At 73.1% G+C, this 43,900-nt stretch carries 38 protein-coding genes and 1 tRNA gene (1 of these 39 only partly in view); 22 read left to right on the forward strand and 17 right to left on the reverse strand.

Annotated elements, in window-relative coordinates:
- Window positions 1–728, reverse strand: partial view of an SDR family oxidoreductase gene (locus tag ABZY31_RS18820; RefSeq protein WP_356411660.1) — the 5' portion only. 55 nt of this gene lie to the left of the window's left edge; the window shows 728 of its 783 coding nt (coding positions 1–728); its start codon is at window positions 726–728; its stop codon lies off the left edge, out of view.
- 173 nt (window positions 729–901) lie between these two features.
- Between ABZY31_RS18820 and ABZY31_RS18825 the strand changes: the two genes are divergently transcribed.
- Complete coding sequence (locus ABZY31_RS18825) at window positions 902–1,765, forward strand: hypothetical protein (RefSeq protein WP_356411663.1); 864 nt, start codon at window positions 902–904, stop codon at window positions 1,763–1,765.
- A 207-nt stretch (window positions 1,766–1,972) separates the two neighbouring features.
- Here the strand turns inward: ABZY31_RS18825 and ABZY31_RS18830 are convergent, their stop codons facing one another.
- The 3 genes from ABZY31_RS18830 to ABZY31_RS18840 all read right to left on the reverse strand — a co-directional run bounded on the left by ABZY31_RS18830 (window position 1,973) and on the right by ABZY31_RS18840 (window position 4,347).
- Complete coding sequence (locus tag ABZY31_RS18830; protein ID WP_330331026.1) at window positions 1,973–2,185, reverse strand: DUF397 domain-containing protein; 213 nt, start codon at window positions 2,183–2,185, stop codon at window positions 1,973–1,975.
- A gap of 202 nt (window positions 2,186–2,387) precedes the next feature.
- On the reverse strand, window positions 2,388–3,272 hold the full coding sequence (locus tag ABZY31_RS18835) for a helix-turn-helix transcriptional regulator (protein ID WP_356411666.1): 885 nt from the start codon (window positions 3,270–3,272) through the stop codon (window positions 2,388–2,390).
- Between the two features lie 325 nt (window positions 3,273–3,597).
- The gene (locus tag ABZY31_RS18840; protein WP_356411669.1) at window positions 3,598–4,347 is read right to left on the reverse strand and encodes a GPP34 family phosphoprotein; all 750 of its coding nucleotides are present in this window, start codon (window positions 4,345–4,347) and stop codon (window positions 3,598–3,600) included.
- Between the two features lie 279 nt (window positions 4,348–4,626).
- Between ABZY31_RS18840 and ABZY31_RS18845 the strand changes: the two genes are divergently transcribed.
- The 4 genes from ABZY31_RS18845 to ABZY31_RS18860 all read left to right on the forward strand — a co-directional run bounded on the left by ABZY31_RS18845 (window position 4,627) and on the right by ABZY31_RS18860 (window position 11,567).
- Window positions 4,627–7,524, forward strand: a complete 2,898-nt coding sequence (locus ABZY31_RS18845; RefSeq protein ID WP_356411672.1) for a hypothetical protein — start codon at window positions 4,627–4,629, stop codon at window positions 7,522–7,524.
- Between the two features lie 311 nt (window positions 7,525–7,835).
- Complete coding sequence (locus tag ABZY31_RS18850) at window positions 7,836–9,614, forward strand: MFS transporter (RefSeq protein WP_356411758.1); 1,779 nt, start codon at window positions 7,836–7,838, stop codon at window positions 9,612–9,614.
- Between the two features lie 204 nt (window positions 9,615–9,818).
- Window positions 9,819–10,022 (forward strand): hypothetical protein, encoded by a 204-nt coding sequence (locus ABZY31_RS18855; protein WP_356411674.1) that lies wholly within the window; start codon window positions 9,819–9,821, stop codon window positions 10,020–10,022.
- A gap of 219 nt (window positions 10,023–10,241) precedes the next feature.
- Window positions 10,242–11,567: a HAMP domain-containing sensor histidine kinase gene (locus tag ABZY31_RS18860; RefSeq protein WP_356411676.1), complete on the forward strand. Its 1,326-nt coding sequence runs from the start codon at window positions 10,242–10,244 to the stop codon at window positions 11,565–11,567.
- Between the two features lie 68 nt (window positions 11,568–11,635).
- Here ABZY31_RS18860 and ABZY31_RS18865 read toward each other — a convergent pair.
- Window positions 11,636–11,708: transfer RNA gene (locus tag ABZY31_RS18865), tRNA-Arg, on the reverse strand.
- A gap of 203 nt (window positions 11,709–11,911) precedes the next feature.
- Here ABZY31_RS18865 and ABZY31_RS18870 point away from each other — a divergent pair.
- A complete protein-coding gene (locus ABZY31_RS18870) occupies window positions 11,912–12,325 on the forward strand; it encodes an RNA polymerase sigma factor (protein ID WP_356411679.1) in 414 nt (137 codons plus the stop codon).
- Window positions 12,322–13,365, forward strand: a complete 1,044-nt coding sequence (locus tag ABZY31_RS18875; RefSeq protein ID WP_356411681.1) for a CU044_5270 family protein — start codon at window positions 12,322–12,324, stop codon at window positions 13,363–13,365. The genes ABZY31_RS18870 and ABZY31_RS18875 overlap by 4 nt, the downstream gene beginning before the upstream one ends.
- A gap of 36 nt (window positions 13,366–13,401) precedes the next feature.
- On the opposite strand, the gene ABZY31_RS18880 is transcribed toward ABZY31_RS18875, so the two are convergent.
- Entirely contained in the window at window positions 13,402–14,169 is a 768-nt protein-coding gene (locus ABZY31_RS18880) for a tyrosine-protein phosphatase (RefSeq protein WP_356411684.1), read from the reverse strand.
- A 57-nt stretch (window positions 14,170–14,226) separates the two neighbouring features.
- Window positions 14,227–15,939, reverse strand: coding sequence for a hypothetical protein (locus tag ABZY31_RS18885; RefSeq protein ID WP_356411687.1), 1,713 nt, complete (start codon window positions 15,937–15,939; stop codon window positions 14,227–14,229).
- Window positions 15,940–16,154: 215 nt separating this feature from the next.
- Between ABZY31_RS18885 and ABZY31_RS18890 the strand changes: the two genes are divergently transcribed.
- Window positions 16,155–17,306 (forward strand): XdhC/CoxI family protein, encoded by a 1,152-nt coding sequence (locus ABZY31_RS18890; RefSeq protein WP_356411689.1) that lies wholly within the window; start codon window positions 16,155–16,157, stop codon window positions 17,304–17,306.
- Window positions 17,307–17,350: 44 nt separating this feature from the next.
- Here the strand turns inward: ABZY31_RS18890 and ABZY31_RS18895 are convergent, their stop codons facing one another.
- Both ABZY31_RS18895 and ABZY31_RS18900 read right to left on the reverse strand, forming a co-directional pair.
- A complete protein-coding gene (locus ABZY31_RS18895) occupies window positions 17,351–18,601 on the reverse strand; it encodes a serine hydrolase domain-containing protein (RefSeq protein WP_356411761.1) in 1,251 nt (416 codons plus the stop codon).
- Window positions 18,602–18,863: 262 nt separating this feature from the next.
- Window positions 18,864–20,141: a M6 family metalloprotease domain-containing protein gene (locus ABZY31_RS18900; RefSeq protein ID WP_356411764.1), complete on the reverse strand. Its 1,278-nt coding sequence runs from the start codon at window positions 20,139–20,141 to the stop codon at window positions 18,864–18,866.
- Window positions 20,142–20,471: 330 nt separating this feature from the next.
- Between ABZY31_RS18900 and ABZY31_RS18905 the strand changes: the two genes are divergently transcribed.
- From ABZY31_RS18905 to ABZY31_RS18915, 3 genes are all read left to right on the forward strand, one after another.
- Entirely contained in the window at window positions 20,472–21,164 is a 693-nt protein-coding gene (locus ABZY31_RS18905; RefSeq protein WP_356411767.1) for a TetR/AcrR family transcriptional regulator, read from the forward strand.
- A 110-nt stretch (window positions 21,165–21,274) separates the two neighbouring features.
- A complete protein-coding gene (locus ABZY31_RS18910) occupies window positions 21,275–22,807 on the forward strand; it encodes an MFS transporter (RefSeq protein ID WP_356411692.1) in 1,533 nt (510 codons plus the stop codon).
- Between the two features lie 523 nt (window positions 22,808–23,330).
- Complete coding sequence (locus ABZY31_RS18915; RefSeq protein WP_356411695.1) at window positions 23,331–24,326, forward strand: sigma-70 family RNA polymerase sigma factor; 996 nt, start codon at window positions 23,331–23,333, stop codon at window positions 24,324–24,326.
- Window positions 24,327–24,629: 303 nt separating this feature from the next.
- Here ABZY31_RS18915 and ABZY31_RS18920 read toward each other — a convergent pair whose 3' ends face one another.
- Complete coding sequence (locus tag ABZY31_RS18920; protein WP_356411698.1) at window positions 24,630–25,643, reverse strand: YafY family protein; 1,014 nt, start codon at window positions 25,641–25,643, stop codon at window positions 24,630–24,632.
- A gap of 63 nt (window positions 25,644–25,706) precedes the next feature.
- Between ABZY31_RS18920 and ABZY31_RS18925 the strand changes: the two genes are divergently transcribed.
- The 4 genes from ABZY31_RS18925 (at window position 25,707) to ABZY31_RS18940 (ending at window position 31,549) form a co-directional block, all read left to right on the forward strand.
- A complete protein-coding gene (locus ABZY31_RS18925; protein ID WP_356411701.1) occupies window positions 25,707–27,311 on the forward strand; it encodes an MFS transporter in 1,605 nt (534 codons plus the stop codon).
- A 133-nt stretch (window positions 27,312–27,444) separates the two neighbouring features.
- Window positions 27,445–28,206: a DeoR/GlpR family DNA-binding transcription regulator gene (locus ABZY31_RS18930; RefSeq protein WP_356411703.1), complete on the forward strand. Its 762-nt coding sequence runs from the start codon at window positions 27,445–27,447 to the stop codon at window positions 28,204–28,206.
- Window positions 28,203–29,180 carry a 1-phosphofructokinase gene (gene pfkB / locus ABZY31_RS18935; RefSeq protein WP_356411706.1) on the forward strand — a complete coding sequence of 326 codons (978 nt, stop codon included), beginning with the start codon at window positions 28,203–28,205 and terminating at the stop codon, window positions 29,178–29,180. Before ABZY31_RS18930 ends, pfkB begins: the two co-directional genes overlap by 4 nt.
- Complete coding sequence (locus ABZY31_RS18940) at window positions 29,177–31,549, forward strand: fructose-specific PTS transporter subunit EIIC (protein WP_356411709.1); 2,373 nt, start codon at window positions 29,177–29,179, stop codon at window positions 31,547–31,549. The genes pfkB and ABZY31_RS18940 overlap by 4 nt, the downstream gene beginning before the upstream one ends.
- Window positions 31,550–31,568: 19 nt before the next feature.
- On the opposite strand, the gene ABZY31_RS18945 is transcribed toward ABZY31_RS18940, so the two are convergent.
- Window positions 31,569–32,333: a DUF6227 family protein gene (locus ABZY31_RS18945; protein WP_356411712.1), complete on the reverse strand. Its 765-nt coding sequence runs from the start codon at window positions 32,331–32,333 to the stop codon at window positions 31,569–31,571.
- Between the two features lie 192 nt (window positions 32,334–32,525).
- Between ABZY31_RS18945 and ABZY31_RS18950 the strand changes: the two genes are divergently transcribed.
- Window positions 32,526–33,176, forward strand: coding sequence for a vitamin K epoxide reductase family protein (locus ABZY31_RS18950; protein ID WP_356411715.1), 651 nt, complete (start codon window positions 32,526–32,528; stop codon window positions 33,174–33,176).
- 121 nt (window positions 33,177–33,297) lie between these two features.
- On the opposite strand, the gene ABZY31_RS18955 is transcribed toward ABZY31_RS18950, so the two are convergent.
- Entirely contained in the window at window positions 33,298–33,708 is a 411-nt protein-coding gene (locus ABZY31_RS18955) for a rodlin (RefSeq protein ID WP_356411718.1), read from the reverse strand.
- 267 nt (window positions 33,709–33,975) lie between these two features.
- Between ABZY31_RS18955 and ABZY31_RS18960 the strand changes: the two genes are divergently transcribed.
- On the forward strand, window positions 33,976–34,392 hold the full coding sequence (locus tag ABZY31_RS18960; protein WP_356411721.1) for a hypothetical protein: 417 nt from the start codon (window positions 33,976–33,978) through the stop codon (window positions 34,390–34,392).
- Window positions 34,393–34,538: 146 nt separating this feature from the next.
- Complete coding sequence (locus ABZY31_RS18965; RefSeq protein ID WP_356411723.1) at window positions 34,539–34,778, forward strand: chaplin; 240 nt, start codon at window positions 34,539–34,541, stop codon at window positions 34,776–34,778.
- A 79-nt stretch (window positions 34,779–34,857) separates the two neighbouring features.
- Here ABZY31_RS18965 and ABZY31_RS18970 read toward each other — a convergent pair whose 3' ends face one another.
- The 5 genes from ABZY31_RS18970 to ABZY31_RS18990 all read right to left on the reverse strand — a co-directional run bounded on the left by ABZY31_RS18970 (window position 34,858) and on the right by ABZY31_RS18990 (window position 37,975).
- On the reverse strand, window positions 34,858–35,202 hold the full coding sequence (locus ABZY31_RS18970) for a hypothetical protein (protein WP_356411726.1): 345 nt from the start codon (window positions 35,200–35,202) through the stop codon (window positions 34,858–34,860).
- A gap of 232 nt (window positions 35,203–35,434) precedes the next feature.
- Window positions 35,435–36,574, reverse strand: coding sequence for a chaplin (locus tag ABZY31_RS18975; protein ID WP_356411729.1), 1,140 nt, complete (start codon window positions 36,572–36,574; stop codon window positions 35,435–35,437).
- A 121-nt stretch (window positions 36,575–36,695) separates the two neighbouring features.
- Entirely contained in the window at window positions 36,696–36,929 is a 234-nt protein-coding gene (locus tag ABZY31_RS18980; RefSeq protein WP_356411732.1) for a chaplin, read from the reverse strand.
- A gap of 262 nt (window positions 36,930–37,191) precedes the next feature.
- Window positions 37,192–37,602: a rodlin gene (locus tag ABZY31_RS18985; protein WP_356411735.1), complete on the reverse strand. Its 411-nt coding sequence runs from the start codon at window positions 37,600–37,602 to the stop codon at window positions 37,192–37,194.
- 118 nt (window positions 37,603–37,720) lie between these two features.
- Window positions 37,721–37,975, reverse strand: coding sequence for a chaplin (locus ABZY31_RS18990; RefSeq protein ID WP_356411738.1), 255 nt, complete (start codon window positions 37,973–37,975; stop codon window positions 37,721–37,723).
- Window positions 37,976–38,151: 176 nt separating this feature from the next.
- On the opposite strand from ABZY31_RS18990, the gene ABZY31_RS18995 reads away from it, so the two are divergent.
- Genes ABZY31_RS18995 through ABZY31_RS19010 form a run of 4 tightly spaced genes read left to right on the forward strand, consistent with a single transcriptional unit; the run spans window position 38,152 to window position 43,364 of the window.
- Entirely contained in the window at window positions 38,152–39,264 is a 1,113-nt protein-coding gene (locus ABZY31_RS18995; RefSeq protein ID WP_356411741.1) for a DUF3344 domain-containing protein, read from the forward strand.
- A gap of 58 nt (window positions 39,265–39,322) precedes the next feature.
- Window positions 39,323–40,498 (forward strand): glycosyltransferase, encoded by a 1,176-nt coding sequence (locus ABZY31_RS19000; RefSeq protein ID WP_356411744.1) that lies wholly within the window; start codon window positions 39,323–39,325, stop codon window positions 40,496–40,498.
- A 2-nt stretch (window positions 40,499–40,500) separates the two neighbouring features.
- On the forward strand, window positions 40,501–42,003 hold the full coding sequence (locus tag ABZY31_RS19005) for an exopolysaccharide biosynthesis polyprenyl glycosylphosphotransferase (RefSeq protein WP_356411770.1): 1,503 nt from the start codon (window positions 40,501–40,503) through the stop codon (window positions 42,001–42,003).
- A 2-nt stretch (window positions 42,004–42,005) separates the two neighbouring features.
- Complete coding sequence (locus tag ABZY31_RS19010) at window positions 42,006–43,364, forward strand: O-antigen ligase family protein (protein WP_356411747.1); 1,359 nt, start codon at window positions 42,006–42,008, stop codon at window positions 43,362–43,364.
- Window positions 43,365–43,900: the final 536 nt, after the last annotated feature.

Here is a 43,900-nt window from a genome sequence, read left to right on the forward strand (position 1 = left end):
GCCCGGTCGGAGGCGAGGAACGCCGCGGCGTCCGCGACGTCCCCGTCGGTGGCCAGTTCGGGCAGCGCCATCCGCTGGGTGAGCCGGGCCAGTACCTCCGCCTCCGGAACGTTCTCGGAGTGCGCGCTGAAGGTGACGAAGGCCTGCACGGGCGGCCCCCACATCCACCCGGGCAGCACGGTGTTGACCCGGATCCGGTGCGGGCCCAGTTCGCGCGCCATGGAGTACATGGCCGAGGTCAGCGCGCCCTTGGACGCGGCGTAGGCGGCCTGCTGGACCTCGGAGGGGGCGGCGACGGCGGACTGCGTGCCGATGATGACGACGGACCCGCCGCGTTCCTTGAGGGCGGGCAGGCAGGCCCGGGTCATCCGCAGGGTGCCCAGGAGGTTGACGTCGAGGACCTGCTGCCAGGTGCCGAAGTCGGCGTCCTGGAGCCCGCCGAAGTAGGAGTCCCAGGCGGCGACGTGCACGACCGCGTCGATCCCGCCGAAGCGGTCCTGGGCGAGGGCGGCGAGGGCGGCGCACGCGGCCTCGTCGGTGATGTCGGTGGGGAGGTGGGCGGTGTGGGCGCCGTCGGGGTCGATCTCGGCGGCGGTCTTGGCGAGGTTGGCCTCGGTGCGGGCGCCGAGGACGGCGTTGCCGCCGTCGCGGACGACGGTGGCGGCGACCTGGTGGCCGAGCCCGGCGCCGACGCCGGAGACGATGACGGTCTTGCCTTGCAGCAGCATGCGGGGCTCCTGGCGGGGCGGGTGCGCGGGATGCGTGACCTGACGGTGCGTCAGGGTACGGCGCCGGCCCCGGGGTGAGAACCCCCGTGCCGGTGCCTTCCCGGGCGCAGGCGGGCCCGGATCGGCCGGTCCCGGCCCTCCCCATCTGACGTCGCATCAGCTAGACCGTTCCCATGACACGAGAAGACCAGCACGCGCCGTCCGCGGACACCCGCCCCGACGACTACGCCGCACTCGCGTCCGTCGGCCCGTACGGCGTCCACCCGGGACACGCCCTGATCACCATGGTCGAGCCGCACCCGGGCCACGAGTTCGCCTACAACCGCTGGTACGAGGACGACCACTACTACGCGGGGGCCATGGCCATGCCGTGGATGTTCGCCGGGCGGCGCTGGGTCGCCACCCGCGAACTCCAGGAGCTGCGCTACCCCGAGAAGTCCGCCGTCGCCCAGCCGGTCACCACCGGGTGCTACCTCTCGACGTACTGGGTGACCGAGGGCCGCTACGACGAGCACATGAAGTGGACCGTCGGCATCAACAAGCGGCTCAACCGCGACGGCCGCGTCTACCAGGACCGCACGCACGTCTTCACCGCCTTCCAGGACCACGAGGCGACCGTCTACCGCGACGGCGCCGCCGGGCCCCGGGACTACCACGCGATGGACCACCCGTACGGGGGACTCGTCCTCCAGGTGATCGACGCGGAGGACTCCGGGCAGCGGGCCCGGCTGCTGGAGTGGCTGCGCACGCGGCACCTGCCGCAGCGCCTCCAGGGCTCGCAGGCCGCGATGGTGACGGTCTTCCGGCCGACCCCGCTGCCGGGCGACCGGATGACGTACGTCAAGCAGGTCGAGGGGGTCGGCACCCGGCTGACGCTGCTGTGGTTCCTGGAGGCCGACCCGCGCAGCTGCTGGGACGGCTTCCGGGGGCTGGACGCGGAGGTCGCGGCGGCCGGCCTCGGCGGGCGGGTGGAGCTGGTGGCGCCGTTCATCCCGACGGTGCCGGGCACGGACCGGTACGTCGACCAGTTGCGCTAGCGCGACCGGTGCGTGGGCCAGTGGCGCCGGCGCCCGCCCGGACATGGCCGAGCCCCCTCGGCCGGGACGGCGGGCCAGTCGAGAGGGCTCCAGTCAGTACTGCGGGTGGTGCCGTGTGCATCTGCTGAGCTTGTCCTGCTTGTTCTGCCTGTGGTGCGCGTTCTGCCTGTGCTGCGGGCAGACCGGTCGGGGAGTTCGCCGTGATGCTCAGACGAGCTGTCCCAGCCGGCCTTCGTTGACCTCGGTGACGAACGAGGTCCAGGACCCGGGCGCGAAGGCGATGGACGGGCCGTCCTGCACCTTCGAGTCGCGGACCGCGATGGCCTCGGTGACGGGGGACTTGACTTCGACGCACGCACCGTTGCCGCCGGAGTACGAGGACTTCGTCCAGTTTTCCGTGGCGCCCAGTCGAATGGCCATGTTTTTCTCCGGTTCAGCGAGTCGTTCCGAATTGGCGCCAACCCATTTCCTGGTTGACGTGATCGACGCTACCGGCACCGCCCGAGAGGTGAAGGGGTCGTTCACCCGTCCGGATGGCATATTCAGGTCAGGCCTTCCATGGCCGGGCGGTGACGGTGTACGGTACCGGCGCTCATCGTCACCTGCCCGGTTTGGTGCGCTTTTACCGGCGCTTGCCCGCATGGTCGCTGATGATGTCGGAGATGAACTCCCGCGTCTGCTCGACATTGAGTGCCTGGGCGCGCAGGTGCTCGTACATCACGCTGTACTTCTGAACGTCATTGCCCTTCTCCAGGTACAGATCGCTCGTGACGCCCTCGATGTACACGACCGTCGAGTCGGAGGCGTCCGGGAATTCCAGAATGGCGTACTGGCCGTTCACGCCGGGGTGTGCGCCCATCGCGAAAGGCATCACCTGGACGGTGACGTACGGCTGTTCCGACTGCTCTATCAAGTACTCCAGCTGCCGGACCATCAATTGACCGTCGCCGACCCGGCGGCGCAGGGCGGCTTCGTCGATGACCGCCCACAGGCGCAGCGGACCGACGTCGGCGTTGCTGTTGTCGGTCTCCGAGAGCCGCTTCTGGCGGTGCATCCGCACCTGGACGCGCTTCTCGATGTCGACGGGCGCGGTCTCCGGCAGCGCGCCGCGGATCAGTGCCTGGGCGTACTCGGGCGTCTGGAGCAGCCCCGGGACGACCTGGGGCTCGTACGTCCGCAGGCTGGCCGCGTCCGTCTCCAGGCCGATGTAGACGCTGTACGGGATGTCGCCGAAGGCGTGCCACCAGCCCTGCTGGCGCGAATCCTTGGCCATCTGCATCAGGGAGTCGACGAGCCGGCGGTCCTCGACCTCGTAGACGTCGCACAGGTCGCGGACGTCGCGCTGGCTGATGGAGCGACGGCCGTTCTCCAGCCGGCTGATCTTGGACTGGGATACGAGCAGGCGTTCGGCGACCTGCTCGGCCGTCATGCCCTTGTCCTCACGGAGCTTGCGCAACTCCATGCCCAATCGGCGCCGTCGGACGGTGGGGTTGACATTGGACGCCACGGTTACGGCACCTCCGCTTGCTTGCTGTTTGCTTACTGTCTCTCTGCGTGTCTGATGTTGAGCAGACTGCCATCGAAGGGCGCGACCCCGCTGGGGAACGGGCCGGAACGGTTCCGCGGAGGCCGGGGAAACCCGTTCGGGAAACGCAGACGCGCGGGGTGGCGGGGCCGGCGGACCGGCCTCGCCACCCCGCGCGCTGGCGGTGCCCGCACCGGGTCCTTGGGGGATTCCCGGCTGCGGCCATGGCGTTCGTCGTGCGGTGGGGTGTATCGGTGGAGCGGTCGATCTGCGGAGCGGTGGTGCGGTGGATCAGTGGTGCGGTGGATCAGTGTGCGACGGCGCGTGCCATCGCACCCGTGCGGCGCGGCTGCAGCGGAACGCCGGTGGCCGTCGCACGGGCGGGCGGCGGCGCGGGTGCCGGTGCCGGAGCACGGTCACGGCGCGGCTGTGCGGCCACACCGTTCTGGACGTCCATCACGGCGTGTGCCACGAGGCCGCCCATGGGGTCGTGCCGAATCAGGTCCCGCAAGCGGGATCTGGACGAACGCCCCTCGTTGCCGGGGTACAGGTGCTTGCCGAGTCCGACCGCGTGGGCCAGGGCGGCGAGCGCCGCGGTCCGCGGGTCCGGCGGTACGCCGGTGCGGATCGCACTGTCCAGCCGGGCACGGATCTCCCGGCTGATTGCCGTGTCGGTCGCCTGGTAGCGAGTCGTCGGCAGCATTCCGCACATCTGTCCCGCGACGGCATGGACCATGCCGCAGCGCTCCAGGTGAGCGAGGTACACCTGGCGGAGCCCCAGTCGGGGTCCGCCGATCCAGTGGACCGCCCGAACCGGGCTGCCGCGACGGCGCAGCAGTTCCAGTGCGGAGTCCAGGGTCGGATCTCCTGTCGGCCGTGGCATCACCACGGCGATACGATCCCCGTCTGGGGCTATCCGTCCTGCCAGAGCCAGCTCCACTAGCTGTGCCCCGGCCAGGCCGAGGTCGAGCGACTGCGGCTGCGCCGTGGTTCCCGTGGTCGGGTCCAAAGCGAGCAGCAGAAGCTCCTCCGGAATTGTTCTGCGGCTCCTGCCCATCCATGCCTCCCCGCGTGGATGAGTGACAGGGTGACCCCTCTCACATTCATCTGTCGAGAGCGCCTGGCCGGTTTGTGTGGGAACCGGCAAGTATGTCGTTCTCGTCTCGCACGGGGGCGATGCCCCCTAGACGGGACACTGTTAGACGGTTCGGACAGCGGTCCGGGCAGCGGCCGGACGTCGATCGAGGAGGAACTGGTGGCGGGCGAGTCCCCCGACAAGTCGGTACAGCAAGGCGCGGGTGCGCCGGGGGCGGCGGAATCCGACCCTCGCCTGTCGGTGTTCCGTCCCCGGGACCCGGAGCCCGCCCCCGAGCCCCGGGACGACCCGGAGGCCGGGAACGACTCCGAGCCCGGGGACGACCCCCTGCGGGCCGCGGTCGCGGCCTGGGTGGCGTCGGTGGACGAGGCGGATCCGGATGCGGGCCCGGGTGCGGAACCGGAACCGGATGCGGAGTCGGATCCGGAACCGGGGGCGGATGTGGCGTCCGGGTCGGCTCCCGAGCGTGCCGAGGGGTCGGCGGCCGAGGCTGCCCCCGAGCGGGCCGCCGGACCGGGCGGCGACGCCGCGGCCGGGGCGCCGGCTGCCGGGCGTGCCGACCGGTCGGCGCCTGAGGCCGCCTCCGGGGCGGCCGCCGAAACGGCTCCGGAAGCGGCAGCCGAGGCTGACCCCGAGCCGGTCGCCAAGCCTGCCTCCGGGTCGGCCGGTGGGCCGGCGCGCGAGCGTGACGGCGGGGCGGAGGGCGCCCGTACGGACGTCCGCGCGCCCCGGACCTCGACCGCTGACCGGGATTCCGCTTCGGCGGCACCGGTGGCGCCGGCGGGTGCGGAAGTGGCCCGTGAGGCCTCGGCCAAGCCGTCCCCGACCCCGCGCGCGGATGCCGACGTAAACGGTCCCGAATCGTCAGATTCCGAGCGCACCTCGGTGTTCCGCACCGTCCCCAAGGACTCCGCCGAGGTCGCGGACTCCGCTCCGGCGGAGGAGAAGGCCACGGCCTTCGAGGCTTTCCGCCGCAACTCCGGCTCGCCGAAGAAGGATTCCGCTTCGGGCCAGGACCCCCGCTCGGCAGCCCCGGCGGACAACGAGCGCACGGCGGTCTTCCGCGCCGTCCGCCCGGACGCGGCCCCGGCGGACACCAAGCGCCCCGCCCCGGCAGGGGCCAAGGACGCCGCTCCCGAACCCGAAGCCAAGGCCCCGGCGGACAGCGAGCGCACGGCGGTCTTCCGCGCTGTCCGCCCGGACGCGGCCCCCGCGGGGGCCAAGGACGCCGCTGCCGAATCCGAAGCCAAGGCCCCGGCCAAGGCCCCGGTCGACAACGAGCGCACGGCGGTCTTCCGCGCCGTCCGCCCGGACGCGGCCCCGGCGGACACCAAGCGCCCCGCCCCGGCAGGGGCCAAGGACGCCGCTCCCGAACCCGAAGCCAAGGCCAAGGCCCCGGCCGACAGCGAGCGCACGGCGGTCTTCCGCGCGGTGCGTCCGGACGCGGCCCCGGCCGACACCAAGCGCCCCGCCCCCGCCGACCCCACCGGCTCCGCCCCCGAGGAAGCCACCGGCCGCGGCACCGGCCAGGGCACGGGCACGGCCGCCCGCCAGGACCCCGGCACCCGCCAGACCCCCGGCAAGCCGGCCGTCCCCGCCCCCGGCCAGGGCGCGGGCACAGGCCCGGCCGCCCGCCAGGGCACGGGCACCGGTACGCGCGCCGACAAGTCCACCACCCGGCCGCGCGAAGGGGCGGCCGAGCGGGCCAGTACCTTCGTGCCGCTGCGCGGCGAGGGCGCACCCGCCCCGGCGGAGCCCAAGCCCACCCCGTCCCCGGCGTCGAAGACGCCCCCGCCCCCGCCCCCCGTCACCCACACCGGCTCCGAGCGGACCACGCAGCAGCCCCTGCCGCCCCGGCCCCCGCTCGACATGCTCGCCGAGCTGACCAACAACCCGCCCCCGCCACCGAGCCCGATCCGCACCACCGTGCGCCGGGTGAAGATCTACGCCCCGCTGCTCGCGCTGCTGGCGGTCGTCCTCGGCATCGTCCAGCTGGTCCGCCCGCTGCCCGCGCCGACGCTGGCCATGACGGCGAAGCACTCGTACGCCTTCGCGGGCGACAAGCCCGACCTGCCCTGGCCCGACGGCGGCCAGGCGTACATGGCCGCGGCGGGCCTCGGCACGCTCGGTTCGTCCGGCGAGATGAAGCCCGTACCGATCGCGAGCGTCACCAAGTCGATGACGGCGTACATCATCCTGCGCGACCACCCCTTCAAGAAGGGGGAAAAGGGCCAGATGATCGACATCGACAAGACCGCCGAGACCGAGGGCAAGAAGAACAACTCCACGGACAACGAGTCCACCCTCGACACGGTCATGGAGGGCCAGAAGATCTCGGAGTACGACGCGATCGCGGCTCTCATGATCCCCTCGGCCAACAACATCGCCCGGCTCCTCGCCCGCTGGGACTCCGGCAGCCAGGAGGCGTTCGTCGCGAAGATGAACGCCACCGCCAAGGAGCTCGGCATGGCCAACACGACGTACACGGACCCCTCGGGTCTGGACGCCACGACGGTCAGCACCGCCGAGGACCAGGTCAAGCTGGGTCTGCGGCTGGTGGAGATGGACGCGCTCCTCGACATCACGCGCAAGCCCAGCTGGGTCGACCCGTCCGGCAAGACGTGGCCGAACTGGAACCGGCTGGTCCCCTTCAACGACTCGCTCGGCATCAAGACCGGTACGACGACGAAGGCGGGCGGAAACCTGCTCTTCGCCGCGCAGAAGAAGGTCGGCGACACCAACCAGCTGATCGTCGGCGCCGTCCTCGGCCAGCACAAGCCGCCGATCATCGACACGGTGATCGCGGCGAGCAAGCAGCTGCTGGTCGCGACGCAGAAGTCGCTCCAGGGCGCGACGGTCGTGAAGAAGGGCGATGTGGTCGGGTACGTCGACGACGGACTCGGCGGCCACACCCCGGTCGTCGCCACCGCCGACGTCCAGGCCGTCGGGTGGTCGGGTCTCACGGTCACCGTCAAGCTGAGTGACGGCGGTACGAAGATCCCGGGGACGGCGAAGGCCGGTACCCAGGTCGGAGTGCTGACCGTCGGCGAGGGCGCGAGCCAGGTGAAGGTGCCGGTGGCGCTGCAGCGCGAGCTGGCCACGCCGGGCATCGGCAGCAAGCTGACGCGCGTCGGCTGACAGCAGGCGCGGGACGGGCACACGGCGCTCCGGGCAACCCCGGGGCGCCGGGTCGCGTCTTGGCACAGGACGGACGTGTGGGGAGTGCGGCAGTGACCACCGCTGAGCGGGGCCGGAAAGAAACGCAGGGCCGGGAGCACGGCCGGGACGCCGGCGACGCCGCGGGTGGTGCCGCGAGCGGCGCCGGGGGTGCCGCCGGGGAAACCGGCATACCGACCGGCGGCGCGGACCCTGACGCCGCTCGGGGCCGGGGCACGGCCCTGGCCCCTGAGCCGAGCCCCGCGTCCGGCCGCCCGGGATGGCGGCGCACCCTGCGGCTCCGCTGCCGGGACGCGCTCGCCTTCGGCCACCGTCACCCGATCGGCGTGACGACCGCCCTCGCGGCCCTCCTCCACGTCGCCTGGTTCTTCAGCTTCGCGAACAGCGGCGGCGACCTGGCCGCCCAGGACGCCTGGGCCGAGTTCGTCGGCCGCCACCCGGACTCGGCGTACAACCTCGCCTGGTACGGCGGCATGCACCCGGTGTCCTACAGCGTCGTCTCGCCGTACCTCATGCACGTCCTCGGCGTCCGCACGACGATGATGATCGCCGGAACCGTCTCCGCCGCCCTGCTCGCGCTGGTCCTGACCCGCTGCCGGGGCTCCGTGGCGCACCCGTTGTGGCCCGCCCTCGCGGGCGTGTACGGGCTCTTCTGCAACGCGGTGTCCGGCCGGGTGACCTTCGGCCTCGGGGTGATGTTCGCGCTGGGCGCGGTCGCCGCGGCCTTCTGCTGGCCCCGCAAGTGGGCCGAGCGGCGCTGGGCCAAGGCAGCGGTCGCCGCCGTGCTGGCCGCGCTCGCGACCGCCTCCAGCCCGGTGGCCGGGCTCTTCCTCGGGGTGATCGCGGCCGCCCTGTTCCTGAGCGGCCGGCGCCCGGGCGCGTACGCCATCGGGCTGCCCCCGGTGGCCGTGGTCGGGCTGTCGGCGTGGCTGTTCCCCTTCTCCGGGACCCAGCCGATCGGGGTGGGGTCGGCCTGGCTGCCGTTCGTGTTCGGCGTGCTGATCGCGGTCCTCGTACCGAAGCGGTGGAAGACGGTCCGGATCGCCGCGGCCGTCTACGCCTGCGGCGTCTTCCTGACCTGGGCGATCGATTCGCAGATCGGCTCGAACGTCACCCGCCTCGCGATGCTCTTCGCCGGCGCCGTCCTGGTCGCGGCCCTCCCGCACGCCCTCCCGCGTTCGCGCCGCCGCTACGCGCTGGTGCTGGCCGTCGTCGGCGTGACCGCCTGGATCACCACGAACAGCGTGCAGGACATCGTCCGCACCACCCCCCTGGCCTCCTGGAACCGCGAGCTGGCCCCGCTGATCGACCAGCTGCAGAAGGCGGGCGCCGACCGCGGCCGGGTGGAGGTGGTCCCGGCGAGCAGCCACCGCGAATCCTCGGCGATCCCCTCGTACGTGAACCTGGCCCGCGGCTGGAACCGGCAGGCCGACCTGGAGCGCAACCCCGTCTTCTACGACGACACGCTCACCGCCGAGACCTACCGGACCTGGCTGGAGCGCTGGGCCGTGCACTACGTGGTGCTGCCCGCCGACAAACCCGACAACGGGGGCGAGGCCGAGGCGAAACTCGTGCGGGACGGGCTGCCGTACCTCCAGCAGGTGTGGGGCGACGCGAACTGGCAGCTGTTCAAGGTCGACCGGCCGACCGCGCTGGTCTCCGGCCCGGCGACGGTGGTCCGCGCGGGCGCGGACCAGCTGGTGGTCGACGTACGGCAGCCCGGCCGCGTGCTGGTGCGGATCCCGCACTCGCCGTGGCTGGGCCTGGTCGACGCGGCGGGCAAGCCGGTGGAGCCGCCGCAGGAAACGGAGGCCTCGAAGGCCCGCGGCGCGGCGGCTCCCAAGGGCGCTGCGAAGGTGCCGAAGGAGTACGTGAACACGGCCGGCTGCCTGTTCAAGGCGGAGCCGGACGCGTCGGGCGACGTATGGACCGAGCTGCTGGTCCCGGCGCCCGGGGAGTACCGGGTGGCGGCGAAGTACCAGCTGCCGCGGGGGACGCCCTGCCCGGAGGAACTGGTCCGCGCGGCGGTGGGGACGCCGGAGCTTCCGTAGGTCCGGTCCGCCGGGGCGAGGCCAGGTCCGCCGGGATGAAGTCCGGTCCGTCGGGATCGGATCCGGTCCGCTGGGGTGCGTTCATCCTCATATCTGCATACGATCCCCATAGGTCCGATTCAGTTCCGGTCCTCCGGGTGGTGGAGGGGCGGGCCGATGGGCCGAAGAGCCGAATGGATGCTTCCCGAGGGAGTTGACGGCGGGATGAGCGAAGAGCAGAAGCAGGACTTCCGTACGGCGGTCGCCAAGGCGCTGGAGATGCCGCAGGCCCCCAAGGGGCCGGGCCACGGCTACGAAGGCGAACTGCGGAGCAAGGTGAAGGGCGGAGCGCACACGAAGGCGGCCCTGAAGCGGGCCGGCACCCCACAGGGCGACCGCATCGGAGAGCGCAGCAGGGGCCTCAGCTGAGGGGTCCGGGGACCTGACCACCCTGGTGGACGAGAGCGCGCGGCTCGCGCTCGGAAGCCCTTCCGGCACAGGTGCCGGGAGGGCTTCTTCACGCCTTCGCGCGCGGGTGTCCGGCCAACTGTTACGTGGCCGAGGGCCGGCCAGAACATGACCCTCGTAACCTTTCAGGTGTCGCGGGGGCACCACCCGTCCGCCCCCGCTCTGCCCCGGAGTCGCGCCATGACCGGCACCCCCACCGCGTCGCCGGGCGCCCCGGGCGCCCCGGGCGCCCCGCGTACCTCGGGCAGCCGTCTGCGGCTGCGGCTCCCGGTGTGGACGGCGACGCTCACCTGGAAAGCGGCGGTCTTCATCACCTGCATGTGCTGCGGGCTCGCCGCGCTCCTCGGCGGCCTCGTGCACAGCGCCATGACCGACCAGACCATCGGCACCGCCCGCGAGAAGGCCCTCGACCGCCTCGACCGGATCACCGAGGCGTACGAGACCGGCACGCGCACCCCGCGCGGCGAGGGCGTCGACCCCACGGCCCTGCCCGCCGAGCTGCGCGCGTACGCGGCGGACGGGCGGCGCGGCACCCTCGTCGGCGAGCTCCGGAACAAGCCGGTCATGTGGGCGGCCGGCCCGGCCGACCGCGGAGGCGTGATCGCCGCCGCGGTCGACTACAGCGCCAGTGAGCAGACCATCGTCGATCTCGACCGCGCCATCCTCGGCTCCTCGGTCCTCGCCATCGGCGGCACCCTGCTCATGGGCGCCCTCGGCGTCACCCGCATCACCCGCCGGCTCCACCAGACCGCCCAGGTCGCCCGCCGGATCAGCGCGGGCGATCTCGACGCACGCGTCGAGGACTCGGCGCGGACCCGGGACGAGGTCGCGGCCGTCTCCGGCGCCCTCGACATCATGGCGGCGTCCCTCCAGCGCAAACTGGAAGCGGAACGCCGCTTCACCGCCGACGTCGCCCACGAGCTGCGCACCCCGCTGACCGGCCTCAACGCCGCCGCCGAACTCCTCCCGCCGGGCCGCCCCGCCGAACTCGTACGGGACCGGGTGCAGGCCATGCGCGCGCTGACGGAGGACCTGCTGGAGATATCCCGGCTCGACACCCGCAGCGAGCGCCCGGAGCTGGACGCGTACGACCTCGCCGAGCTGGCGGCCCGTACGATCCGCGCCTCCGGCACGGACACCCGCCTGCGCGTCCTGTCCGCCCACCTGGTGGAGACCGACCGCCGCCGCGTCGAGCGCATCCTGGGCAACCTGATCGCGAACGCCCACAAACACGGGGCGGCCCCGGTCACGGTCACGGTGGACGGCGCCACGCTGACGGTGACGGACGAGGGCCCGGGCTACCCCGAGTACCTGCTGACGAGCGGACCGCAGCGGTTCCGCACGGAGGGCATGAACAAGGGCCACGGCCTGGGCCTGACCATCGCCGCGGGCCAGGCCCGCGCCCTGTCCGCCACCCTGACCTTCACGAACCGCCCCGAGGGCGGCGCCGAAGCCCGCGTCACCCTCACCCCACCCACACCCCCAACTCCGGTCCCACCCCCCTGAACCGCCCCGGCGGCCGCCCCACGCGAAGACCCCCCGACCGCGAACGGTCGGGGGGTCTTCCTCATACGTGCCCTCGGCAGGATTCGAACCTGCGACACCGGCTTTAGGAGAGCCGTGCTCTATCCCCTGAGCTACGAAGGCGAACGAAGGCGGGCAGCCCAGGGACAGGGTAGCGGATCGGCGGGGCGCTCCGCCGGGGCAATGGCGGGCGGCCGGACCGCACCACGAGCGGTACGCGTCCGGGCCCACCGTCCTTGCGCCGCCGCATCCTTCCCCCGCACCCTTCCCCGCCGACGTGAGGTGGAGCACATGCAACGGGGCGGGCCGTGCGGACACTACTCAGCGTGGACCCCCAACTGTTCGCGGACCTGTACGCGGCCCACGCCCGGGCGGTGTACGCGCACGCCGTGCGCATGACCGCGGACGTGGCGGGCGCCGAGGACATCGTCTCCCTCACCTTCCTCGAAGCGTGGCGGCTGCGCGAGACGCTCGACGACGTCGGCAGCCCGCGGGCGTGGCTCTTCGGCGTCGCGACGAACGTCATGCGCAACAGCCGGAGGGCGGCGCGCCGTCACCGCCGCGCCATGGACCGCCTTCCACCGCCGGACCTCGTGCCCGACCCGGCGGAGGGGGTCGTGTCCCGGCTCACCGACACGGCCCGGGCGGCGGCCGCCCTCGCGGCGGATCCGCCGGAGGAGCCGCCAGCCTCGCGATGCACCACCACCGGGTCCCGAACGCCAGGGGAGGGGAAGCTGTGAACGCCACCGATGACCCGAGACGCCGTCCGGACGAGTCCCTGGACGTGATCCGGCGTCTGCCCGGTATCGCGGACGAGGACCTGCCGTTCCACGGGCACCACCGGATCGGGGAGCACCTGATGCGGGAGACGGGGGAGACGGGGGCGATGGGGGCGACGGGGGAGGCTGCGGAGGAGGCCCGCCCCGACCGGGCGCGGTACCGCCGTCGGCTGGTCCTGTCCGCCGCTGTCGGTGCCGCGGCATGCACGGCGATGGCGGCCGTCACCCTCGGCGTGGGCGGGTCCGGCGAGCACCCCGCCGCGGTACGGACCGAACCGGCGGCCGTGCGCTTGCTGGACCGCGCGGCGCTGGCGGCGCAGGCGGCCCCCGCTCCGACCGTGCGCGACGGGCAGTTCCTCTACACGAGGACGGTCGGACACTCCACGTCCCTGTCCGAGACGGCGAACGGCGGGATGGAAGCCGCCCCCACCGACGAATCGGCGGAGCGCTGGGTACCGGTGGACGGAGCGGGCGGCACGCTCACGCGCACCGCCCGGGGCACCTCGACGGACCCGGCGGCAGGTGCGGTCAAGGCAAACATCAACCACCCCACCTACCGCTTCCTGGAGAGCCTCCCGACCGACCCCGACCGGCTGCTGGAGCTGATCTACGCCGACGCCCGACGGAACCACGGCGGAGGCTCCGGCTCGACCACCGGCCCCGACCAGGAAGCCTTCGTCGCCATCGGCGACCTGCTGCGGACGGTCGAGGCCCCGCCCGGGCTGAGCGCCGCCCTCTACCGCGCCGCCGCCCGCATCCCGGGCGTCGTGCTCGTTCCCGAGTCGACGGACGCGCTCGGCCGTACGGGCGTCGCGGTCGCCCGTGTGCACCATGCCGAGCGGACCGAGTGGATCTTCGAACCGGCGACCACGCGCCTCCTGGGCGAGCGCACGGTCCTCCTCAAGGACGGCCCGTGGGGAAAGACCGGAACACCGGTAACCTCCGTGGCCATCGCCGCCCGCGGCATCGCGGACGAGCCGGGCCAGGTGCCGGAGCGGTAACGCTCCGGCATGGGGCCCTGGGCTCCGCGCCCCGGGTTACGGGGTCAGCAGGCGGGTGCACAGGGTGGTGGCGGTGGTTTCGGTGATGCCCACGCGGTCGGTGAGGTAGGCCCGGACCGAGCCGTGGCGGGTGGTCAGGTCCGCGAGGACCAGTTCCATGATCTTGGCGGGGGCCCGGCCGTAGGAGGGCCAGTTCAGGGTGCGGTCCGGGTGGGCGGCGCGCCAGTCCGCGGCGAGACGGTCGGTGGCCAGCTCCGTGAGCGCGAAGTCGGCGAGGATCTGCTCCTCGCCGACGCCGAGCAGGGTGAGGACGAGGGCGGCGATGAGGCCCGTACGGTCCTTGCCGGAGGTGCAGTGGAACACGGTGGGGCCGGGGTCTTCGGCGATCAGCTCGATCGCCTGCCGGATCTCGGCGGCGCCGTCCTCGGCGACCTCGGCGAACCGGTCGGCGAGGTAGCGCCACGGGTCGAGGGCGGGGTCGATCTCCGCCTGGTCGTAGGGGCGGTGCTCGATGCTGAAGTTGGCGTAGGTGAAGCGCCCGGCCTCCGGCACACGGCCCTTGGCGTCGATCTCCCAGGGGTAGCGCAGGTCGATGACGGTGCGGATGCCGAGGTCCAGGAACCGCTTCCAGTCGTCCCCGGCGAGCTTTCCGAGCGAATCGGCGCGGTAGAGCCGCCCCCAGGCGACGACGCGCCCGTCCGCGGCGCGGTAGCCGCCCAGGTCACGGAAGTTGTGCAGCCGCTCGAACGCGATGTGACGCGCTGCGCTGGGCGTTGCGTGACGCGCTTCCTGGTCCATTTCCATGCCCGTCCCCCTGTGTGCGGAGCATCCCGCTCGTTGATCAACGATCAACTGCGCACGCTACCGCAGGGGTTGCGGGGCGGGTCGGGCGCGCGGCGGATCGGACCCGTCGATCGGGAGCAGGGTGAGGAGCGAGCCCGCGCCGCCGAGGCGGAGGGTGAACTCGCCCTCGGGGGTGCGACCCTGCGTGACCAGGGTCAGGAGTGCGGAGGCGGCCGCCGCGGGGTCCGGCCCGCGGGCGGCGTAGCGGCGGCCGTCGCGCAGGCACAGGAGGGCGTCCTCCGTGACGACCAGCGCGCAGGCCGGGTGGCGGGCGAACAGTTCGGCGGGGGTGGAGCCGCGGGCCAGCAGGATCTCGGCGAGGTCGCGCCGGCGCGGGTCGGTCTCGGCCTCGTCCGCCACCAGGTGCGCGCCCTCGCCCAGGTGCGCGTCGATGCGCCCCTGCACCTCGGCGGGGTAGCGCCGTACGGTCACCAGCGCGCCGGAGCCGGTGTCCTTGAGGCGGGCGTCGACGTACCGGGCCGCGCGCAGCGGCGAGCGCGCGGCGGGCGGGAGCACGGGCAGCGGCACCGGGCGCGGCGGGCAGGGCGCGGCCGGTTCGGCGAGGCCCAGGTGCTCGTAGCAGAGGCCGCGCAGGAGGCCCAGGGACTCGCCGGGGCGTGACGTGACCCGTGCGGCGGCGTCGGGGAGGCGTACGGCGCGATCCAGTTGGGGAGCCAGCGGGCGGTCGCCGCAGACCCGGGGCAGGGTCCGGCCCAGCCATGCCATGGGTGAGCCGGGCGCGACGGCGTCCTCGTCGAAGGCGGCCAGCAGGCCGGGCAGGCCGAGGGCGGCCGCGTAGAGGGAGAGGCTCCCGTGATCGCCGACGTAGGCGTCGGCGGCGCAGAGCGCGGCCTTCCACGTGGGCCCGGCGGGGTGGGGCAGGATCAGCCCGGCGCGCAGGGCCGCGCCGAGCCAGTTGCGGATCTGGTGGCCGCCGTGTTCGTACCAGGCATTGGGATGGATCGCGGCGAGCACCCGGTATTCGTCCTGGGGCAATTCGGCGAGCGCGCGTTCGGCCAGCCCGAAGGAGGAGCCGAGGAGGGAATGCGGCCCCCAAGTGGAGGTGACCAGCAGGAGTTTCTGCTCCGGGCGGATGCCGAGGGCCGATCGGTATTCCCGGCGGAACGGGAGCGAGGCCCGGAGTTCGTCGACGACCGGGTCGCCGATGACGCGGGCGCGGGGAAGGGCTTCGGGGCAGCCGTGGCGCAGGCGGGCCAGCTGTTCGTCGTGGGAGAGCGCGATGGCGGAGGGGATGGGGAGGCCGTCGTGCAGGAGCCACTCGGCCGAGAGGCCGAAGGCCTCGGAGCGGGTGCCGGGGCCGCTGCCGGGGGTGGGCGCGGGTCCGCTCCCGGCGCCCTCGACGCCTGCTCCCGGTTCCGGATCCTTGCTGAGTTTCTTGTTGTACCCGGCGCCGTGGGCGCAGCCGATGAGCGGGGCGGTGACTTCTTCCAGGGGGCCGCCCCGGCTGGTGCTCATCGCCAACTGGAATTCCGCACCCCGGTCCCGAGCCTGCTCCCAGGGCAGGAAACCCAGTTCGTGGTCGGCGATGAACTCGGCGATCCCGTTGCCGAAGGCCGATGACCCGGTGCAGGTGAACACCACCGCCACGCGCGGGTCCCCCTCGAACACCGCGAGGAGATCCAGCAGCCGGGTCGCGGAGGTGACGTTGTGGATGACGCCGAGCACCTTGCGCACGGCGGGCACCGTCTCCCACGCCCGCGCGGACCGCACGGACGGCCGCTGATCCCCCTGCACCCGCATCACTCGCCTTCGTGTTCCCCCGTCGGTGCGCTCAGCTTACGGAGCCGGGCCGTTCGGCTTCCGCGCGCTGTGGACCGTCGACGTCGTGAAGTCGTGGGCGGTGTGGGCTCGTTGCTCGCGGAACCGGGTGGGTTGGGGGAGGGTGGGGGCGGGAGTGTCCCTCTGTCGTAGACCGGAGACCGTGCATGCTGGACATCGCCGAAGAACTGCACCGGTGGGTCGGGCAGGGGCGTGACTTCGCCGTCGCCACCGTCGTGGCGGTCGGGGGGAGTGCGCCGCGGCAGCCGGGGGCGGCGCTCGCCGTCGACGGTGCGGGGGCCGCGATCGGTTCGGTATCCGGTGGGTGCGTGGAGGGTGCGGTGTACGAGCTGTGCCGGCAGGCGCTGGAGGACGGGGAGACCGTTCTGGAGCGCTTCGGGTACAGCGACGACGATGCCTTCGCGGTGGGTCTGACCTGCGGTGGGGTCGTCGATGTCCTGATTGCTCCGGTTCTGGTGGGCAGCCCCGCCCGGGCGGTCTTCGAGGCCGCATTGGCCGCCGCTGCCGGGGGTGAGGCGGCCGCGGTCGCCCGGGTCGCCGAGGGGCCGGCCGAGCTGATGGGGCGCGCGCTGCTGGTGCGCGCGGACGGTGCGTACGAGGGCACGCTCAAGGGCCGTCCCGAGCTGGACCGCACGGTGGCCGAGGAGGCGCGCGCCATGCTGGACGCGGGGCGGACCGGGACGCTGGAGGTGGGGGCCGACGGTGGGCTGTGCGGGCGTCCGGTCACCGTGCTGGTGGAGTCGAGCGTGCCGGCGCCGCGGATGATCGTGTTCGGGGCGATCGATTTCGCTTCGGCTCTGGTGCGGGTGGGGAAGTTCCTCGGGTACCACGTGACGGTGTGCGACGCGCGGCCGGTGTTCGCCACGCGGAACCGTTTCCCCGAGGCCGATGAGATCGTGGTGGACTGGCCGCACCGGTACCTGGCGTCCACCGGTGTGGATGCCCGTACGGTGCTGTGCGTGCTGACGCACGATGCGAAGTTCGACGTACCGCTGCTGGAACTGGCGCTGCGGCTGCCCGTGGCCTATGTGGGTGCGATGGGTTCGCGGCGCACGCACGAGGACCGCAACGCGCGGCTGCGCGAGGTGGGTGTCACCGAGCGGGAGCTGGCCCGGCTGCGTTCGCCCATCGGTCTGGATCTGGGGGCGCGTTCCCCGGAGGAGACCGCGCTGTCCATCGCGGCGGAGATCGTCGCCAGTCGGCGCGGCGGCAGCGGACGCGCCCTCACCGGCGCCCACACACCGATCCACCACGACGGCCCCGCGCCCGTGGTCGGGCGGATAGGCGCCGTCGCCTGACGCGCCGGGGCGATGCTCGCCCCGGCTCGTAACGGCCCGCGCCCTCAGCCGCTCTTCGGTACGGACGGCGGGTGGCCCGGGTACACGTGCGCCGGGGTGGCGATGGCGGTCAGCGCCTCGCCGAAGAAGGCGGTCGGCTCCTTCCCCGCGTGCGGGACGTCGGTGTTGAGGAGGACGACCAGGGTGGCCCCGGCCTGCGGAAGGTGGACCGTCAGGCTTTCGTACCCCGGGATCGAGCCGTTGTGCCCGATCCAGCCCTGGACGTCGAAGATGCCCAGCCCGTAGCCCGCGCCGGGGATGCCGGTCGGGGTGGTCTTCAGGCGCTCGGCCTGGGTCGCGGGCGTCAGCAGGGCGCCGGTGGCGAGGGTGCGGGCCCAGCTGCGCAGGTCCCGCAGATCGGAGATCATCGCGCCCGCGGCCCAGCTCCACGACGGGTTCCAGCCGGTGGCGTCCACGACCCCTTCGGTCGTGCCCGAGGGGGTGGACTGCTCGGTGTAACCGTGCGCGTGGGGGTCGGGGAACTCGGCGCCGGTCGGGAAGAGCGTGCGGTGGAGCCCGGCCGGGGCCAGTACGTCGTCGGCGATGACGTCGTGCAGCGGCCGCCCGGTGATCTTCTCCACCACCAGGCCGAGCAGGATCAGGTTGGTGTTGGAGTACGCGAACCGCGCACCCGGCGCGAACTGCACCGGGTGCGCGAAGGAGTAGTCGAGCAACTGCTGCGGCGCGAGCGGCTCGCGGGGTTCGGTGTCGAGCACGCGGTTGAAGTCGTCGTCCTCGCTGTAGTTGAAGAGGCCGCTGCGCATGCCCGCCAGTTCGCGCAGGGTGATGCGGTCGCCGTTCGGCACTCCCTTGACGTACCGGCCGATGACGTCGTCCAGGCCGGCCTTCCCCCGGTCGACCAGCCGCAGGAGGGCGGTCACCGTGAACGTCTTGGTCTCGCTGCCGATACGCATGAGGAGGCCGGGGTCCATGGGAGCACGGGTCGCCTCGTCCGCCACGCCGAAGGCCCGGACGTAGCTGCCCTTGCCCGGGGCCCACAGCCCCACGATCACGCCCGGCGTCCCGGTCTTCCGCATCGCCCCGCGCACGGCCGCGTCCAGCCGCGCGGCGACGGCGGGCGTGAGCCGGGGGAAGTCCGTCCCGGCGTCGGGGGAGGGCGGCGGGTCGGTGGCGGCGGACCGCGGGGGAGCGGGCGCGGCGTACGCGGACCCGGCCACCGTCGGGACGACGAGCAGGGCCGCGGCCGCGCCGCTCACGCAGGCGCGGCGCAGGCGCGTACGGGTGGGCGTGCGCAGGCGCGTACGGCCGGGCGTGCACGCCCGCGCACCGCCCGGCCCGCAGGTCGGCTCGCTGGTCGGCTGCACTGCACGGCCTCCTGTCGGCCGACGGTCAGGGCGACATCATCCGCGCGGGCCCACGTCGTCCACGTCATCCGCGGCACCACGGCATCAGCGGCATCCCAGTAGGTCCGCATCATCAGCGTAGGTCCCCGTCCCGCCGGTCGCGCGACGGACGTACGCGCCCCGCCCCGCCGGTCGCGCGACGGGACGCACGCGCCTACGGCCGCGTGATGCGCACCTGGTAGCCGCCGGTGCGCAGCTCGCCGACCACCGAAATGCTGATGCCCGCCGCCTCGTCGGTGAAGGTCTCGCCCGGCTTGTACGGCGCGTCCGAGAGTTCGCCGTGCACGTTGGAGCGCCGGGTGCAGCCGCCGCTCGCGGCCGCGCTGTCGGCGACGGTGACCGGGCCGCGGCCGGTGTCCACCTCGGAGTCCACCTTGTAGATGAGGACCCCCGGCTTGCAGACGGCCTCGTCGTTCCCGGCCTGGGTGCGCACCTCGACGGCGTAGCCCGCGCTCTCGGAGGTCGGCACGAAGGCCAGTTTGGTGCCGCCCTCGACGGCGAGCGGGGTCAGGACGTGGTCGCTCGTGCCGGACTTGGCGGCGCAGCTGATCTGGTTCGCGTCCAGCCAGCCGAGCTTCCACTTGTGCCAGCCCAGCAGGTCGTTCCCGGCGCCCCAGTCCTCGCTCATGATGTCCCAGTGGCCGACCGCGCCGCCGCCGTCCTGGGTGTAGAGGTCGGGGAGCCCGAAGACGTGGCCGTTCTCGTGCGGCAGCACCCGGTAGCCCGTCTCGCGGTAAGAGCCGGAGCCGTCGTCCTGGCGGCTGTAGATGAAGGACGTGTTCGCGAGCGGCACGCCGTCCGCCATCGGCGCCTCGCCGTTGCCGGAGAAGGTCACCGAGAGCACGGTGTCGAGGGCGGAGGGGCCGGCGTTCGGCGTGACCAGGATGTTGATCAGGTCGTACCGGCTGAAGTCCACCTGGGGGTCGGCGGCGCGGGCTATGTGCTCGACGAGCCGGCGGTATCCGGGCTCGTAGGCGGAGCCGCGTTCGATGCCGTACGCCGCGAACGGCATCGGCATCCGCAGCCAGCCGCGTATCGGAGCCTCGGGCTTGTAGCTGAGCCGCCCGTACGAGCTGGCGCGGAACCAGTCGGAGGTCTGCGGGAAGAATTCGGCCAGCCGGTCGAGGGCCGAGCCCTCGCCCTTGGCGTCCGGGAAGTCGATCATCAGGTTCAGTGCCCGGACCTCCCCGGTGGAGCGGGAGTACCCGGGCGCCGTCGGCAGGCCCTCGGACATCTGCACGCCCATGGCTCCGGAGATCCGGCAGGGCGCGAGGGCCGATTCGTTCGACGCGGCCGAGGGACCGGCGGCGGTGTGCGCCCGGCCGGATATACCGACGCTCGCGGTCGCCGAGATGCCTATGGCGACGACGGTGAGGCCGATGTAGGCGCTCGCGCGACGGGGTGTGCGTATCCGGTGGCGGGTCTGCGGCATGGACAGCGCCTTCGGCTCCGCGGCAGCCGGCCGGGTCCGGTCTGCGCTCTGTTCGCTCACCCTCCGACGGGTACGACGCGCCCGCCCGCCGGGAGCGGCCATCCGGGCACGGAGCACCGAAGAGGGGGTGACGCAGGTCACATGCGAGGGTGAAATAAGCGGGGACCGAATCCCCGTTTGCACGGGGGTGGACGTAAGCGGGGACTGACTCCCCGGTTACGACGCAGCATCGGACCTACGACGTCAGGGAGGCCAGGAGTGAAGCGTTCGTCGACTGCCCCGTCCGCGGAGCCGGCGGCTCCGGCCGCCCTGCCGGACCTGTCGCGGGCCCTGGCGCCCGCGCGGTGCGCCGCGTCCGCCACCGGCGAGCGGGTGCCCCGGCCGCGCGCCGACGCCGTGCGCAACCGGGAGCGGATCCTGCTGGCCGCCCGTGAGATGTTCGTCGAGTTCGGGGCGCAGGCTCCGCTGGACGAGATCGCGCGGCGCGCGGGCATCGGCAACGCCACCCTCTACCGGCACTTCCCCGAGCGGTCGGACCTCGTCCACCAGGTCGTGCTCTTCGTCATGGACCGGGTCGCCGCCCATGCCGAGGACTCGCTGGCCGCGACGCGCACCGGAGCCACCCAAGTCGCCGAAGCCATCGACGCCTTCGAAGCGCTCTGCCGCTTCACGCACGCCGCCGCCGACGAGCGGATCGGCGCCCTCTGCCCCATGCTCGGCGGGGACTTCGACCGCGAGGACCCCGAACTCCTGGCCGCGCGCGACGTCCTGGAGTCGGCCGTCGAGCAACTCCTGGCGGTGGGGCAGCGCACCGGGCTGGTGCGCACCGACATCGCCGTCGGCGATCTCATGGTCGCGCTCTCGCAGCTCAGCCGCCCGCTGCCCGGCATCGTCTGCCTGGACGCGGACCGCTTCGCGCACCGGCACCTCCAGCTCTTCCTGGACGGGCTGCGCGCTCCGGGCCGCTCCGAGCTGCCGGGTTCCCCCGCCACGCTCGAAGACCTGAGGCGGAAGACCATGTGACGCCCGGGCCGCGCCGGTTCAGCGTCGGGCTCGCCGCCCGGAACACCATCTTTTCTTTTCGAGTCATTCCGCACCTTTAAGTCATTCCGCACCGTGAAGTGGGTACCTCCATGTCCAAAACAGCCGCGAGCCTGCCGCAGGCCGACCCCAGTCGCTGGCGGGCGCTGGTCTTCATAGCCCTGGCGCAGCTGATGGTCGTCCTCGACGCGACCATCGTGAACATCGCCCTGCCGTCCGCCCAGCAGGACCTCGGGATCTCCGACGGCAACCGCCAGTGGGTCATCACCGCCTACGCCCTCGCCTTCGGCGGTCTCCTCCTCTTCGGCGGCCGCATCGCCGACCTGTGGGGCCGCAAGAACGCCTTCGTCGTCGGCCTCATCGGCTTCGCCCTGGCCTCCGCGCTGGGCGGCGCCGCGAACGGCGAAGCGATGATGCTGGGCGCCCGCGCCCTCCAGGGCGCCTTCGGCGCGCTCCTCGCGCCCGCCGCGCTCTCCCTCCTCGCGGTGATGTTCACCGACGCCAAGGAGCGGGCCAAGGCCTTCGGCATCTACGGTGCGATCGCGGGCGGCGGCGGCGCCGTCGGCCTGATCCTCGGCGGATTCCTCACCGAATACCTGAACTGGCGCTGGACCTTCTTCGTCAACATCCCCTTCGCGATCATCGCGGCCGTCGGCGCCTGGCTGGTCATCCGTGAGCCCGCGGGCACGCGCAACCGGTCCGCCCTCGACATCCCCGGCGTGGTCCTGTCCACCCTCGGTCTCGTCTCCCTCGTGTACGGGTTCACCCGCGCCGAGGCGAACGGCTGGACCGACCCGCTCACCGTGGGCCTCTTCGTCGGCTCCGTCGTCCTGCTCGGCGCCTTCGTCCTCGTCGAGTCCAAGGTGAAGTCCCCGCTGCTGCCGCTGCGCGTCCTGATGGACCGCAACCGCGGCGGTGTGTACCTCTCGCTGGGCCTGGCCGTCATCGCGATGTTCGGCCTGTTCCTCTTCCTGACCTACTACCTCCAGGTCGTGAAGGGCTTCTCGCCGGTCAAGACCGGCTTCGCCTTCCTGCCGATGATCGTGGGCATGATCACGGGCTCCACCCAGATCGGCGCCCGGCTGATGACCCGCGTCCCGCCGCGGCTGCTGATGGGCCCCGGCTTCCTGGTCGCCGCCTCCGGCATGCTGCTGCTGACGCAGCTGGAAGTGGACTCGTCCTACCCCGCGCTCATCCTTCCGGCGCAGTTGCTGCTGGGCCTCGGCATGGGCTCCGCGTTCATGCCGGCGATGTCGCTGGCGACGTACCGGGTGAACCCGGCCGACGCCGGCGTGGCCTCCGCGATGGTCAACACCTCTCAGCAGGTCGGCGGCGCGATCGGTACCGCGCTGCTGAACACGATCGCCGCCTCCGCCACCACGGCGTACCTGACCGCGCACGCCGCCGAGGCGGCCGGTGGCGGCGCGGCCGCCAAGCTGGTGCAGGCCCGCGCCATGGTCGAGGGCTACTCCTCGGCGATCTGGTGGGCGGTCGGCATCCTCGTCGCCAGTTCGCTCATCGCGCTGACCCTGATCAACACGGGCCGCCCCGACACCGGGGTCGCGGCCGCCGGTGAGGGCGCGGACGCCGAGGCCGAGGCCCGGATCCCGGTCATCGCCCACTGACCCGGGGACCCGCCGCCGCGCGGGGCACGACCGCGGAATGACCGAAGGCCCCCGCCCCGTTCACCAGAACGGGGCGGGGGCCTTCGTCGTCTTCGGGCGCGTATCCGGCAATCCGGTCATCCGCGCAGGCAACCAGATGCGGTGCCGGGCCGTCTTCGGGGCAGAAGGGCTACGGACGCACGGGCCGGGGGTACGCCGACACGTGCGCCGGGCGGTACGCCGACACGTGTGACGGCTGTCTCACCCGGCGTGGGGCGGCCCGTCCCGGCGGAAGGCGGCGGGGTGCGCGGGCCGGCTCCCGCCCCGGCCTGACCTGCACCTCTGCGGGATCCGACGCCGCCGCGCACTGCCCTGCGCGCGTTCGTGGCGGGGCAGGATACTGCAAGATCTCGAAAAAAGGACGCGCCCCGGGAATTCTGTCCCGATTCCAGTCGTTGTTTCCTTCGGATGCGGGCACTCGGGAGAGTGTCCGGCCCAGTAGGAGCCGCAGTACCGCGACCGAACTCATCGCAAGGGAGCACGCATGGCAACCCGCGCCGTCGCCCGTCGTCAGTCCTCCAGTTCCGGCAGCGCGCGCGCCGTGGGCGGGGAGATCGCCGATCGCGACCTGGTCGGCATGTACCTGGACGAGATCGCGCGCACCCCGCTGCTCGACGCGGCGAAAGAAGTCGAGCTGTCCCAGATCATCGAGGCGGGCGTGTACGCCCAGCAGATCCTCGACGGCCGGATAGAGAGGGAGGCAGACGGGCTCCGTCCGCTCCCCACCAAGCAGGAGCTGGAGGCGCTCGCCGCCGAGGGCGAGCGGGCCAAGGAAGTCTTCATCCGCTCCAACCTGCGCCTGGTCGTCGCGGTGGCGCGGCGCTATCCGCGCAGCGGCCTGCCCCTGCTGGACCTGATCCAGGAGGGCAACGCGGGGCTGGTGCGCGCGGTCGAGAAGTTCGACTACGCGAAGGGCTTCAAGTTCTCCACGTACGCCACGTGGTGGATCCGCCAGGCCGTCACCCGCTCCATCGCCGACCAGTCCCGCACGATCCGCCTGCCCGTGCACCTCGTCGAGGAGCTGGGCCGCATCCGCCGGGTGCAGCGCGAGTTCAACCGGGAGAACGGCCGGGACCCGGAGCACGCCGAGATCGCCGCCGAGCTGGACACGACCGAGAAGCGCGTCGGCGACGTCCTGGACTGGGCGCGCGACCCGGTCAGCCTGAACATGGCGGTCGACGACGAGGGTGACACCCAGTTCGGGGACCTGCTGGAGGACACCTCCGCCGTCTCGCCGGAGCAGTCGGTCATGTCGCTGCTGCGGAGCGAGGAGCTGGAGGAGCTGATCGCCAAGCTCGACCAGCGCACCGCGTCGATCATCAAGATGCGGTACGGGATCGACGACGGCCGGGAGCGGACGCTGACGGAGGTCGGCAAGCGGCACGGGCTGACGCGCGAGCGGATCCGGCAGATCGAGAAGCACGGGCTGCTGGAGCTGAAGCGGATGGCCCGCGACACGGGCTTCGACGCGGTGGCCTAACCCCGGCCCCCTTCCCCCCATACCGCCCCGGCGCCTATCCCCCCAAGGTGCCGGGGCTTCCCCGTCCCCCCGCACGCCTTTTGCCTCCGGCGGGCCCTCAATCGCCGGGCGGGCTGGAGATGGCCCGGGGGACCCCAGCCTCGCCGGCGTTTGAGGCGCGGGTCCGGGCGGAGCCCGGGGCGTCGGCCGTCAGGCCGCTCTCGGTCGCCGTTGCCTCCGGCGGGCCCTCAAACGCCGGGCGGGCTGGAGGTGCCCCCGGCGGCCTGGAGGTGGCCCCACGGGCCCGACCTACCCAGCGGCCCCTCAAGCGCCCGGCGGGCCTGGAGCGTCCGGCAGGCCGGCGGCGTCCGGTGGGCCAGGGGTCCCCGCCCCCGCCGACAGCAGCCGTGCCCCCAGCGACCGCGCCGTTTCCGCCAGGGCCGGCGGGGACACGACCGTGAACGGGAGGCCCGTCAGGGCGAGTCGGGCCGCCAGCCATTCCGGCGCGTCGCCGCAGGCGAACCGGACGCGGCACCCGCCGACCCCGTCGGCCTCGGCCTCGGCCGCGCCCACCCACGCCGGCACCGCCTCCGCCGACACAGCGAAACGCAGCTCCACGTCGTACGTCTGCGCGGGCCCGCCCCGCAGCCCTCGTTCCACGAACGCGACCGCGTCCATCGGCAGCTCCCGCGGAGCGAACCGGGCCCCCGTCGCGAACGGCTCGCTCACCCGGTCCACCCGGAAGGTCCGCCAGTCGTCCCGGTCCAGGTCGAAGGCGACCAGGTACCACCGCCACCCGGTGCTGACCAGCCGGTTCGGCTCCACCAGCCGCCGCGTACCGGCCCCGTCCCGCGCCCGGTAGGCGAACCGCAGCCGCTCCCGCCCCGCCGTCGCCGACGCGATCGCCGTCAGCGTCCGCGGGTCGATGCTGGCCCCGTCCCCCCGCGTGAGCGCGACCGTGGCGGACTGCAGCGTGCCCACCCGGTGCCGCAGCCGCGAGGGCAGCACCTGCTCCAGCTTCGCCAGCGCCCGTACGGACGCCTCCTCGACCCCGTCGATCGCGTGCCCGGCCCCGGCCCGCAGCCCGACCGCGATGGCCACCGCCTCCTCGTCGTCCAGGACCAGCGGCGGCATCGCCGCCCCCGCCACCAGCCGGTACCCGCCCTCCGCGCCCAGCGTGGCCTCGACCGGGTACCCCAGGTCCCGCAGCCGGTCGATGTCGCGCCGGATGGTCCGCGCGCTGACGCCGAGCCGGCCCGCCAACTCGCTGCCCGGCCATTCGCGGGGCGTCTGGAGGAGGGACAGCAGGGTCAGCAGCCGTGCCGGGGTGTCGGTCATGGCGTCCACATTGCCAGGGAAATAGGACACCACCTGACCTACATGCCGTCTAGGTTTCTCCTCATGAGCACGGAGACCTCCAAGACATCGCCCGAGAACGAGACCGGGCCCGAACCAGCGGCAGCGCCCCCGACGGCGCCGGTAGCCGAGGAACGGGGCGAGACCCCACTGGACGCCAAGGCCGACCGGCGCCGCTGGCTGGCGCTCGCCATCGTCATGACCGCGGCCTTCATGGACCTGGTCGACGTCACGATCGTCAACATCGCGATACCCAGCATGCGGGGCGACCTGCACGCCTCGACCAGCGCCATCCAGTGGATCACCGCGGGCTACGCGCTCGCCTTCGCCGCCGGCCTGATCACCGGTGGCCGCCTCGGTGACATCTACGGCCGCAAGCGCCTCTTCCTGCTCGGCATCGCCGGCTTCACCGCCGCCTCGCTGCTGTGCGGGATCGCCGCCAACCCGGCCATGCTCGTCTCGTCGCGGCTGCTCCAGGGCGCGATGGCCGCCATGATGGTCCCGCAGGTGCTGGCCATCATCCACGTCACCTTCCCGCCGCACGAGCGCGGCAAGGTCTTCGGCATGTTCGGCGCGATCGTCGGCCTCGGCGCCGTCTCCGGTCCCATGCTCGGCGCGCTGCTCACCGAGTGGAACCTCTTCGGCCTCGAATGGCGGCCGATCTTCCTGATCAACCTGCCGGTCGGCATCGCGGGCGTGCTCCTCGGCCGCAAGTTCATCACCGAGTCCAAGGCGCCCAACGCCCTGCGCCTCGACCTCGTCGGCGTCCTCATCGCCACCGCGGGCATGGTCATGCTGATCTACCCCCTGACCCAGGGCCGCGAGAACGACTGGCCGCTGTGGGGCTTCCTGTGCATGGGCGCGGTCCCGTTCCTGATCGCCGGGTTCATCGCGTACGAGAAGTACAAGATCCGCAAGGACGGTTCGCCGCTCGTCGAGCTGTCCCTGTTCAAGGTCAAGAGCTTCGCGGCCGGCATCGCCGTCCAGCTCACCTTCGGCGTCGCCACCGGCATCTTCTTCCTCGTCTGGACGCTGTACATGCAGATGGGCCTCGGCTGGAGCGCGCTGCGCGCGGGCACCACCGGCATCCCCTTCTCGATCGCCGTCTCGGCCGCCGCGGGCCTCTCCGTGCAGAAGCTGGTGCCGCGCTTCGGCCGCAAGGTGCTCCAGGCGGGCGCCCTGACCATGGCCGCGGGCCTGCTCCTCTACATCTGGGAGTCGCAGCACTACGGCATGGGCATCGCCTCCTGGCAGATGGCCGCCCCGCTGGTGGTGATGGGCGTCGGCATGGGCCTGATCGTGGCGCCGCTGACCGACTCGGTCCTCTCCGAGGTGCCGCGCGAGCACGCCGGATCCGCTTCCGGCCTGATCAACAGCACGGGCCAGATGGGCAACGCGCTCGGCCTCGGCCTCACCTCGGTCGTCTACTTCGGCGTGATCGAGAACGACACGGTCTTCGGGCCGCCGTACGTCGAGGCCTTCCGCAGCGCGCTGTGGTGGGTGGTCGCCGTCCTCGTCGTGATCTTCGCGGTGATGTTCGCGCTGCCGCGCAAGCAGGCCGCCGTCCCCCACGAGGACGGCGCCGCCGGTGCCGTCGTGAGCGCCGACGGCGACGAAGAAGTCACCCTGGAGAAGGTCCCGGTCGCGTAGCTCGTCCGGACCGCGTCCACGGGCATGTCCGCCTTTGTTGGCGGGCATGCCCGTTTTCCTTTGTTTCAGTGCCGATCGGGCGTACCCTCGAAGAGAACCCACCGAGTCGGGCATCGAACGGACGTAAACCCACATGTACGCACCGGAGCGCCAACAGGAGATCCTCCGCCTGGCCCGCGAGGCCGGGCGGGTCGACGTCCTCTCCCTCGCCGAGCAGTTCCAGGTCACCGCCGAGACCGTACGCCGCGACCTCACCGCCCTGGACCGGGCCGGGCTCGTCCGCCGCGTCCACGGCGGGGCCATCCCGGCCGGGCGCCTCGACTTCGAGCCCGACCTGACCGAGCGCGAGGCCACCGCCGCCGACGAGAAGGACCGCATCGCGGCCGCCGCCCTCGCCGAGCTGCCCGCCGGCGGAAGCGTGATCCTGGATGCGGGCAGTACGGTCGCCCGGCTCGCGGCGGCCGTTCCGGTCGACACCGCCCTCACCGTGGTCACGCACGCGCTGCCCGTCGCCGCCCGGCTCGCCGACCACACCGGCATCGACCTGCACCTCGTCGGCGGCCGGGTCCGCCACCGCACGCGCGCCGCCGTCGACGCCTGGGCGCTGCGCGCGTACGCCGAGATCCGCGCCGACGTCCTCTTCCTCGCAACGAACGGCTTCACCGCCGAGGGCGGGCTCACCACCCCCGACCTCGCCGAAGCCGCCGTCAAGCGCGCCGCGGTCGCCGCGGCCCGCCGCGTCGTCGTCCTGGCCGACTCCTCGAAGTCCGGGCAGGAGCAGTTCGCGCGCTTCGCCTCCTTCGCCGAGGTCGACCTGCTCATCACGGACCGGGGCCTGGCCCCGGCACACAAGGCGGCGATCGAGTCCGCCGGTACGGAAGTCGTGCTCGTATGATCCTCACCGTCACCCCGAACCCCTCCCTCGACCGGACGTACGAGGTCCCCGCGCTGGACCGCGGCGGAGTGCTCCGCGCCACCGCCGAGCGGGTCGACCCCGGCGGCAAGGGGGTCAACGTCTCCCGGGCCGTCGCCGCCGCGGGCGTCCGTACGACCGCGGTCCTCCCGCTGGGCGGCGCCCCCGGCACCCTCATCGCCGAACTCCTCGGTGCCCAGGGCGTGGACGTCACCGCGGTCTCGATCACCGGCCAGACCCGCTCCAACATCGCCATCGCCGAACCCGACGGCACCCTCACGAAGATCAACGCGGCCGGTCCCGAACTCAGCGCAACCGAATCGCTCCTGCTCCTGGAGACCGTCCGCGGCTGCTCGGGCGGCGCCGACTGGATCGCCTGCTGCGGCAGCCTCCCGAGGGGCCTCGCGCCCGAGTGGTACGCCGAACTGGTCGCCCGCGCCCACGCGGCGGGCGCCCGGATCGCCCTCGACACCTCCGGCCCGGCCCTGACGGCCGCGCTGGCAGCCCGCCCGGACGTGATCAAGCCCAACGCGGAGGAACTCGCGGCGGCCGTCGGCCGCCCGCTGGCCACCCTGGGCGACGCGGTCAAGGCCGCCGAGGAGCTGCGGAGCCTGGGCGCCCGGGCGGTACTGGCCTCCCTCGGCGCGGACGGCCAGCTGCTGGTCGGCCCCGAGGGCACCTACCACGGCACGGCGAGCGTCTCGGCGGTACGCAGCGACGTGGGCGCCGGTGACGCCTCCCTGGCCGGTTTCCTGATCGCCGGGGGCACCGGGTCCGTGGCCCTCGCCTCGGCCCTGGCCCACGGCGCGGCCGCCGTCCAGCTTCCCGGCAGTGCCATGCCGACCCCCGCGGACCTGCGGCCGGACGCGGTGCGCGTCACCCGGGACGTCCCGCTGGACCTGCCCCTGGGCCTCCCCCTGGATCTGCCCCCGTCCGAACGGAGCGACGAGCGATGAGCGAACCGACCACGATGATCACCGCGGAGCTGGTCGATCTCGACCTCGCCGCCGACTCCAAAGAGGCGGCCGTCCGGTCGCTGGCCCGGCGGATGCTCGCGCTCGGGCGGGTCACGGACCTGGAGGGGTTCCTCGCGGACGTGGCGGCGCGGGAGGCGCAGATGCCGACCGGGCTGGAGGGCGGGATCGGCATCCCGCACTGCCGCAGTGCGCACGTGTCCGCCCCGACCCTCGCCTTCGGCCGGGCCCCGGCCGGGGTGGACTTCGGTGCGCCGGACGGGCCGGCGGACCTGATCTTCCTGATCGCCGCCCCCGCCGGGGCGGACGACGCGCACCTGACGATCCTGTCCTCGCTGGCGCGCCGCCTGATGCGCCCCGACTTCGTCGCGTCCCTCCGCACGGCCGCCTCCGCCCCCGAAGCGGCCCTGCTGATCGCCCCCGCCCCCGCCACCGATGCGACGCCCGTCGTCCCGGGCTCCGCCCGGACCCGCGCCTCAAACGCCGGCGAGGCTGAAAATGCCCCCGAGCCCGGGCCGGCCCAGCCCCTGCCCAAGGCTGCGGTGACCCGGCCCCACCCGGAGGCGGAGGCAGTGGCCCAGCCACATTCAGCCCGCCCGGCGTTTGAGGGCCCGCCGGAGGCAGCGCCAGCCGCCACCGATGCGACGCCCGTCGTCCCGGGCTCCGCCCGGACCCGCGCCTCAAACGCCGGCGAGGCTGAAAATGCCCCCGAGCCCGGGCCGGGCCGGCCCCTCCCCGAGGCTGCGGTGACCCGGCCCCACCCGGAGGCGGAGGCAGTGGCCCAGCCACATTCAGCCCGCCCGGCGTTTGAGGGCCCGCCGGAGGCAGCGGCGACCGGGAGCGGCGTGACGGCCGACGCCCCCGGGTTCAGGGTCGTGGCCGTTACTTCGTGTCCCACCGGGATCGCCCATACCTATATGGCCGCGGAAGCCCTGCAGCGGGCTGCCACCGCGGCGGGGATCGAGATCGCGGTCGAGACGCAGGGCTCGGCGGGGTTCACCCCGCTGGATCCCGCCGTCGTCGCGGCCGCCGACGCGGTCGTGTTCGCCCACGACGTGCCCGTCCGCGACCGCACCCGCTTCACGGGCAAGCCCACCGTCGACGTCGGCGTGAAGGCCGGCATCAACCGCCCGGCCGAACTCCTCGCGGAGGCCCGTGAGAAGGCCGTCCGCGGCGAGACGGGCACCGCACCGACCCCCGTGGAGCAGCAGCCGGCCGCCGAAGGAGAGGGCTACGGATCCAGGCTCCGCACCTGGCTCATGTCCGGCGTCAGCTACATGGTCCCCTTCGTCGCCGCGGGCGGCCTCCTCATCGCCCTCGCCTTCGCCATCGGCGGCTACGGCATCAACGAGGCCCCCTCCGTCGCCGACCACTTCGTCTGGACCGAGTCCGCCAGCTGGGCGGCCCTGCTCTTCCAGACCGGCGGTCTCGCCTTCGGCTTCCTCGTGCCCGTGCTCGCCGGCTACATCGCCTACGGCATGGCCGACCGCCCCGGCCTGGTCCCCGGTTTCGTCGGCGGCGCCGTCGCCCTCACCATCGACGCCGGCTTCCTCGGCGGGCTGATCGCCGGCCTGATAGCCGGTGGCACGGTCCTCGCCGTCCAGCGGGTGAAGGTCCCGGCCGCACTGCGCGGGATCATGCCGGTGGTCGTGCTGCCGCTCCTCGGCTCGGCCGTCACGGCCTTCCTGATGTTCCTCGTCGTCGGCAAGCCGGTCGCCTCGCTCCAACGGGCCCTGACCGACTGGCTGTCCGGCCTCTCCGGCGCCAACGCGGTCATCCTCGGGATCGTCCTCGGCATGATGATGTGCTTCGACCTCGGCGGCCCGCTCAACAAGGTCGCGTACGCCTTCGCCATCGGCGGTCTCGCCACGCCCAACGAGGGCAGCCTCAAGGTCATGGCCGCCGTGATGGCCGCGGGCATGGTGCCGCCGCTCGCCATGGCACTGGCCACCACCGTGCGCGGCCGACTCTTCTCCACGACGGAGCGGGAGAACGGCAAGGCGGCATGGTTCCTGGGCGCGTCGTTCATCAGCGAGGGCGCCATCCCCTTCGCCGCGGCCGACCCGCTGCGGGTGATCCCGGCCTCCATGGTGGGCGGCGCGGTCACCGGCGCCCTCTCGATGGCCTTCGAGTGCACCCTGCGCGCCCCGCACGGCGGCATCTTCGTCATCCCGCTGATCGGCAACCCGCTGCTCTACCTGATCGCGATCGCCGCCGGTACGGGCGTCACGGCGGGCCTGGTCATCCTCCTCAAGGGCATCCGCCGGGCGGGCGGCGGGGCCACCGCGCAGACCCCGGCGCAGACTCCCGCGGAGGCAGCCGCCGAGACGAAGGCACCGGTCACCGCCTGAACCCCGGCCCCGGGCCGTCTCACCTCACCCGCGCGCGGAGCTCCATCGCTCCGCGCGCGGCCGTCTCGCTCTCGTAGACCTCGCACATGTGCCGCCCGTCGGGCGTGGCGGTGTGCTCGACCTCCCACAGGCTCAGCTCGCTCCCGTCCAGCAGGACGAAGGCGTGCTCGTAGAGGCTGAAACCGGCGCCCCGGCCGTCCGCGAGGCACTGCCGGGTGCCGAACGCCTGGGTGATCCGGTGCGCGTACGCCGAGGTCAGCCGGTGCGCGACCGCCTCGCCCGGCCGGTCGGTGTTCTCCGCCCGGCGCAGCACCCGGCGGGCGTGGTCAGCGGACTGCTCCACCGCGTACTCCCGGTGCGGCCGCACCGGCGCGGACGCCGCGAAGAGGCTGCCGAGCACCTGGTCGCCGAGACCGCTCTCGGCCTCCTCCATCAGCGTGAAGTCCCGCACCGCCGCGGGGTCCTCGCCGAACAGCCGGACCGCGGCGAGGGCGGCCTCCGCCTTGCTGGTGAAGATCTCGTGCCGGGTCGCCCGGTCGTGCTCCAACCGGTAGGCCAGCTCCCACAGCGTGACGGAGCCGCCGTCGGCGAGCAGGTAGGCGTGCCGGCGCGTCTCGCGCCGGTGGCCTGCCGCCGGGCCGTGCTGCGTGCTGTGGAGCGAGGAGCTGTGGGCGAGCGCCGTGCCGAGCCGCTCGACCAGGCGGTCCGGCAGGTCGAAAGAGTTGAGGGCGCGGCCCAGGAGTCGCTCGACGTGCGCCTCGGTTGTCTCGTACGGATCGCTCAAGGTGGGTCTCCAGGCCGTCGCAGCTTGTCACGTCGCGGAAGCTCAACGTAGCCCCTGGCTCTGACATCACGTCCGGGGTTCGGTAAAACGTCCGGGAAGTGCCCGGTGTTCCCGGCACTCCATCCGGTCAACTTCCGTGCGAACAGCCCCGGTTCGCCATGATCCGTACCGAAGTGCGGGACTATGGCCCGTATGGCAACGAATACAGTGGGCGTCCCCCGCCAGCAGGGGCCGGCCCGCGGTCGACACGAAGGCGAGCCGGGCGAACCGGTCGCGGCCCCCCGCGCACTCGCCTGGCTGCTGGTTCTCACGGGAGCGGCCGGGCTGCTCGCCTCGTGGGTGATCACCCTCGACAAGTTCCTCCTGCTGGAGGACCCGGACTTCAAGCCCGCGTGCAGCCTCAACCCGGTGGTGTCCTGCGGCAGCGTCATGCAGAGCGACCAGGCGGCGGCCTTCGGCTTCCCGAACCCCATGCTGGGGCTGGCCTGTTACGCCGTGGTGCTGTGCACCGGCGCGGCCGTCCTGGCCGGTGCCCGCCACCGCGGCTGGTTCTGGCTCGGGCTGAACGCGGGCACGTTCTTCGGCGTCGGCTTCTGCACCTGGCTGATGGTGCAGTCGCTGTACGAGATCAACGCGCTGTGCCTGTGGTGCTGTCTGGCCTGGGTGGCGACGCTGCTGATGTTCTGGGCCGTCACCGCGCACACCGTCCGCAGCGGCATCCTGCCCGCCCCGGCTCCGGTCCGGACCTTCTTCACGGAGTTCGGCTGGGCCCCGCCCGCCCTGCACGTCGGCGTGATCGGGATGCTGATCTTCACGCGCTGGTGGGAGTTCTGGACCGGCTGAGCGCGCTGGACCGACCGCAACCGCCCCACGACGGGCGAGGGCCCCGGCAGCTGGACGCTGCCGGGGCCCTGTCACTTCGCTCCACGGGCGCGGGGGCCCGGACCGGAATCGAAAGCGGTGATCAGCTGCCCGCGGAGAGGTTGCCCGAGAGGACCGGGATGTTGTCCAGGATGTGCGACAGGGACTCGTCGCCCTTCGCCTGGGTCGAGTTCTCGGTGCACTGCTGGTTCATCGGGTTGGACAGGACGTTGATGTCCTGGATGCCGACGTTGACCAGGGCCACCAGCGACTGGGCGTTGATCTTGGCCGGCAGGCCGATGCAGGGCTTGTTGGCGGAGCCCTGGACCAGGCTGAGCTGCGGGCTCATGTCGCCGGTGGTCTTCTGGTTGCCGTACACCTGCGAGGCGCCGTTGCCGTTGACGGTGTTGACGCCGTTGTCGTTGCCGATGGCCAGGGCCGGGGCGGCCGTGGCGACACCCGCGGTGAGCACGGACGCGCCGATCAGGGTGGCCTGGACGAGCTTGTTCATCATGTTCCTTTTGTCGCACGAGTGCCCGCTAGTGGAGCGCCCTGATCAACTGCCCGGTCGCGGGGTTGGTTCCGCTGCTTCACTCAAACGGCCCGCACCGGGCCCGGTTTTCCCCAGCCCGGGTGAGAGCGCCCCGGACGCCTGCGCGAAGCCCGTACGCAGCCCTTAGTGGACGCGGTCCGGTTGCGGTCTGTTGAACCTATTAGCACGGTGGGTGAGAGAAGCGGACCCTCATGGTCCGATCTGGCCCGATCATCCGAAGGAACTGTCATGCACCGCATTAAGGCGTCCCGTGTCCGCATCCTCGTCCCGTCCGCCCTGACCGCGGTCATACTGCTCGGCGCCGCGGCTCCGGCGAGCGCGGTCGACGGCGGGAAGGCCGCCGAGCTCACCGAGCGGGTGGCCGCGGTCCAGCAGCAGATCGACGAGCGCGTCGCGGCGGCCGGACCCATCGACGACCTGCTCGCGACCCTCACCAAGACCCTCGAAGACCTGCTGAAGTCCCTGACGGGCCTGATCAAGCTCCCCGAGATTCCGGGGGTCAAGCTCCCGGACACGAAGGTCCCGGACGTCAAACTGCCCACCCTCCCCACCGTGCCCAAGCTCCCGGAGGTGCCGAAGGCGCCCGTCGTGGACGACAAGCTGGTGCCGGAGATCCCGGACGTGCCGGACATCCCGTTCCGCTAGCCGGAGCGGGGGCGGGGTCACGGTTACGACTATTGGTCTGAACAGGTGGGATTGCGTTCCGGGCCGTGTCGTTCGGGGAGTTGAACCGTTTCGCTCCATGTGAGCCCCGGTTCGGGGCAGGACATCGAACAGAAGGTGCAATTCCCATGAACTCTGCCAAGAAGGCCGCCCTGGTCGTGGCCGCGGCTGGTCTCGCCGCGGCCGGTGCCGCCGGTTCCGCTGCCGCCGACTCCTCGGCCGAGGGCGCGGCCGTGGGTTCCCCCGGTGTCCTGTCGGGCAACCTGGCCCAGGTCCCGATCCACGTGCCGGTCAACGTCTGCGGCAACTCCGTCAACGTCATCGGCCTGCTGAACCCGGCGTTCGGCAACGTCTGCGTCAACGACTGACGTCAGCCCCGCACGTAACCGTGGGCGCCACCGGCATCGCCGGTGGCGCCCACGGTCGTTCGTGCGCGGCGCGGTGGGATCAGTTGCTGCCGTTGTTGAGCTTCACGCCGCCCAGCATGGGCGTCAGCTGGGTGACCGTGTTGGCGGCGCCCAGCGCCTCCGTGGGTCCGGCGTTGCGCAGCTTGTTCACCTTCTGCGCGGTGCCCACCACCTTGCCGACCGTGTCGCCCTGCTCGGCCAGGCCGTTGCCCACCGTCTGGGGGAGCGAGGCGGAGATGGGCGCCGCCGCGTTGAGGACCTCGGTCGCACCGCCCGTCAGGCTCATGGGAGGCATGGCTCCCGCCTCGGCCGCGAAGGCGGGGGTCACGGCGCCGAGGGCGGCGACGGAACCGGCGAGCACGGCGGCGACCTTCGTGTACTTCATCGTCGAAATCCTTTTCCAGTGACGACCGTCGCGTCACTTTCGCCCTGCGTAACGATTACCCGCCGCTCCGGAAACTCTGTCGCCCGAACCGTCCGAAATTTCTCGAACACGGGCATGTGGCGGGGCGGAGATCAGGCCATGCGGAATCGGCCGGAGAATCCGAGGGGATTCTCCGGCCGACGTCTTTTCCGAATCTTTTCCGATGACCTTCACCGGGGCGCGCGGCCCGGTGTCAGGAGACGCGCGACCGCCGGTAGAGGATCGAACCGCCGAGCAGCAGGGCCGCTGCGAGGGCCGCCGCTGCGGCGGGCTGACCCGCCGCGCCGGTCTCGGCCAGCATCGGTCCCGTCATCGGGGCCCGGGCCGGGGTCTGCGGCGCGGGGGCCGGCAGCGTGACCGGGGCGGGCTCCGGGGCCGGGAGCAGGTGGATCGGCGCGTCGCCCGCCGGAGCGGCCGGGGGCTGGTCCGCCACGGGCGCGGCGGGACGTACGGCCCCGGGCGCGGGAACCGGCGCGGGGAGGGGTACCGCGGCGGGCGCGGGCGCCGGAGCGGGAGCCGTCTGCGGCGCCGGCGCCGCCGGGTGCTCGATCACCTGGCTGCCGTGCTGCGGCGGCCGGGGTCCCGGGGCTTCCTCGGGGGCCGGGGCCTCGTGGTGCACCGGGGCGGGCTTCGGCTTGGCGTGGGCGGGCCGGGGCGCGGGGCGCGGTGCGGGCGGCGCGTGGTGGGCCGCCGGGGCCGGGGTGGCCCGCGGGTGCTCGGCGCAGTCCTCGTCGGATCCGCCGCCGGGGCCGTCCGGCCGGGCGTGGGCACCCTCGGGCCGGCCCTGCCCGTGGTCCGGCCCGTGGTCTTGGCCGTGGTCCCGACCCTGGCCGTGGTCCGGCCCGTGGTCCTCGCCGCGCTGCTCCGGCACCCGGTGCTCCGGGGTCCGCTGCTCCGGCAGGCGGTGCTTGCCGCTGCCCGGGCGCTCGTCGTGGTGCCGGGGCTCCGCCGCCGGTGCGCGCTCGGCCCCCCGCTGGTGCTCGTCGAGGTAGCGCTCGAAGGCCTCGGCCTGCTCCGGGCTGAGGTAGCGCTCGTACGCGGCGCGCTCGCCGTGGTCGGAGTGGTGCGCCCCGCCGTCGGTGGTCACGCAGGTGCCACCCATGGCCGGGTTCAGTCCGGCGCCCGCGTCCACGCTGTTGCCGCAGACGTTCGGCGAGAACGTGACCGGTACCGAGATGCTGTTGCCGGCCAGCACGCCCGGTGAGTGAGCGACCTCGGCCGCGGCTCCCGTGTGCGCGTACGCGGCGCCGGTCGCGATCGACAGCAGGCTCGACGCGGCCGCGGCCGTGAGCACTCCCTTGCCCAGTACCTTTCGGCTCAGTACCTGTCGCATGGGTCCTTCCCTGTCTACCGGCGAGGCCGCCGGTGCTGAATCGGAGGTGGCCCCGGAGTGCACCGCCGTGCACTCCGAGGCCACCCCGAGGAGGTCTGCCCTTGCGGGCTCAAGCGCTTCGTCAGGCGTTGACGCAGGTGTTGCCGAACGCCGGGTTGAGCAGCGCGATCACGTTGACCGTGTTGCCGCAGACGTTGACCGGGATGTGGACCGGCACCTGGAGCAGGTTGCCGGACAGCACGCCGGGGGAACCGACGGCCGCACCGTGGGCGTCGGCGTCGGCCATGGCGGGGGCGGCGGCACCGACGGCCATCAGAACGCCGGCGGCCAGCACAACTGCCTTCTTGTACGTCATGAGAATTTAGATCCTTTCCCGCAGAGGCGTGTCCACTGCATGGATAACAACGAGCCGCCCGGGGAAAAGAAACCGCAGAAACCGCAGAAATCGCAGGAATCCCAGGAATCGAAAGAAGTCGCCGGAGCCGGAAAATTCCGGTATCCCGCCGCGGCCGACCGGGCCGAATTCGCGGGTCCGTACATTTCCGGGACGCGGAGCGGACGCAAGGCGGGGCCGCCGCGACCCGAAGGTGCGGCGGCCCCGACTGCGTGTCCTTCGGTCAGCTGCCGTTCGAGACGTTGCCCGAGAGGACCGGGATGTTGTCCAGGATGTGCGACAGCGGCTCGTCGCCCTTGGCCTGGGTGGAGTTCTCGGTGCACTGCTGGTTCATCGGGTTGGACAGGATCGGGATGTCCTGGACGCCGACGTTCACCAGGGCCAGCACCGACTGCACGTTGGCCTTGGCCGGCAGGGCGATGCAGGGCTTGTTGAGGGAGCCCTGGACCAGCGCCATCTGCGGGCTCATGTTCCCGTAGGTGGCCTGGTTGCCGTAGATCTGGGCGGAGTTGTTGCCGTTGGTGGTGTTGACTCCGTTGTCGTTCCCGATAGCCATCGCCTGCGGGGCCATGGCCGCGCCCATGCCCACGACGGAGGCGGCAACAGCCGCGGTGGCCATCATCTTCTTGATCACAATCGTCCCTTTTCTGCAAGATTGCCCGGTACAGGAGCACCCGGAACAACTGTCGCCAACCGCGATGGGTTGCGTCGATTCACCCGGATGCCGACGTTTCGGGCGGTGCGGTTGACGGTCAGGCGTTCACACAGGTGGCGCCGAAGGCGGGGTTCAGCACGCCGATCAGGCTCGCGGTGTTGCCGCAGACGTTCACCGGGACGTCGACCGGGACCTGGAGCAGGTTGCCGCTCAGGACGCCGGGGGAACCCGTGGCCGCGCCCTGCGCGGAGGCACCGTCCCCACCGTGGGCGGAGGCGAGGCCCGCGCCGCCCATCAGCACCGCCGCGCCCGTCGCGGCCAGCGTGGCGCCGCGCATCAGCCTCTTCTTCATCTCCGTTTTCCCTTTCGGCTCGAACAATGGTGCACCCCCATAACGACGTCCCATCCGCAAGGGTGCGTGGTATCGCCCAAAAGGCCGTACGCGCGAGTCCGGCGTGATTTCCAGCTTGATTTCTGACAAAGTTCACTCCTGTTTTGTTCCCTTGATCGAAAAATGGAGACAGGGTCATGGGTTCCTCCCGCAGAATCCTCGGTTCGCTCGCCCTGCTGTCCTGCCTCGCCCTTTCAATGAACGTTTCTGCGGCCGGTGCCGCCGGCCCCCCGACGGCTCCCGCCGGGCGGGAAATGGCCCGTATCCCCTTCACTCAGCGCTACCAGGCCGAGCTGCACGGCGGTCTCGTACGGGCCTCCAACGCGGGCATCAGCTGCCGCGGGGAGGAGCCCGCCCAGGCCGCCTCGTGCGACGAGGTCAAGCGGGGGGCGGCGGGGGTCAACAGCGATTTCGAGATGTTCTACAGCGAGGTCGACAAGGACCCCGACACCTACAACTCCACCCGCGCCGAGCTGAAGATCCCGGCGGGGGCGAAGGTCGCCTACGCCCGGCTGTACTGGGGCGGGAACCTGCGCGTGGGGGAGCAGAAGCCGCCGGAGGACAGCGGCCGCGTGCTCGTCGCCGAACCGGGCGGCGCGTACAAGGAAGTGCTGGCGGACACGGTGATCGGGCACCGTTCCGACGCGGGCAGCGATGCCTACCAGGCGTCGGCCGACGTCACGCCGATGGTCCGCAAGGGGGGCACCGGGATGTGGACGGTGGCCCAGCTGAACATCGCCATGGGCAACTCGCCCGTGGGCGCGTGGGGCGGCTGGACGCTGGTCGCGGCCTACGAGCAGCCGCAGGAGCCGGTGCGCCGGGTGTCGGTGTGGGACGGCTTCGAGGAGCTGCGCGCCGGGGCCGGTGCGACGGCCGCGGAAACGGTGGAACTCGCCGGTCTGGACGCGCCCGCGGGGGCGTCGGGCCGGGTCGGGGTGGTCGGCTACGACGGGGACCGCGGGGTGCTCGGCGACTCACTCATGGTGACCGCGGACAGTGGTCGGCGGTTGAATCTGAGCGACGGTGAAAACCCCTTCAATGACGTGATGAATTCGACCATCACCGATTTCGGGCATTCCACGTCGGTACGACAGCCTGAAAATATGAATAATCTCGGATATGACGCGGACGTGTTCGACCTGAGTCCCGCCCTGTCCGGTGGTGCCCGCAACCTGACCTTCAGGTTCACGGGCGAAAACCAGGGTCATTTCCTCGGCGTGCTCTTCGTTCAGACCGACGCGCGCCGCTGATCGCAGGAGACCGCTCCACGTGCCGTCAGAACCAGTGCCGGAGCATGTGTCAGAACATGTGACCGTCTTCCATCTCGTCCAGCCCGTGGAGGGCGGTGTCGCCCGGGTCGTCATCGACCTCGTCCGCGCCCAGACCGCCGCCGGCCTGCGCGCCGTCGTCGGCTGCCCGCCCGGCGGGCAGCTCGCCGACGGCGCCCGGGACGCCGGAGCCGAGGTGGTCACCTGGCGGGCCGGCCGGGCCCCGGGGCCCGGGCTCGCCGCCGAAATCAGCGGCGCCGCCCGGCTGGTCCGCCGGATCCGCCCCGACCTGCTGCACGCGCACAGCGCCAAGGCCGGCCTGGCCGGCCGGCTCGCCGTGCGCGGCGCGCTGCCCACCGTCTTCCAGCCGCACGCCTGGTCCTTCGACGCGGCGGGCGGCGCCACCGGAGCGCTCGCCCTGCGCTGGGAGCGGTTCGGGGCGCGCTGGGCCGACCGGGTGCTCTGCGTCAGCGAAGCCGAACGGCGCGCGGGCGAGTCGGCGGGCGTCCGGGCCCGCTGGTCCGTGATCCGCAACGGCGTCGACCTCCACCACTTCCGCCCCGACGGACGCGGCGGCGCCGACGAGAGCTCCCGGGCGGTGGACACGAAGGAGACCCGGGCCGCACTGCCGCTGCCCCCCGGCTTCGCGGACGGTGCGCCGCTCGCCGTCTGCGTCGGCAGGATCTGCCACCAGAAGGGCCAGGACGTGCTGCTGCGCGCCTGGCCTGAGCTGCTCGCCACGGTCCCGGGCGCGCGCCTGGCCCTGGTCGGCGACGGCCCCGACGCGGAGCGGCTGCGCCGGGCCGCCCCGCCCGGGGTGCACTTCGCCGGAGCCGCCGCGGACATCCGGCCGTGGCTTCGGGCCGCCGATCTCGTTGTACTTCCGTCGCGGTGGGAAGGGATGGCGCTCGCACCGCTGGAGGCGATGGCGTGTGGCCGCCCGGTCCTGGTCTCCGACGTGAGCGGCGCCCGCGAGAGCCTGCCGCCGGGCCAGGGCGCCCTGTGCCTGGTGCCGCCGGAGGACCCGACGGCGCTGGCCAAGGCGCTCGGCCTGCTGCTGGCCGATCCCCGGCTGCTCGCCGACCTGGGCGAGCGGGCGGGTCAGCACGCGCGGACGGACCTCGACGTGCGACGGACCACGGACGCGGTCACCGGTCTGTATCACGAACTGCTGGGCAGGCCCCGGCCCTTGAACCAGGAGCGCATCAGCCGATGACGATGGACAGCGCACACGCCCGGCCCACCGGGCAGAGCGGTACGGGGCCCGCGGGCACCACCGCCGTCCGGCGCTCCGCGACCGCCATCCACCCGCCGCGCGGCCCCAAGGCGGCACAGGCCCGCCCCGTCCTGCGGCCGCAGCGGGTCCGCCGCCGCGACGGGATCGGCCCGCTGCTGACCGCCGACGCGCTGGCCGCCGTACTCACCACGACCACGCTGCCCGGACTGGACCTGCCCGGGCAGGCGGCCGCCCCGATCGCGCTGCTCGCAGCCGCGCTGCACGCCCAGGCCGGGCTCTACCGGCCCCGCCTCGCACCCTCCGCACTCCTCGAACTGCCCGCGCTGGCGGGCCGGGCGACGGTGCTGTGGTGCGCGGTCGCCGCCGTCGTGGCCGCGGCCGAGCCGCACCGGGCCCTCGGCTGGAGCACCCTGCTCACCTGCGTCGGCCTGCAGTTCCTGCTGGCCTGCGCCGGGCGCGGAGTGGTCAACCAGATCCGCAGGCGCACGGCCCTGCGCTCCCCCCGCTCCGCCCTGGTCGTCGGACCCGGCGCCGGGGCGGGCGCGGTGGCCGGCGCCCTGCACGGACGGCCCGAGTACGGGCTGCGCCCGGTCGGCCTGGCCGACACCGGGGGCGGCGCCGACGACGTCACCGGGACCGGGCTGCCCGTCCTCGTCACCCACGAGGACATCCGGCGCGCCGTCATCCAGAACTCCGTGCGCCACGCGGTCTTCACCCGCCCGCCGGAGGCCGACGAGCGCACCGCCTCGCTGGTGCGGCTCTTCCACGACCACGGCTGCCGCCTGTGGCTCGCCGACCCGGCCGGCACCGCCAAGGTCACCGGCATGCGGGTGGCGCAGCCCGCCGACCACCTGTGGGGCTACTCCGTACAGCCGCTGCTGCCGCGCCCGGCCCGCCCGCTGGAGCGCTACGGGAAGCGGCTCATCGACTCCGCCCTCGCCGCCCTCGCGCTCTGCGCCGCCGCCCCCGTCATGGGCGCCTGCGCGCTCGCCGTACGGCTCAGCGACGGCCCCGGGGTGATCTTCCGGCAGGAGCGCGTGGGCCTGTACGGGCGCCCCTTCACCCTGCTCAAGTTCCGCACGCTGCGCCCGGCCGACGAGCACGAGTCGGCGACCCGCTGGACCGTCGCGAACGACAACCGGATGGGCCCCGTCGGCTCCTTCCTGCGCAAGTCCTCGCTGGACGAGCTGCCCCAGCTGTGGAACGTGGTGCGCGGTGACATGAGCCTGGTCGGCCCCCGGCCCGAACGGCCCTTCTTCGTCGCGAAGTTCGCCAGCATCCACCCCGGCTACGAGGCCCGCCACCGGATGCCCGTCGGCATCACCGGCCTGGCCCAGATCAACGGCCTGCGCGGCGACACCTCCATCGAGGACCGGGCCCGCTTCGACAACCACTACATCGACACCTGGTCGCTCTGGCAGGACCTGTGGATCCTGGCCCGCACCGCGGCCTCCTTCTTCCGCTTCCGGCTGGGAGGCAGCTGAGCATGAGCACCGCCCTCGCCCCGTCCCCGGTCCGCTTCGACCTCCCGGGCGCGCTGCGCCGGCACTGGCCGCTGCTGCCGCTCGCCGCGACCGTCCTGCTGCTGTGCGCCCCGCTGCCCGCCGGGGACGCGACCGCCTCCGGCAAGGTCACCCCGGCCGACGCGGCCTCCCTGCTGCTGGTGTTCTGCTGCGCGGTGCAGGCGCTGCGGGGGCGGACGCGGCGGCTGAGCCCGCTGGGCGCGTTCCTGCTGGGGCTGCCCGCCGCCGGGCTGGCCGTCGCCACCGTCACCGCCGCCGATCCGTACGCCGCGCTGCCCGGGTTCGTGCGCTACCTCCAGGTGTTCGTGCTGGTCCCGGCCGCGGTGGTGCTGCTGCTGCGGGACGCGCGGGAGTTCCGGCTGGCCGGGGCGTGCTTCGTGGCGCTGGCGCTGGTGCAGGGCGCGGTGGGCGTCGTGCAGTTCGCCACCGGCACCGGGGCCTCCTACCAGGGCTCCGACATCCGGGCGGTCGGCACCTTCGGCCCCGGCGACGTCATGGGCATGGCCACCGTGGTGGCGTACGGGCTGATCATCGCCACCGCCGCCGCGCTGACCCCGACGCCGGCGCACAGGGTCCGGCGCGCGGCCGCCGTCTCGGCTCTCGCCCTGCTCGTGCCGCTCGGGCTGTCCTTCAGCCGGGGCGCGTGGATCGCCACCGTCGGCGCCGGGCTCGTCGTGATGCTGATGGCCGGGGTGCGGCGCGCGCTGAAGGTGCTGGTGGCGCTCGGCGCGGCCGGGGTGGTCCTGGTGGGCGGCTTCGGCCTCGGCTCGGAGATGATCGCCGAGCGGCTGGGCTCCATCACCCAGGTCTCCAGCGCGCCCGACCAGTCGGTGACCGACCGGTACACGATGTGGGCCGCAGCCGAATCGATGTGGCGGGAGCGGCCGGCCGCCGGGGTCGGCCTCAAGGGCTTCCCGGCCAACCGCGACAGCCACTCCTCGCTGGGGCTGTCCTCGGGGAGCGACACGGCGGGCGCGGGCCAGGCCTTCATCCGCCAGCCGCTGCTCTCCCCGCACAACATGTACCTTCTCGTCCTGAGCGAGCAGGGGCTGATCGGGCTGACCGCGCTCGTGGGCGGCTGGGCGGCGCTGCTGGTCGCCGGGGTACGGCGGGTGCTGGCCCCCGATCCGGCCGCCCGCCGGATCCGGGACTGCGGGCTGATCGCGGCCGGGCTCTTCGTCTGGCAGCTGACCGACTTCCTGTACGCCGACATCGGCGGCCCCTCCACCGTCCTCACCGGGGTGATCATCGGCCTGGCCGCGTGGTGGGCGCTGCCGTCCCCGGCCGGTGACGGGGCCTTGGACCGCGCGGCCGCCGCGTGAGTGATACGCCGCCCCTGACGGGCGCCCGGAGGCCCGCCCCCGCCCCTGTGGCCGGGGCGGGCCCCGCCCGCGTTCCCCCGGCCGGGCCCGCCCCGGCCGGGGGAGCCGGATCCGTCCCGGCGGCCCCCGCGTCCGCACCGGTCCCGGTACCGCCGCGCGGGCACATCCTCGGCACGGGCCCGAACACGGGCCTGCGCCCGCTGCCGTCCGGCCACGCCCCCTGGCCGGCGGCCCGGACCGCGGTCACCGACCCCGGCGCCGTCCACGGTGACCGTGCCCGCGAACCGGTCGTCGGGGTCCGGCCGCCCGAGTTCGGCGGCGGCCCCGCCGGGCGGCGCGCGCCGGGCCGGGACCCGGCGGCCCCGGCGGCCGGGCGGCGCCGGGCCCACGGCCCGGCCACCGGACGCGCCTTTGGCGCACGGCCGGGCGGGCCCGGCGCGCCGCCGCCCGCGCGCACCGGCCGGACGTGCTCCTGGTCTCCCTCGGCCTGATCGACCTCGGCTTCTACACGAACGCCGAGCAGACCGCCGCGAACG

The organism is Streptomyces sp. NPDC006529 (assembly GCF_040611795.1).
Lineage (GTDB): Bacteria > Actinomycetota > Actinomycetes > Streptomycetales > Streptomycetaceae > Streptomyces.

Coding starts and splice junctions, on each gene's coding strand:
- ABZY31_RS18825 (WP_356411663.1), top strand. CDS start 902: ATGACACGAGAAGACCAGCACGCGCCGTCCGCGGACACCCGCCCCGAC.
- ABZY31_RS18830 (WP_330331026.1), bottom strand. CDS start 2,185: ATGGCCATTCGACTGGGCGCCACGGAAAACTGGACGAAGTCCTCGTAC.
- ABZY31_RS18840 (WP_356411669.1), bottom strand. CDS start 4,347: ATGGGCAGGAGCCGCAGAACAATTCCGGAGGAGCTTCTGCTGCTCGCT.
- ABZY31_RS18855 (WP_356411674.1), top strand. CDS start 9,819: ATGAGCGAAGAGCAGAAGCAGGACTTCCGTACGGCGGTCGCCAAGGCG.
- ABZY31_RS18860 (WP_356411676.1), top strand. CDS start 10,242: ATGACCGGCACCCCCACCGCGTCGCCGGGCGCCCCGGGCGCCCCGGGC.
- ABZY31_RS18880 (WP_356411684.1), bottom strand. CDS start 14,169: ATGGAAATGGACCAGGAAGCGCGTCACGCAACGCCCAGCGCAGCGCGT.
- ABZY31_RS18890 (WP_356411689.1), top strand. CDS start 16,155: ATGCTGGACATCGCCGAAGAACTGCACCGGTGGGTCGGGCAGGGGCGT.
- ABZY31_RS18900 (WP_356411764.1), bottom strand. CDS start 20,141: ATGCCGCAGACCCGCCACCGGATACGCACACCCCGTCGCGCGAGCGCC.
- ABZY31_RS18910 (WP_356411692.1), top strand. CDS start 21,275: ATGTCCAAAACAGCCGCGAGCCTGCCGCAGGCCGACCCCAGTCGCTGG.
- ABZY31_RS18915 (WP_356411695.1), top strand. CDS start 23,331: ATGGCAACCCGCGCCGTCGCCCGTCGTCAGTCCTCCAGTTCCGGCAGC.
- ABZY31_RS18920 (WP_356411698.1), bottom strand. CDS start 25,643: ATGACCGACACCCCGGCACGGCTGCTGACCCTGCTGTCCCTCCTCCAG.
- ABZY31_RS18925 (WP_356411701.1), top strand. CDS start 25,707: ATGAGCACGGAGACCTCCAAGACATCGCCCGAGAACGAGACCGGGCCC.
- ABZY31_RS18930 (WP_356411703.1), top strand. CDS start 27,445: ATGTACGCACCGGAGCGCCAACAGGAGATCCTCCGCCTGGCCCGCGAG.
- pfkB (WP_356411706.1), top strand. CDS start 28,203: ATGATCCTCACCGTCACCCCGAACCCCTCCCTCGACCGGACGTACGAG.
- ABZY31_RS18940 (WP_356411709.1), top strand. CDS start 29,177: ATGAGCGAACCGACCACGATGATCACCGCGGAGCTGGTCGATCTCGAC.
- ABZY31_RS18950 (WP_356411715.1), top strand. CDS start 32,526: ATGGCAACGAATACAGTGGGCGTCCCCCGCCAGCAGGGGCCGGCCCGC.
- ABZY31_RS18955 (WP_356411718.1), bottom strand. CDS start 33,708: ATGATGAACAAGCTCGTCCAGGCCACCCTGATCGGCGCGTCCGTGCTC.
- ABZY31_RS18960 (WP_356411721.1), top strand. CDS start 33,976: ATGCACCGCATTAAGGCGTCCCGTGTCCGCATCCTCGTCCCGTCCGCC.
- ABZY31_RS18965 (WP_356411723.1), top strand. CDS start 34,539: ATGAACTCTGCCAAGAAGGCCGCCCTGGTCGTGGCCGCGGCTGGTCTC.
- ABZY31_RS18970 (WP_356411726.1), bottom strand. CDS start 35,202: ATGAAGTACACGAAGGTCGCCGCCGTGCTCGCCGGTTCCGTCGCCGCC.
- ABZY31_RS18975 (WP_356411729.1), bottom strand. CDS start 36,574: ATGCGACAGGTACTGAGCCGAAAGGTACTGGGCAAGGGAGTGCTCACG.
- ABZY31_RS18980 (WP_356411732.1), bottom strand. CDS start 36,929: ATGACGTACAAGAAGGCAGTTGTGCTGGCCGCCGGCGTTCTGATGGCC.
- ABZY31_RS18990 (WP_356411738.1), bottom strand. CDS start 37,975: ATGAAGAAGAGGCTGATGCGCGGCGCCACGCTGGCCGCGACGGGCGCG.
- ABZY31_RS18995 (WP_356411741.1), top strand. CDS start 38,152: ATGGGTTCCTCCCGCAGAATCCTCGGTTCGCTCGCCCTGCTGTCCTGC.
- ABZY31_RS19005 (WP_356411770.1), top strand. CDS start 40,501: ATGGACAGCGCACACGCCCGGCCCACCGGGCAGAGCGGTACGGGGCCC.
- ABZY31_RS19010 (WP_356411747.1), top strand. CDS start 42,006: ATGAGCACCGCCCTCGCCCCGTCCCCGGTCCGCTTCGACCTCCCGGGC.